This window comes from Pseudomonas sp. Irchel 3H9, assembly GCF_900187495.1.
Classification (GTDB): Bacteria; Pseudomonadota; Gammaproteobacteria; order Pseudomonadales; family Pseudomonadaceae; genus Aquipseudomonas; species Aquipseudomonas sivasensis.
Map to the genome: position 1 here is coordinate 740,913 of NZ_FYDK01000001.1, position 54,289 is coordinate 795,201.

General features: G+C 59.3%; 59 protein-coding genes and 2 tRNA genes (1 of these 61 running past the window's edge). 29 read left to right on the forward strand and 32 right to left on the reverse strand.

From position 1 onward, the window contains the following. From CKW32_RS03520 to CKW32_RS03535, 4 genes are all read left to right on the forward strand, one after another. A protein-coding gene (locus tag CKW32_RS03520) for a LemA family protein (RefSeq protein ID WP_095184049.1) crosses the window boundary here: on the forward strand, window positions 1-372 show its 3' portion. The gene continues 240 nt to the left of window position 1, outside the view; the window shows 372 of its 612 coding nt (coding positions 241-612); the start codon falls outside the window, past its left edge; it ends in the stop codon at window positions 370-372. Window positions 373-376: 4 nt separating this feature from the next. Further along, window positions 377-1,108, forward strand: coding sequence for a YgcG family protein (locus tag CKW32_RS03525; RefSeq protein WP_095184050.1), 732 nt, complete (start codon window positions 377-379; stop codon window positions 1,106-1,108). 31 nt (window positions 1,109-1,139) lie between these two features. Next, a complete protein-coding gene (locus CKW32_RS03530; protein ID WP_032888481.1) occupies window positions 1,140-1,757 on the forward strand; it encodes a TPM domain-containing protein in 618 nt (205 codons plus the stop codon). Window positions 1,758-1,965: 208 nt separating this feature from the next. After that, window positions 1,966-3,183 (forward strand): SAM-dependent methyltransferase, encoded by a 1,218-nt coding sequence (locus tag CKW32_RS03535; protein WP_095184051.1) that lies wholly within the window; start codon window positions 1,966-1,968, stop codon window positions 3,181-3,183. 41 nt (window positions 3,184-3,224) lie between these two features. Here CKW32_RS03535 and CKW32_RS03540 read toward each other — a convergent pair whose 3' ends face one another. Beyond that, window positions 3,225-4,124, reverse strand: coding sequence for a DMT family transporter (locus CKW32_RS03540; RefSeq protein ID WP_032888485.1), 900 nt, complete (start codon window positions 4,122-4,124; stop codon window positions 3,225-3,227). A 458-nt stretch (window positions 4,125-4,582) separates the two neighbouring features. After that, the gene (locus CKW32_RS03545) at window positions 4,583-5,599 is read right to left on the reverse strand and encodes a DUF4917 family protein (RefSeq protein WP_095184052.1); all 1,017 of its coding nucleotides are present in this window, start codon (window positions 5,597-5,599) and stop codon (window positions 4,583-4,585) included. 124 nt (window positions 5,600-5,723) lie between these two features. On the opposite strand from CKW32_RS03545, the gene yiaY reads away from it, so the two are divergent. Together yiaY and CKW32_RS03555 are read left to right on the forward strand one after the other, a co-directional pair. Continuing rightward, window positions 5,724-6,872 (forward strand): L-threonine dehydrogenase, encoded by a 1,149-nt coding sequence (gene yiaY, locus CKW32_RS03550; protein ID WP_095184053.1) that lies wholly within the window; start codon window positions 5,724-5,726, stop codon window positions 6,870-6,872. 91 nt (window positions 6,873-6,963) lie between these two features. After that, window positions 6,964-7,638: an NAD-dependent epimerase/dehydratase family protein gene (locus tag CKW32_RS03555; RefSeq protein WP_095184054.1), complete on the forward strand. Its 675-nt coding sequence runs from the start codon at window positions 6,964-6,966 to the stop codon at window positions 7,636-7,638. A 73-nt stretch (window positions 7,639-7,711) separates the two neighbouring features. Here CKW32_RS03555 and CKW32_RS03560 read toward each other — a convergent pair whose 3' ends face one another. Beyond that, a complete protein-coding gene (locus CKW32_RS03560) occupies window positions 7,712-8,200 on the reverse strand; it encodes a DMT family transporter (protein ID WP_095184055.1) in 489 nt (162 codons plus the stop codon). Window positions 8,201-8,268: 68 nt separating this feature from the next. Here CKW32_RS03560 and CKW32_RS03565 point away from each other — a divergent pair, with 68 nt between their 5' ends. The 4 genes from CKW32_RS03565 to CKW32_RS03580 all read left to right on the forward strand — a co-directional run bounded on the left by CKW32_RS03565 (window position 8,269) and on the right by CKW32_RS03580 (window position 10,960). Next, complete coding sequence (locus CKW32_RS03565) at window positions 8,269-9,195, forward strand: LysR family transcriptional regulator (protein WP_095184056.1); 927 nt, start codon at window positions 8,269-8,271, stop codon at window positions 9,193-9,195. Window positions 9,196-9,207: 12 nt separating this feature from the next. Beyond that, window positions 9,208-9,618 (forward strand): fosfomycin resistance glutathione transferase, encoded by a 411-nt coding sequence (fos, locus tag CKW32_RS03570; protein ID WP_095184057.1) that lies wholly within the window; start codon window positions 9,208-9,210, stop codon window positions 9,616-9,618. A 54-nt stretch (window positions 9,619-9,672) separates the two neighbouring features. Beyond that, window positions 9,673-10,314 (forward strand): LysE family translocator, encoded by a 642-nt coding sequence (locus CKW32_RS03575; RefSeq protein ID WP_095184058.1) that lies wholly within the window; start codon window positions 9,673-9,675, stop codon window positions 10,312-10,314. A 118-nt stretch (window positions 10,315-10,432) separates the two neighbouring features. Then, window positions 10,433-10,960, forward strand: coding sequence for a DUF4142 domain-containing protein (locus tag CKW32_RS03580; protein WP_005785958.1), 528 nt, complete (start codon window positions 10,433-10,435; stop codon window positions 10,958-10,960). Between the two features lie 54 nt (window positions 10,961-11,014). Here the strand turns inward: CKW32_RS03580 and CKW32_RS03585 are convergent, their stop codons facing one another. From CKW32_RS03585 to CKW32_RS03600, 4 genes are all read right to left on the reverse strand, one after another. Continuing rightward, window positions 11,015-11,440: a low affinity iron permease family protein gene (locus CKW32_RS03585; RefSeq protein WP_032888502.1), complete on the reverse strand. Its 426-nt coding sequence runs from the start codon at window positions 11,438-11,440 to the stop codon at window positions 11,015-11,017. A gap of 111 nt (window positions 11,441-11,551) precedes the next feature. Then, window positions 11,552-12,052, reverse strand: coding sequence for a methylated-DNA--[protein]-cysteine S-methyltransferase (locus CKW32_RS03590; RefSeq protein WP_032888503.1), 501 nt, complete (start codon window positions 12,050-12,052; stop codon window positions 11,552-11,554). 99 nt (window positions 12,053-12,151) lie between these two features. Further along, complete coding sequence (locus CKW32_RS03595) at window positions 12,152-12,484, reverse strand: hypothetical protein (protein WP_032888505.1); 333 nt, start codon at window positions 12,482-12,484, stop codon at window positions 12,152-12,154. Window positions 12,485-12,609: 125 nt separating this feature from the next. Continuing rightward, window positions 12,610-13,503 (reverse strand): LysR family transcriptional regulator, encoded by an 894-nt coding sequence (locus CKW32_RS03600; RefSeq protein WP_095184059.1) that lies wholly within the window; start codon window positions 13,501-13,503, stop codon window positions 12,610-12,612. A gap of 95 nt (window positions 13,504-13,598) precedes the next feature. Between CKW32_RS03600 and CKW32_RS03605 the strand changes: the two genes are divergently transcribed. Then, a complete protein-coding gene (locus CKW32_RS03605; protein WP_032888509.1) occupies window positions 13,599-14,762 on the forward strand; it encodes an MFS transporter in 1,164 nt (387 codons plus the stop codon). An 84-nt stretch (window positions 14,763-14,846) separates the two neighbouring features. Here the strand turns inward: CKW32_RS03605 and CKW32_RS03610 are convergent, their stop codons facing one another. The 7 genes from CKW32_RS03610 to CKW32_RS03640 form a co-directional block, all read right to left on the reverse strand. Then, window positions 14,847-15,152, reverse strand: coding sequence for a DUF6482 family protein (locus CKW32_RS03610; protein WP_032888511.1), 306 nt, complete (start codon window positions 15,150-15,152; stop codon window positions 14,847-14,849). Window positions 15,153-15,173: 21 nt separating this feature from the next. After that, on the reverse strand, window positions 15,174-15,698 hold the full coding sequence (locus tag CKW32_RS03615; protein ID WP_032888513.1) for a DUF3833 domain-containing protein: 525 nt from the start codon (window positions 15,696-15,698) through the stop codon (window positions 15,174-15,176). A gap of 183 nt (window positions 15,699-15,881) precedes the next feature. Then, window positions 15,882-15,955, reverse strand: a tRNA-Gly gene (locus tag CKW32_RS03620). A 122-nt stretch (window positions 15,956-16,077) separates the two neighbouring features. Continuing rightward, window positions 16,078-16,962 (reverse strand): alpha/beta fold hydrolase, encoded by an 885-nt coding sequence (locus tag CKW32_RS03625; RefSeq protein ID WP_095184060.1) that lies wholly within the window; start codon window positions 16,960-16,962, stop codon window positions 16,078-16,080. A gap of 306 nt (window positions 16,963-17,268) precedes the next feature. Then, window positions 17,269-17,961: a pseudouridine synthase gene (locus CKW32_RS03630; RefSeq protein ID WP_095184061.1), complete on the reverse strand. Its 693-nt coding sequence runs from the start codon at window positions 17,959-17,961 to the stop codon at window positions 17,269-17,271. Then, window positions 17,951-18,163 carry a cysteine-rich CWC family protein gene (locus tag CKW32_RS03635; RefSeq protein WP_095184062.1) on the reverse strand — a complete coding sequence of 71 codons (213 nt, stop codon included), beginning with the start codon at window positions 18,161-18,163 and terminating at the stop codon, window positions 17,951-17,953. Before CKW32_RS03635 ends, CKW32_RS03630 begins: the two co-directional genes overlap by 11 nt. A 67-nt stretch (window positions 18,164-18,230) precedes the next feature. Further along, window positions 18,231-19,853 (reverse strand): methyl-accepting chemotaxis protein, encoded by a 1,623-nt coding sequence (locus tag CKW32_RS03640; RefSeq protein ID WP_095184063.1) that lies wholly within the window; start codon window positions 19,851-19,853, stop codon window positions 18,231-18,233. Between the two features lie 307 nt (window positions 19,854-20,160). On the opposite strand from CKW32_RS03640, the gene CKW32_RS03645 reads away from it, so the two are divergent. After that, a complete protein-coding gene (locus CKW32_RS03645) occupies window positions 20,161-20,535 on the forward strand; it encodes a hypothetical protein (protein ID WP_095184064.1) in 375 nt (124 codons plus the stop codon). 54 nt (window positions 20,536-20,589) lie between these two features. On the opposite strand, the gene CKW32_RS03650 is transcribed toward CKW32_RS03645, so the two are convergent. Beyond that, window positions 20,590-21,702: an enoyl-CoA hydratase/isomerase family protein gene (locus CKW32_RS03650; RefSeq protein WP_095184065.1), complete on the reverse strand. Its 1,113-nt coding sequence runs from the start codon at window positions 21,700-21,702 to the stop codon at window positions 20,590-20,592. Between the two features lie 136 nt (window positions 21,703-21,838). Between CKW32_RS03650 and ung the strand changes: the two genes are divergently transcribed. After that, window positions 21,839-22,531, forward strand: a complete 693-nt coding sequence (ung, locus tag CKW32_RS03655; protein ID WP_095184066.1) for a uracil-DNA glycosylase — start codon at window positions 21,839-21,841, stop codon at window positions 22,529-22,531. An 11-nt stretch (window positions 22,532-22,542) separates the two neighbouring features. Here ung and CKW32_RS03660 read toward each other — a convergent pair whose 3' ends face one another. The 7 genes from CKW32_RS03660 to CKW32_RS03690 form a co-directional block, all read right to left on the reverse strand. Next, entirely contained in the window at window positions 22,543-23,394 is an 852-nt protein-coding gene (locus CKW32_RS03660; RefSeq protein ID WP_095184067.1) for a hypothetical protein, read from the reverse strand. Beyond that, window positions 23,391-24,701 carry an AAA family ATPase gene (locus CKW32_RS03665; protein WP_095184068.1) on the reverse strand — a complete coding sequence of 437 codons (1,311 nt, stop codon included), beginning with the start codon at window positions 24,699-24,701 and terminating at the stop codon, window positions 23,391-23,393. The genes CKW32_RS03660 and CKW32_RS03665 overlap by 4 nt, the downstream gene beginning before the upstream one ends. 69 nt (window positions 24,702-24,770) lie before the next feature. Next, complete coding sequence (locus CKW32_RS03670; protein ID WP_095184069.1) at window positions 24,771-25,805, reverse strand: AbrB family transcriptional regulator; 1,035 nt, start codon at window positions 25,803-25,805, stop codon at window positions 24,771-24,773. After that, on the reverse strand, window positions 25,798-27,312 hold the full coding sequence (locus CKW32_RS03675) for a tripartite tricarboxylate transporter permease (RefSeq protein WP_095184070.1): 1,515 nt from the start codon (window positions 27,310-27,312) through the stop codon (window positions 25,798-25,800). The genes CKW32_RS03670 and CKW32_RS03675 overlap by 8 nt, the downstream gene beginning before the upstream one ends. Before the next feature lies 1 nt (window position 27,313). Next, window positions 27,314-27,772 (reverse strand): tripartite tricarboxylate transporter TctB family protein, encoded by a 459-nt coding sequence (locus CKW32_RS03680; protein WP_032888529.1) that lies wholly within the window; start codon window positions 27,770-27,772, stop codon window positions 27,314-27,316. A gap of 63 nt (window positions 27,773-27,835) precedes the next feature. Continuing rightward, complete coding sequence (locus CKW32_RS03685) at window positions 27,836-28,825, reverse strand: tripartite tricarboxylate transporter substrate binding protein (protein ID WP_163033161.1); 990 nt, start codon at window positions 28,823-28,825, stop codon at window positions 27,836-27,838. Between the two features lie 41 nt (window positions 28,826-28,866). After that, entirely contained in the window at window positions 28,867-30,159 is a 1,293-nt protein-coding gene (locus CKW32_RS03690; RefSeq protein ID WP_032888532.1) for an OprD family porin, read from the reverse strand. Between the two features lie 235 nt (window positions 30,160-30,394). On the opposite strand from CKW32_RS03690, the gene CKW32_RS03695 reads away from it, so the two are divergent. Both CKW32_RS03695 and CKW32_RS03700 read left to right on the forward strand, forming a co-directional pair. After that, window positions 30,395-31,066, forward strand: coding sequence for a response regulator (locus CKW32_RS03695; protein ID WP_017736361.1), 672 nt, complete (start codon window positions 30,395-30,397; stop codon window positions 31,064-31,066). Further along, complete coding sequence (locus CKW32_RS03700; protein WP_095184071.1) at window positions 31,059-32,444, forward strand: sensor histidine kinase; 1,386 nt, start codon at window positions 31,059-31,061, stop codon at window positions 32,442-32,444. The genes CKW32_RS03695 and CKW32_RS03700 overlap by 8 nt, the downstream gene beginning before the upstream one ends. Here CKW32_RS03700 and CKW32_RS03705 read toward each other — a convergent pair whose 3' ends face one another. Then, on the reverse strand, window positions 32,445-33,266 hold the full coding sequence (locus CKW32_RS03705; protein ID WP_032888536.1) for an HDOD domain-containing protein: 822 nt from the start codon (window positions 33,264-33,266) through the stop codon (window positions 32,445-32,447). It lies immediately after the preceding gene. A gap of 36 nt (window positions 33,267-33,302) precedes the next feature. Then, window positions 33,303-34,244 (reverse strand): folate-binding protein YgfZ, encoded by a 942-nt coding sequence (locus tag CKW32_RS03710; RefSeq protein ID WP_095184072.1) that lies wholly within the window; start codon window positions 34,242-34,244, stop codon window positions 33,303-33,305. A 140-nt stretch (window positions 34,245-34,384) separates the two neighbouring features. Between CKW32_RS03710 and CKW32_RS03715 the strand changes: the two genes are divergently transcribed. Then, window positions 34,385-34,639, forward strand: coding sequence for a succinate dehydrogenase assembly factor 2 (locus CKW32_RS03715; protein WP_032888540.1), 255 nt, complete (start codon window positions 34,385-34,387; stop codon window positions 34,637-34,639). Further along, window positions 34,623-35,069 (forward strand): protein YgfX, encoded by a 447-nt coding sequence (locus CKW32_RS03720; RefSeq protein WP_095184073.1) that lies wholly within the window; start codon window positions 34,623-34,625, stop codon window positions 35,067-35,069. The genes CKW32_RS03715 and CKW32_RS03720 overlap by 17 nt, the downstream gene beginning before the upstream one ends. Here the strand turns inward: CKW32_RS03720 and nadB are convergent. After that, the gene (nadB, locus tag CKW32_RS03725) at window positions 35,038-36,654 is read right to left on the reverse strand and encodes an L-aspartate oxidase (RefSeq protein WP_095184074.1); all 1,617 of its coding nucleotides are present in this window, start codon (window positions 36,652-36,654) and stop codon (window positions 35,038-35,040) included. The two genes, CKW32_RS03720 and nadB, sit on opposite strands and share 32 nt — an antisense overlap. A gap of 462 nt (window positions 36,655-37,116) precedes the next feature. Here nadB and rpoE point away from each other — a divergent pair, with 462 nt between their 5' ends. The 4 genes from rpoE (at window position 37,117) to CKW32_RS03745 (ending at window position 40,965) form a co-directional block, all read left to right on the forward strand. Then, window positions 37,117-37,698, forward strand: coding sequence for an RNA polymerase sigma factor RpoE (rpoE, locus tag CKW32_RS03730; RefSeq protein ID WP_003172477.1), 582 nt, complete (start codon window positions 37,117-37,119; stop codon window positions 37,696-37,698). 32 nt (window positions 37,699-37,730) lie between these two features. After that, window positions 37,731-38,312: a sigma-E factor negative regulatory protein gene (locus CKW32_RS03735; RefSeq protein ID WP_032888545.1), complete on the forward strand. Its 582-nt coding sequence runs from the start codon at window positions 37,731-37,733 to the stop codon at window positions 38,310-38,312. A 16-nt stretch (window positions 38,313-38,328) separates the two neighbouring features. Continuing rightward, window positions 38,329-39,291 carry a MucB/RseB C-terminal domain-containing protein gene (locus tag CKW32_RS03740; RefSeq protein WP_095184075.1) on the forward strand — a complete coding sequence of 321 codons (963 nt, stop codon included), beginning with the start codon at window positions 38,329-38,331 and terminating at the stop codon, window positions 39,289-39,291. Between the two features lie 234 nt (window positions 39,292-39,525). Next, window positions 39,526-40,965: a DegQ family serine endoprotease gene (locus tag CKW32_RS03745; RefSeq protein WP_095184076.1), complete on the forward strand. Its 1,440-nt coding sequence runs from the start codon at window positions 39,526-39,528 to the stop codon at window positions 40,963-40,965. A gap of 67 nt (window positions 40,966-41,032) precedes the next feature. Here CKW32_RS03745 and CKW32_RS03750 read toward each other — a convergent pair whose 3' ends face one another. Next, on the reverse strand, window positions 41,033-42,466 hold the full coding sequence (locus CKW32_RS03750; RefSeq protein WP_095184077.1) for a M48 family metalloprotease: 1,434 nt from the start codon (window positions 42,464-42,466) through the stop codon (window positions 41,033-41,035). Window positions 42,467-42,561: 95 nt separating this feature from the next. Between CKW32_RS03750 and CKW32_RS03755 the strand changes: the two genes are divergently transcribed. Together CKW32_RS03755 and CKW32_RS03760 are read left to right on the forward strand one after the other, a co-directional pair. Beyond that, the gene (locus tag CKW32_RS03755; protein WP_095184078.1) at window positions 42,562-42,801 is read left to right on the forward strand and encodes a sulfurtransferase TusA family protein; all 240 of its coding nucleotides are present in this window, start codon (window positions 42,562-42,564) and stop codon (window positions 42,799-42,801) included. Between the two features lie 30 nt (window positions 42,802-42,831). Next, window positions 42,832-43,902, forward strand: a complete 1,071-nt coding sequence (locus CKW32_RS03760; protein ID WP_032888556.1) for an AI-2E family transporter — start codon at window positions 42,832-42,834, stop codon at window positions 43,900-43,902. Between the two features lie 36 nt (window positions 43,903-43,938). Here CKW32_RS03760 and CKW32_RS03765 read toward each other — a convergent pair whose 3' ends face one another. Both CKW32_RS03765 and CKW32_RS03770 read right to left on the reverse strand, forming a co-directional pair. Further along, window positions 43,939-44,412, reverse strand: a complete 474-nt coding sequence (locus tag CKW32_RS03765; RefSeq protein WP_095184079.1) for a peroxiredoxin — start codon at window positions 44,410-44,412, stop codon at window positions 43,939-43,941. 10 nt (window positions 44,413-44,422) lie between these two features. Beyond that, complete coding sequence (locus tag CKW32_RS03770) at window positions 44,423-44,983, reverse strand: glycine cleavage system protein R (protein WP_003172487.1); 561 nt, start codon at window positions 44,981-44,983, stop codon at window positions 44,423-44,425. Window positions 44,984-45,255: 272 nt separating this feature from the next. Between CKW32_RS03770 and dapA the strand changes: the two genes are divergently transcribed. The 5 genes from dapA to CKW32_RS03795 all read left to right on the forward strand — a co-directional run bounded on the left by dapA (window position 45,256) and on the right by CKW32_RS03795 (window position 48,944). Then, a complete protein-coding gene (dapA, locus tag CKW32_RS03775; RefSeq protein WP_032888561.1) occupies window positions 45,256-46,134 on the forward strand; it encodes a 4-hydroxy-tetrahydrodipicolinate synthase in 879 nt (292 codons plus the stop codon). A gap of 17 nt (window positions 46,135-46,151) precedes the next feature. After that, entirely contained in the window at window positions 46,152-47,267 is a 1,116-nt protein-coding gene (gene bamC, locus CKW32_RS03780; RefSeq protein ID WP_032888563.1) for an outer membrane protein assembly factor BamC, read from the forward strand. Between the two features lie 4 nt (window positions 47,268-47,271). Beyond that, window positions 47,272-48,030, forward strand: a complete 759-nt coding sequence (locus CKW32_RS03785) for an MBL fold metallo-hydrolase (RefSeq protein WP_032888564.1) — start codon at window positions 47,272-47,274, stop codon at window positions 48,028-48,030. Window positions 48,031-48,057: 27 nt separating this feature from the next. Continuing rightward, on the forward strand, window positions 48,058-48,771 hold the full coding sequence (gene purC, locus CKW32_RS03790) for a phosphoribosylaminoimidazolesuccinocarboxamide synthase (protein ID WP_003172493.1): 714 nt from the start codon (window positions 48,058-48,060) through the stop codon (window positions 48,769-48,771). Between the two features lie 83 nt (window positions 48,772-48,854). Continuing rightward, window positions 48,855-48,944, forward strand: a tRNA-Ser gene (locus CKW32_RS03795). Window positions 48,945-49,184: 240 nt separating this feature from the next. Here the strand turns inward: CKW32_RS03795 and CKW32_RS03800 are convergent. Together CKW32_RS03800 and CKW32_RS03805 are read right to left on the reverse strand one after the other, a co-directional pair. Then, complete coding sequence (locus CKW32_RS03800; protein ID WP_241149718.1) at window positions 49,185-50,075, reverse strand: hypothetical protein; 891 nt, start codon at window positions 50,073-50,075, stop codon at window positions 49,185-49,187. A gap of 68 nt (window positions 50,076-50,143) precedes the next feature. Further along, window positions 50,144-50,986 (reverse strand): DUF6216 family protein, encoded by an 843-nt coding sequence (locus CKW32_RS03805; RefSeq protein ID WP_095184080.1) that lies wholly within the window; start codon window positions 50,984-50,986, stop codon window positions 50,144-50,146. A 211-nt stretch (window positions 50,987-51,197) separates the two neighbouring features. Between CKW32_RS03805 and CKW32_RS03810 the strand changes: the two genes are divergently transcribed. Beyond that, complete coding sequence (locus CKW32_RS03810) at window positions 51,198-52,100, forward strand: LysR family transcriptional regulator (protein WP_095184323.1); 903 nt, start codon at window positions 51,198-51,200, stop codon at window positions 52,098-52,100. Here the strand turns inward: CKW32_RS03810 and CKW32_RS03815 are convergent. After that, window positions 52,092-52,850 (reverse strand): substrate-binding domain-containing protein, encoded by a 759-nt coding sequence (locus CKW32_RS03815; protein ID WP_095184322.1) that lies wholly within the window; start codon window positions 52,848-52,850, stop codon window positions 52,092-52,094. The two genes, CKW32_RS03810 and CKW32_RS03815, sit on opposite strands and share 9 nt — an antisense overlap. Further along, complete coding sequence (locus CKW32_RS03820) at window positions 52,850-54,154, reverse strand: MFS transporter (protein ID WP_032888673.1); 1,305 nt, start codon at window positions 54,152-54,154, stop codon at window positions 52,850-52,852. The genes CKW32_RS03815 and CKW32_RS03820 overlap by 1 nt, the downstream gene beginning before the upstream one ends. Between the last annotated feature and the right edge of the window lie 135 nt (window positions 54,155-54,289).

Consider the following 54,289-nt stretch of genomic DNA (forward strand, 5'->3'; position numbering starts at 1 on the left):
CGGGCCAAGGCCACCTCGATCCAGGTCGACGCCAGCACCCTCGACAATCCCGAGAAACTCAAACAGTTCCAGCAAGCCCAGGACGGTTTGAGCGGCGCGCTTAGCCGCTTGATGGTGGTGTCCGAGCGCTACCCGGACCTCAAGGCCAACCAGAACTTCCTGGCCCTGCAATCCCAGCTTGAAGGCACCGAAAACCGTATCGCCGTGGCCCGTCGTGATTTCATCCAGGCCGTGCAGGCTTACAACACCGAGATCCGCACCTTCCCAGGTCGCCTGTGGCACAGCGTGATGTACAGCGACTTGCCGATCCGCCAAACGTTTGAAGCCACCAGTGCCGATGCCGATAAAGCACCGCAAGTGAAGTTCAAGTAAGCCGATGCGCTTATTACGGATAGGGCTGGCACTGTGGCTGCTGGCCTGCGTGGGCGTGGCCCAGGCAGCGCTGACCTTCCCGGAGTTGACCGGACGGGTGGTCGACAACGCCCAGATGATCGACCCGGCGGTGCGCGCGCAGTTGTCCCAGCAGTTGCAGGCGCTGGAGCAAACCGCCGGCGACCAGATCGTGGTGGTCACCGTGCCTGACCTGCAAGGCGTGCCTATTGAAGACTTCGGTTATCAACTGGGGCGCCACTGGGGCATTGGCCAGAAGGGCAAGGACAACGGCGCGCTGTTGATCGTCGCCCGCGATGAGCGCAAATTGCGCATCGAAGTCGGTTACGGCCTGGAAGGCGTGCTGACCGATGCGCAGTCCTGGGTGATCATCAACCAGGTGATCACCCCCAAATTCAAAACCGGCAATTTCAGCCAGGGCATCAGCGACGGTGTGGCCGCGATGATCCAGGTGGTGGGCGGTGAGCCATTGGCGGTACCGGCCCATGTGGCGGATGCCAATTTTGCCAAGGATAATCCCGGGTTTTCCATCGGCCTGGTTATCCTGCTGATTGGCGTGTTGTGGCTGTGTAACCGCATGGGCCTGCCGGTGGGCGCGATCCTGCTGGCGATTCTCAGCAGCAGTGGACGCGGCGGCGGCGGGGGAGGCGGTGGCGGCGGTGGTTTTCGCGGCGGCGGTGGCGGCTTCGGCGGCGGCGGTGCTTCAGGTGGCTGGTGATGACAATAACTAGAAAAGAGCATGTACAACCATGGCATTACTGACTGAACACGAGCAACGCCAAGTCGCTGAGGCGATTGCCCGGGTCGAGCAACAGACCGACGCCGAGTTGGTCACCGTGCTGGCCGCGCGTGCCGACGATTACGCCTACATCCCCTTGTTGTGGGCCAGCTTGATCGCCTTGGTGGTGCCGGGTGTGGTGCATTACCTGTCCGGCTACCTGACCATGTACACCTTGCTGCTGGCGCAATGGGCGACGTTCATCGTGTTGTGCCTGGTGTTCCGCTTGCCCAAGGTCACGACCCGCTTGATCCCGCGCTCCGTGCGGCACTGGCGCGCTTCCAACCTGGCGCGCCGGCAGTTTCTGGAGCAGAACCTGCACCACACGCTGGGCAGTACCGGGGTGCTGATTTTTGTCAGCGAGGCGGAGCGTTATGTGGAAATCCTGGTGGACGATGGCATCTCCAGCCGCCTGGATGACAGTCATTGGGATGGGATCGTCAGGGCGTTTACCCAGCAGGTGAAACAGGGGCAGACGCTGGCTGGGTTTATTGCGTGTATCGATGCATGCGGTGAATTGCTGAAGGTGCATGTGCCGGTAACGCAGACCCGCAATGAACTGCCAAACCGGCTGGTCGTACTGGAATAGCCCCGCCACCACTGGCTGAAAATGTGGGAGGGGGCTTGCCCCCGATTGCAGAGTGTCAGTCAACGATGTTCAAACTGATCCACGGCTATCGGGGGCAAGCCCCCTCCCACATTTGAGTCTGCGGTGACCACTGGTCAAATAACTCCGTGCCCTGGTGGACTATCCCCCCTAAAATGCCCGGCATTCCCAGCCCGAGGCGTTTTTGTTCATGTCCGTCACCGCTCAACCTGTCCGCCCTGCGCCGGATCACCACGCCCAGTTCATCGAACTGTTGAGCACAAGCCTTGCGCAGAACGCCTTTATCAAGCTGGTGCTGGCCAAGTACGTTGGTGACGAAGCCGAGCTTCAGCGGCTGATCATCAAGGCGGTGACCGTCAAGGAGCAGCCACGCCTGTCCTTCGTCTACCGCTACAAGACCCGTGACATCACCAAGAACTTGCCGCTGGCCGACGGCGTGGCGGCGATTGCCGAGCTGCTGCCGGCGTCGTTCAAGAATGCGCACTTGCTGTCGCTGACCGACGAAGCCCAGTTGGAATACAGCAAGAAGAACAAAAGCTCGCTGTTCAAAAGCAAGCCACAGCAACTGCGCGAGGCACCTTCGGCGGAGCATAACCGTGAGAAGAATCGCTTCCTCGACTTGAGCCGGCCGTTCCTCGCCGACCTGGGCGTGACCGACGCCAAGCAGGCGCTGATCCCGTCGATGTCGCGCAAGTGGAAGCAGATCAACAAGTTCATCGAAGTGTTCAGCCATGCACTGACCTCGTCACCGCTGAAGCTGGATCAACCGGTGCGTGTCGCCGACTTTGGTTCGGGCAAGGGCTACCTCACGTTTGCGATCCACGACTACCTGCGCAACACCCTCAAGGCCGAAGGCGAAGTTACCGGCGTTGAATTGCGCGAAGACATGGTGACCCTGTGCAACACCGCCGCTGCGCGCCTGGAACACCCGGGTCTGGTGTTCAAATGCGGCGACGTACGCAGCGTGGCGCCGAGCGAGCTGGACGTGATGATCGCCCTGCATGCCTGCGATATCGCCACCGACTATGCGATCCACACCGGTATCCGCTCCGGCGCGTCGATCATCATGTGTTCGCCGTGCTGCCATAAGCAGATCCGCTTGCAGATCCAGAGCCCGGTGCTGCTCAAACCGATGCTGCAATACGGTTTGCACTTGGGCCAGCAGGCGGAAATGGTTACCGACAGTTTGCGGGCATTGTTTCTCGAAGCCTGTGGATACGAGACGAAAGTGTTCGAGTTCATCTCGTTGGAACACACCAACAAGAACAAGATGATCCTCGCGGTCAAGCGTAACGAGCCGGTGGACAATACGCAGTTGCTGGAGAAGATTCAGGAGCTCAAGGCGTTCTACCACATCACCGAACACTGCCTGGAAACCCTGCTGCGCGCGGATGGCTACCTGGCCTGAACACTGCTCAAATGTGGAAGGGGGCTTGCCCCCTTCCACATTTAGACTGCACTTGGCTTGGGGACTGGCGCAGGTTGCACCGCCGTCTTGCGCCCCAGCATTACCGTCACAATCACCCCGCACGCAAACACCCATGTAATTGGCTCGATATGTTCCCCAAAGAACAACGCCGAAAACGCGATGGTGAAGAAGATCTGCAACAGCTGGATCTGGCTGACCCGCGCAATGCCCCCCATGGCCAACCCGGCGTACCAGGCAAAGAACCCCAGGAACTGCGAGAACAGCGACACATACCCAAACGCCCACCAGGTACGCATGGAAATCGCACCTTGATGCTGCGCCGCCAAGTACCACACCGGCCCGATCAGCACCGGCGTTGACAGCACCAGCGCCCAACAGATCACCTGCCAGCCGCCCATCTCCTTGGCCAATCGACCGCCCTCGGCATAACCCAAACCGCCCACGGCAATCGCGCCGAGCATCAAGAGATCCCCCGCCTGGATGCTTCCGGCGCCGGTGATCAACGCATAACTCAATACCAACGCACTGCCCAATGCGGCGCAGGCCCAGAAGGCTTTCGACGGCCGTTCATGGGACAGCCATGCTGCATACAGCGCCACGCAAAGCGGTTGCAGACCGTTGACCAGCGCACCATGGGACGCCGGCAAGGTTTGCATGGCCCACGCCGACAGCACCGGGAAACCGAGAATGACCCCGGCGATCACCAGGCACAAACCCCGCACCTGGCGCCAGGTCGGCCAGCGCTCACGGCGCCACAGCAACAGCGCCGCCGCCGGTACCGCCGCGAACAACGCTCGGCCCAGGCCATTGAGCAACGGGTGGATTTCCTGCACCACGATACGGGTGAAGGGCAGGGTCAGGCTGAAGATGATGACGCCCAGCAGGCCGAGGGCCATGCCGGTGTTTTCGCGCGAGCTCATGGGGGCAACCGAAATCTAGAGGGCTTCAAGGGAAGCCCATATAGCCACAACCCCCGTCGAACGCGGGCCTACAGCTGGATACGGATTTATCCGTACAGTTGATCTTGTGTGGGCGCGGGCTTGCCTGCGATTGCATCATGTCGTGGTCACTGACACACCGAGGTGCCTGCATCGCGGGCGCGATAGCCCCGCCATAGAACCCGCGAAAGGCATCGGACGACAACGGGTCGGGCTTATCCCGCTTTGGGGCGAAGTGCTTCCTGATGAAGACGAATGCGGTGTATCAGGCGCTCCTCTGCGCCTGGTTTTTAGGCTGCTGCGCAGCCCTACGCGGGACAAGCCCGCTCGCTACAAGAAGGCGCTCGACTGAAATGACTCATGCAGGACTCTAGACTTAAGGGTTGGTATTTAAGCCTTTAAAGTCAGTAACTTATTTAAGTTTGATAAGGCGGGCTTGATCAGCGTTCCACAGGTACTGAGAGTGCTGGATCACCCAGTGGATGCGTGCGCGCCGCAAAAAACTTCAGCTCCACGCCGCTGCCGTCAAATAACTCCGAATACCGCCGCTTCTGCTGGCGAATAAACCCGTCACTGCGCCCCGACACCGAGATCGCCAGGGTGCTCAAATTGGCTTGGCGAATGGCATCCACCAAGTGCTGATCCTGAGGCCCCAGGCCGTGCCCAAAGATGCACAGCGCGCCTTCATAGGTCAGCAACTGCTCATAGCAGAACGACAGGTAGTCCGAACTGCGGATGGTCTTGAGCTTCTCCTGCACGGTGCCTTCGCTGACAAACAGCGGCACATCGTCCAGGGTCTTGATCGTGTTGTTGATGGCAAAGCTGCTGAGCAAGGTGCTGTCAGTCGTGGGTAATTTGCGTGCGGTGCCGTCGAGGTTTCGCACCAGGTGCAAGCCGCCGTGCAGGTACAGGATGCGTGTGGCGTCGGTGCGGGTGTTGCGCAGGTCGAAGCTGGCGTCGGCGCTGCGGAACAGATCGTCGATGCCCGGCGTGTGAAGGATCGCCCAATAGTTGAGCAGGTCATAGTTGCTGGTGAATACGGTGGAGTAACCGGCCAGTTCCGCGTTGACCGTCGCCAGTGTCGATGGCTTCACCAAGCGCCACGGGATATGCACGGCGTGGATGGTGTTGATCAATGCTTCCTTGATCGCGTAGTAGCGATTACGCGGCGCCGCCGAGCTGACCGCCAGGGCCTTGTTGACCCGGCTGGTGGTTTTCAGCGCGCCCAGTGCTTGTTCGAAACTGCGGGTTTGCAGGGCGTCGAACACACTGAGTTCGGATGGGCTGAGGGGTTTTTCTTCGACGGTGCGGGCGTTTTCGAACAGCGAGTCGTAGGCAAAGTCTTCCCAAACCGTACGGCTCGCGCCGTTGCCGATCAGAATCCCAGTGAAGTCGATGGTGCTGCGCAGGGCACTCCAGTCTTCAAGGTGGGCGTCAATATCCTGGAAATCCTTCATTGCGGCGGGCTACTCGAAATCGGCTGGGCGGTGACTTTATCACGAGCTGACGTTGATCCTGATCAAGATGCCGCAGACAACTGAGGCCGATGCTAGAGGCAGAAACGTTATCCGAGGATTCGCCATGAGCAGCACCTTCTTCATCCCAGCCGTCAACATCATGGGCACCGACTGCCTCGACGAAGCCATGAACGCCATCCGCAACTACGGTTTTCGCAAGGCGCTGATTGTCACCGACGCCGGTCTGGCCAAGGCGGGCGTCGCCAGCATGATCGCCGAGAAACTGGCGATGCAAGACATCGACTCGGTGATCTATGACGGTGCCAAACCCAACCCCAATGTGGAAAACGTCGAGAAAGGCCTGGCGCTGTTGCAGCAAAGTGCGTGTGATTTTGTGGTGTCGCTGGGCGGCGGCTCGCCCCATGACTGCGCCAAGGGTATCGCCCTGTGCGCCACCAACGGCGGGCATATCGGCGACTACGAAGGCGTGGACCAATCGGCCAAGCCGCAACTGCCGCTGGTAGCCATCAACACCACTGCCGGCACGGCCAGCGAGATGACCCGCTTCTGCATCATCACCGACGAAACCCGTCACGTGAAAATGGCCATCGTTGACCGCAACGTCACGCCACTGCTGTCGGTCAACGACCCATCGCTGATGGTTGGCATGCCTAAGGGGCTCACCGCCGCCACCGGCATGGACGCCCTGACTCACGCCATCGAAGCCTATGTCTCCACCGCCGCCACGCCGATCACTGACGCCTGCGCGATCAAGGCCATCGAACTGATCAGCGCCAACCTGCGCCTGGCTGTCCGTGATGGCAGTGACAAGGTCGCGCGGGAAAACATGGCTTACGCGCAGTTCCTCGCCGGCATGGCGTTCAACAACGCGTCCCTGGGTTTTGTGCACGCCATGGCTCACCAGCTGGGCGGGTTCTACGACCTGCCCCACGGCGTGTGCAACGCGGTGCTGCTGCCCCATGTGCAAAGCTTCAACGCCAGCGTAAGCGCCAAACGCTTGAGCGATGTAGGCCGAGCGCTGGGGGCAGACATCAAGGGCATCACCGATGAAGAGGGCGCCCAAGCTGCCATCGCCGCCATTCGTAGCCTGGCCCAGGACGTTGAAATTCCGGCGGGCCTGCGTGAGCTGGGTGCCAAGTTGCAGGATATTCCGCTGCTGGCGACCAATGCGTTGAAGGATGCGTGCGGCCTGACCAACCCACGGCGCGCGGATCAGCGTCAGATCGAGGAGATCTTTCGCAGCGCGTTTTGAGTGGGGCAGCCTCAAGCTGCAAGCGTTAAGCTACAGGTTGGATGCATTCAACTTGAGCATGAAGCTTGCGGCTTGCCGCTGAGGTCACCTTATGAGAGTTCTGTTATTCGGAGCCACCGGCATGGTTGGCCAAGGCGTTCTGCGTGAATGCCTGTTGGCTGCCGATGTCCAGGAAATCGTCGCCGTTGGCCGCACGCCCCTGACCCAGGAACACGGCAAGCTGCATCAGGTATTGCACAGCGACATGCTGGATTTCCAACCCCTGGAAAACCTGCTGCAAGGCTTTGATGCCTGCTTCTTCTCCCTCGGTGTGTCGTCGGCCGGCATGAATGAAACCACGTACACCCACCTCACCTATGACCTGACGCTCGTAGCTGCCAGCACCTTGGCGCGGCTCAATCCACAGATGACGTTTATCTACGTGTCCGGCGCTGGCACCGACAGCTCCGAGGCGGGCCATTCGATGTGGGCGCGGGTCAAAGGCAAGACCGAGAACGCGTTGCTGCGATTGCCGTTCAACGCGGTGTACCTGTTTCGGCCGGGGATCATTCAGCCGCTGCACGGTGTGCGCTCTAAGACGCCGCTGTATCAAGCGTTTTACTCCGTGCTCGGGCCAGTGCTTTCGTTGGTGCGTCGGGTTAAGCCGGGCTGGGTGGTGAGTACGGAAACTGTCGGCCGAGCCATGTTGCAAGCGGTGCGCCATGGCGCGCCGCAACCGGTGGTGGAGCAGGGCGAGATCAATCGCCTGGCGGCTGAGCGCTGCTGATGCTGTGGCCGCGCGCAACGGTGAGTTGCCTTGCGCGCCGGATGACATCACTGAAATCGATGCCAAAGGCTGATCAGCTCGCTGTTGCCAGTGCACGTGCGGACGTGTTGCCAAACTGAATCAGCGCCACACCGCCCATCAACAACAATGCCCCAAGCACCCGTGGCGTTGTCAGTTGACGCTCCACCAGACCGAACAACCCAAAGTGATCGAGCAGCAGTGATGCAAGCATCTGTCCCGCCAACGCCAGGGCGATAAACCCCGACGCACCCAGCTTGGGCAGCAGCATCAACGCCAGCGCGATAAAGCACACACCAAACGCGCCACCGGCCCACATCCACAGCGGCGCCTTGACGATAAACGTGAGGCTGGGCAGCGGCAGACGCAGCGCCACGATCACCGGCAGCAACACCATCATGCTCACTAGTAGTGACGCCAGGGTGGCCCACAGCGGGTGGCCGAGCCCGCGCCCAAGGTTGGCATTGATTGCACTCTGAAACGGCACCACCGCCCCGGCGATTACCGCTAGCGCCAATAAACCTGCCCACTGCAACGTTGTCATGTTGGATCTCCCAGAGGTTTTGCTGGACTCTAGGTCATTCGTCGATCAAATTTAAATTCCAAATTCTCATGCTGGATATGCAGCTGATGAATGATCTGCGCCGTATTGACCTCAACCTGTTGGTGATCCTCGACGCCTTGCTCAGTGAGCAACACGTCACCCGCGCCGCCGAGCGCGTGCACCTGAGCCAGCCGGCGGTCAGCCATGCGCTGGCGCGGTTGCGGGATGTGCTGGGTGATCCGTTGCTGGTGCGTCAGGGCGGCACGCTGGTGCCCACCGCCCGTGCGTTGGAATTGGCGGCACCGCTGGCCGAAGCGTTGGCGCAGGTGCAGGCGCTACTGGCGCCGAATCGCTTTGATCCGGCATCGGCAAAGCGTCGTTTTCGTGTGGCGATGTCGGACTACAGCGCGGCGATTTTCCTACCGAGGTTGGTTCGTGTACTGCGCCGTGAAGCACCGGGCATCGACCTGCAAATCATCCAGACCAGCCGCGAAGGCATGGTTGAAGGCGTGCTCAATGGCGACCTTGACCTGGCCGCTGGCGTGTTCCCCGATATGCCTGCTGAACTGCGTACTACGCCCTTGTTCGACGAGCATTACACCTGTCTGGTGGACCGTAGCAGCCTGCCGCAGGACGGCTCTCTCGACCTGCCCACCTACCTCTCGCGCCCCCATGTGCTGCTGGAAATGCGCGGCAGCGGCACGCCGGAAATCGAACGAGCGCTGACGGCGATTCGTCAGCGGCGGCATGTGGCGATCAGCCTGCCGCACTGGGGTGTGGCGCCGCAGTTGATTGAGGGCACGGACTTGATCCTGACCGTATCGTCGCGAGGCTTGCTGAATATTGATCACCAGCATCTGGTCGCCGTGGCGCCGCCATTTCATATTCCCTCGTTTGCCTTCGAGCTGGCGTGGCATGCGCGACGGGGAGGGGATTCTGGGTTGCAGTGGTTGATTGGGCAGGTGCAGGGTATGTTGTCCGAAGGCCGCAGATAACAGGAAAAAGACATGCTCTCAGGCTTCAATCACTTGACCCTGGCCATCACCGACTTGAGTCGTAGCGTCACTTTTTACCATGAGCTGTTGCAGCTCAAGCTCGACGCCACTTGGGACAGCGGCGCCTATTTGTCATTGCCGGGTCTATGGCTATGCCTGTCGCTTGATCCGCTACGCGAGTCGAAGCCAGGTGCCGATTACACCCACTATGCGTTCACCGTCGGAACGAGTGAGTTCGCTGCGCTGGTCTCGCGTCTGCGCGCCGCCGAGGTGCAGGAGTGGCGCGATAACCGAAGCGAAGGCGCCTCGTTCTATTTCCTTGATCCCGACGGTCATAAGCTCGAAGCCCATGTCGGCGACCTGGCTTCGCGTCTGTTGGCTTGCCGCGAAAAACCCTATTCGGGAATGAGGTTTTACCCTTAGCGTAGGAACGTGCAGAATCGCTCCACCTTCCCACGCTTTGTTTGAGTCACGCCCATGACCCTATCCCTGCTGCTCGCCGTCCTCGCGTCGGGTTTTATCTACGGTATTACGCCTGGCCCCGGAGTCTTGGCAGTGTTTGGCATCGGCGCCGCCCGCGGCCGTCGTGCCGGGGCGGGGTTTCTGTGTGGGTACTTGCTCGGCGATGTGCTGTGGTGCAGTACGGCGTTGGTCGCGATTGTGGGCGCGCGGGAAGTCGGCAGCAGCGCGTTCGATGTGCTCGGCGTGCTCAGTGGCCTGTATCTGTTCTGGCTTGGCTGGCGGGCCATCCGCACCCAGCGTCGCAGCAGTGATGCCCCTCAGGGCGCCGCGCGGCATCCGTTCTGGCACGGCATTGTGTTCGGCTTGACCAACCCCAAGGCGTATCCAGTCGCGGTGGCGACGTTTACGGCGTTGCTGTCCAGCCGTGCCGAATTGCTGACCTGGTCGATGCTGCCGGCGTTGATCTTCCTGAGCTTCGTCGGTGGTGTGTTGGCCTACGCAATCCTGATCGGCGTGGTCGGCGCCCAGCGCGTACGCACGGTGTATCAGCGCCATGAAATCCTCATCACCAGGCTCTGTGGCGTGATGTTTATCGGCTTCGCCATCAACGCCCTGGCCCATGCATTGCCGGGCCTGTTTGCCAGCAAATCCGCTTGATGCGCCGACGACCGTTCGTCGCACCGGCGAGTTTTTTCTAAACCTTTACCGCCCTGAAAATTCGAATTCAGGGCGGGGTGTGTTCCCCGTACTTATTTTTGCCCTGGAGGAACCCATCATGAGCCGCATGGCTATCCGGTTACGCACCGCCAGTTTCGCGATGCTGCTGGGCCTCGGCGCCAGCAATGCTTTCGCCCAGTCGCCTGCTGAATTCATCGAGCAGGCTTCTGCCAAAGGCATGGCCGATATCGAGACCAGCCGCATGGCACACGCGAAAACCTCGTCCCAGGAAATCAAGGACTACACCATCGAGGTGATCAACGAGCGCACCTTGGCCAACCAGCACTTGGCGGCTATCGCCAAGAAGCTCGACCTGCCCGTGGCGCCCCGCGAAAAAATCGTCGACAAAGCTGAAACCCTGATGCCCGAACTCAAGGACGGTGACTCGTTCGATGCCGCTTACACCGCGCAGCAGGTGAAGGAAAACGAAGACGCCATCGCGCTGTTCAAGAAGGAAGGCGCTGCGTCGGATGTGCCGGAAATAAAAGCGTTGGTGGATGAGACACTGCCCAAATTGGAGGAGCGCCTGCAGAAGGCCCGAGCCTTGGCGTCCACCTACGGTAAAGGTCATCAAGGCGACGGTTGAAGCCGTTACCTGAATTGAAAAACGGCGGTTGGATCTTCTCCAACCGCCGTTTTTTTATGCCTGATTCAGATCGGTTTTGGCGGGCGCCGCGTCGTCGGCGGCGTGGCCGCAACTGCTGTTCAGGTTGACGGTGCCGGTATTGCCAATGCTGCGGTATTCCTGGCGCAGTTTTTCCAGCTCTTTGCGGTCCAGGCCGTCCAGGCTGAGTACGGCGTTCTGCGCATCCTTGGACACGCGCAGCAACTCGTCGATCTTGATATGCAGGATGTCGTTGTCGCGGTTTTGTGTGTTTTGGATCAGAAACACCATCAGGAAGGTGATGATCGTGGTCGAAGTGTTGATGATCAGTTGCCAGGTGTCGTTGTAGTGAAAGTACGGCCCGCTCAGGCTCCATGCCAAGATCAACGCCACCGCTGCGTAGAACGTGCGCGGGCTGCCAGCCCAGCGAGACAGGGATTGCGAGACTGCGGAGAATTTCATGACCGGGTTCCTTATTGAGATGGCGATGAAATGATGGACCGCAGTGGCTCGCTGAAATTTCTTTTTACAATTGCGCGCCTGAACACATGTGTACGATTTTGTCGCGTAATCCTAGAACGCCAATTGAGCCTGGCCGGTGCCTTCCAGCGTGAGCAAGTAGTGTTTGGCTTCCAGTCCACCGGCAAATCCGGTCAGGCTGCCCGCCGCACCAATGACCCGATGGCACGGGGCAACGATCGAAATCGGGTTTCGCCCATTTGCAGCGCCGACGGCGCGCACGGCTTTGGGGTTGCCGATCTGCCGGGCGATCTGGCTGTAACTGCGGGTTTCGCCGAAAGGAATGGTGAGCAACGCCTGCCAGACCTGCTTTTGGAACGCGGTGCCGTTGAAATCCAGTTCCAGCTCGAAGGTGCTGCGCGTGCCGGCGAAGTACTCCTGCAACTGGCGCTCGGTCTCCAGCAGCACCGGATTCTGGTTGGCCTCGTGCAACTCCCCCAGGCGCACGCGGTTGGCGCGTTCTGTCTCCCAAAGGATGGCGCTTAGCTTGCCATTGCGCGCCACCAGGGTGAGTTGGCCGACGGGGGAGGGCATGAGCTTGTATTCGTAGGGCATGGTTGAGGTCCTCGTCAGGCCGTGTCGATAAGTGATCGAGACTGTAGCTCCCTGCGCTGCACTGAAAACTACGTTTCTTGCGATCGAATTCTTCAGGGCTTAGAAATTCCAGTACACCCAGTTGGTGTAATGCGGATACGCGTAGAGCCACACAAGATAAAACACGGCTTTAAGCAGTGAAGCTGTCCCCATTGCGATCAATGAGATGCCATTCAGCAGGGTGACGATCAAGGCGAACAGGGTGACTCGCCGGGTTGCATGACGATGGGCTAGCCGTAAGCCGTAGACCGATCCGGCCATGACGCCCAGTGCCAGCACCAGTCCTAGAGGGAATGGCAACCGTACAAACGAGATCAGCAGGGGTAATACCAGCACCCAGCCGAGTATTTGGCGCAATAGGGGCTTTGGTGTGGCTTGTCCAGGTTCAAGCATGGCTGTGGTTCCGCATTTCTGGCAGACCAACCGGGATTGTCGGGACACTCGTTAATTGCCGCTGTCAGTCATTGCTGACATCAGGCTAGCGATCCTGTGAGGTGTGGCGAGGTTTTTCGCAGGTTTTACCGGTTATGGGAGATCCCAGCGATCACGCTGAGGAAGGCCTCCACCAGCACGCTTTTTGTTTCAGCCGGGGTCAACACTAACAACTGCGCGTAAGCATCCCCCTCGACCAACGGCCTGTACGTCACGCCTTTGTTCATCAAGCTTTGTGTGCATTCCGGTACCAACGCCACACCTTGGCCGGCCGCCACCAGCGCAATGATCGAGGTGATCTGCCGCCCAGTCGGCCCAAGGTGCAGGCGCACGCCGTGGTATCGGTAAAGCTGTTCGATGGACTGGTTGAGCCCCGAGCCATAATCCGCCGGAAATAATATCAACGGGTAGGCACTGAGCTGCGCCAGGCTGACCTCGGCCAGAGTCGCCAGTGGGCTGTCTTTGGACACCGCCGCCAGTAAGCGCTCTTCTGCGAGGGATAGCGCCTGCACTTCTGGACGTTGCGGCACCATGCGGCTCAACCCGATATCCAGCCGCCCATCCGCTACCTGAGCACATAGGCTGCCGGAGGCACTTTCGACCAGCGTCAGCTGCACATCCGGAAATTGCCGGGCAAAAGACTGGATCGCTTGGCTGAACAGATCTGACAGGGCGATTGAGCTGGCATAACCGACGGACAGTTGTCCGGCGGAACCCGCAGCCAATTTGTCTGCGATCGCTTGGGCCAAGTCCACCTGTTCCAACACCCCGCGTGCGTAGGGCAGGAACGACCGGCCTTGGGCGGTGAGCGTCACGGTGCGGCTGGTGCGGTCAAACAGTTTGAAACCCAACTGCGCTTCCAACGCTGAAATCTGCCGGGTCAGCGGTGGTTGCGCAAGGTGCAGGCGAATGGCTGCACGGCCGAAGTGCAATTCTTCAGCGACCGTCAGAAAGTAACGCAGCTTGCGTAGGTCGAGCATCCTGATCCTTGGGTATCAATCGGTCTGAATTCGGTATTGGTTCCAGACCTGCCGGCCATTCTATAAAGACCTTTCAAAATAAAACGAGAGGTTTCATGAAGCCGCGTCTGCATTGTGCCCGCCTTGCCCTGTTCCTGTGTGGCTGTGCGGCATTTCTCAACCTGTATGCGACCCAGAGCATCCTCCAGACCTTTGCCGCGCAGTTTCATCTCAGCGCCAACGCAGCGGGTTGGAGCATCACCGTGACTACCTTGGCCGTGGCAATCACCGCACCGTTTGTCAGCCGTGTGACCGGGCGTTTCGAGCAACGCACGGTGATCTGCGTGGCCGCGTTGCTGCTGGCGGGGCCGACACTCATGACCGCCTATGCCGACAGCTTTGCTGAAGTGCTGGTGTGGCGCTTCGTAGAGGGCATGGTGATACCCGTGGTGTTTGCCACCAGCGTGGCCTACATCGGCGACCGTTGGCGCGGTGGCAACGTCACCGAAGTCACCAGCCTTTATGTCGCGGGCACGGTGTTGGGCGGGTTTGCCGGGCGTTTTGTCACGGGGGTGATGACTGAATATGTAGGCTGGCGTGAAGCCTTTGAGTTACTGGCGGTGTTGAGCCTGATGGTCGGCGGGTTTATCCAGTTTCTGTTGCCCGCCAATCGTGCGCGAGTGGAGCAGGGCAGGGCTTCCTTTACGAGTGTTTTTCGCAAACCGTTATTGGCTGCGTACGCCGTAGGCTTTTGCGTGTTGTTTTCCCAGGTGGCGGCGTTTACCTACGCAGGTTTGTACCTCGGCTTACCGCCGTTCAACCTTGGGTCTGCGGCCTTGGGGACGCTGTACATGGTGTTTTTGCTGGCGCTGATTGTGATTCCTATCGCCGGCCGCCTGAGCAAGGCGCGTCCACATGCCCAATTGCTGACGGTTGCTGCCGTACTTGGCGTCAGTGGATCGGCCCTGACGCTGGTGCCCTCTCTGTGGTGCATCGTGACGGGCCTGGCCCTCAGTTCCACTGGCGTGTTCCTCGCCCAGGCCGCGGCCAATGCCTTCACCACCGCGACGGCGCGCGACAACAAGGCGGGTGCCGTCGGCGTATACCTCACGTGTTACTACTTGGGGGGCAGTTGCGGTGCGATTGTCCCAGCGCTGATTTGGGAGCGATGGGGCTGGGCGGGTTGTGTGGTGCTGATCATCGTGTTCCAACTGCTGACCTTATTGATCGCGCTGACAGGTTGGCGACCCTGCGAACCTGTGCGAGGTCTGCCGTCGTAAAGTTGCCTGCCAGCCGTCGAGGGGCGTTGATTACTGAGTGCAGCGCTCACGCCAAGCGGGACGAGAGCCAAACACGCAACGATCTTAAAGGGTTGCACCCAGCGAAAATGGAATGCGCAACGCCCCGATAGCGCCCTCACGGATCCCACACATTTCGTCATGGGCGCACTGTTGCACCAGCACACAGGGAAATGGCGGAACACCCTGCAACAGGTCGCGCAAATGCGTGCTGGACCGCAGCCGCAGTGTCTTGCCGTTATCGTCCAGTAATGTGATGTCGACCTGATCCAGTTTCACACGAGCGATATAGAAACCGCCCTCCAGGGACAGCAACTCCAAACTACGTATTTCACCTTTCTCGGCCAGTTGGGTCAGCTTTTGTACATTCATGGTTCACCCTACCTTTGGGGGTTATTGGCGACGAAAGAACAACGTGACCTGGCCCCATTCCACGCCGAACTTGGTCATGCTCGACCGGTTGATCATCGTGTCCTCGTCCATCAGGTACATCCAATCGTCAAAGCTCACCTCGTATACCGAGCCCTCCACCGGGAGGTTGAGCCGGTAGCGCCAACGCAACGCGTTCCCGGCGACCTCGCCGATGGCCTCGCCGACCACATCACCGGCCCGTCCGCGCCAGCGTCCCGGGCCATCGGGCGTAAGGGTCCACACACGGCGCTGGCGAGTGCCGTCGCTGTACAGGAATTTCTCGTCGAGAATTAATTTGTCGCCCTCGCGATGGCTGGCGATATCCACTTCAAAACGCTTGGCGACTTCGCCCGAGCGTTTCTCAAAGATGCCCCAGGCCTTGACGGGTTTGCTGAAGAAGCGCTCAAGGTCCAGCTGTGGTTTCTGGTCGGCGTAGTGATCGACCTCCACATGGCTGCAACTCGCCAAGCTCAACGCCAGCAACAGTGAAACCAGCAGACGCGTCATTGCGCGGCTCCTTGATCGTGCGAGGCGTGGTGCCAGCGCTCCAGCGTTGATAGTTGTACAGAATTTTGTATTTGTACAGGTTTGCGGCCGAGAAAATCCTGGGCATAAAAAAACCGGCCTCAAAGGGCCGGTTTCTTGGGCATCCCCCGCCAAAACGATAGTGGCGTGGGTGCTATGTCTGAGTGGAGCGGGTAGAGGGAATCGAACCCTCGTCGGAAGCTTGGGAAGCTACTGTTCTACCATTAAACTATACCCGCTCAGAGCGGCTGACTTTGTACCAGATGTTCACATGGATTTGAAGTTTTTCTTTGAAAATGTGCAGGTTGCGGCGAAGGCGGATGATCCTTCGCCACAACGAGCCAGGCCATGAATCATCATTTCAAATCGCAAATGCATGCTGTGCCTGACTTTGGTGATAACGCAATCGGCTGACCTGCCGCTCCGGTTTTAAAAAGCCCACCACCGCCTCCCGGCTATCTTTACACGCTGCCTTATGCTCCATGTCCAGAAAATGCCCCGTCGCCTGGATAGTGCTGAAGCTACTGTTGGCCACGTAGTTGCCAAACTGCCTGGCGTCCTGAGCGCTGGTGTATTCATCCCATTCGCCGTTCAGGAACAGCACCGGAATATCGATCGCCTTGGCGGCCTTGAGGTAGCACAGTCGGTCGCTGGTGAGCACTTGGCTGATGTGAAAGTGCATCTGCCCGTATTCGTGTTCGGCCAGGCTGCTGACGTGTTTGTAGTTGAAACGCTTGAACAACGATGGCAGGTGTTTGCCGATGGTGCTGTTAACAAGGTGGCCGACGCGGTCGCGGTCAAGGTTGCCGAGGTAGTCGACACCCCGCTCCAGATAGTCGCGCATGGGCGCGTTGATCACCGGGGAGAACGAGCTGATCACGGCCTTTTCCACGCGGCGAGGGCGCTGGGCGAGGGCGACGAGGGTGGCGGCGCCGCCCCAGGAAAACGACAGCACATGCTCGGCGGCAAAGTGGTCGATGAGTTCCAGGAGGATCTGGCCTTCGACTTCTTTCGTCAGCATCTGCTCATGACGGTTATGGATTTTTGAACGGCCGGCGTAGGGCTGGTCGTACAAAACCACGTTGAACTGCGGGTGCAGGCTTTTCACGGTTTGGGCGAAGGATGCCGTGGTGGCCATAGAGCCGTTGACCAGAATGATGGTCTTTTCAGCCTCGTCCGCGCGATAGAACTCCGTGTAAACCCGATACTGACCCTGTATATCCAACACAGCGATTTCTGGCCTCATGTCGTAAGACTCCTGGCAAGCGGGTAGGGCGCGCAGATAACTCTGCACGAGCTTTGTGACAGGTAGGCATACGCCTGAAAAATGAAGGCCCATGTCGGTCCGGTGACGGCTGGCCGACGGGTGTTGTTATGGCGGGCTGTTTGCCTGGAAGGCCCGTGGAATAAAGCGCGGGCGTGGGCAAGGTGTTTCTTGGAGGTTATAGGCGACTCGCCAGTCATATTTAAACTGGTGAGCTTGATTCAAGCACAGACTCGGGATGTCGCAAGGCCTATAAATGGGTTTTTGCCATCACCGGCTGAACGGTCATCAGACCTGGAGGATTTCCTCAAGCGTCAACGGCCGATATTCGCCCGGCGCCAGTGCAGCATCCAACTCAAGCGGTCCCATACGTTCGCGATGCAAGCTGATCACCTTGTTATTGAAGTGCCCGAACATGCGCTTCACCTGGTGATAGCGGCCCTCGATGATGCTCAGCCGCGCGGTCGTCGGCCCCAACAGCTCCAATTCGGCTGGCTGGGTGGTGAGGTCCTCAAACGCAAAATACAGGCCCGCCGCGAACGTGGTCGCGTACTCGGCGCCGATGGCCTGTTCAGTGGCAACGAGATAGACCTTGGGCAACTTGGTCGTCGGTTGCGTCAAGCGGCGCGACCACTGGCCGTCATTGGTGATCAACATCAGGCCGGTGGTGTTGAAATCCAAACGGCCGGCGATATGTAAATCCGCTTTGTCCGGCTCATGCAGCAGGTCCAGCACCGTGGGGTGTTGCGGGTCTGAGGTCGCACTCACACACCCCTGGGGCTTGTGCAGCATGAAATAACGCGCCGGTTTGCCCGCCTGTAGCACGTTGTCGTCAACGCACACGCGGCTGAATTCCCGTACGTCATGGTGAGGGTCGCTGACGATCACCCCATCGACGCTCACGCGCCGCTCTACCAATAGCAGACGCACCTGCTTGCGATTGAACTGCTCTAGGTTGCTGAGGAAACGGTCAACTCGCATCGCGGCGACGCAACTGTTCATCGACTTGGGCGCAGTGCGGGCACAGGCAGGCTTTGTTGCGCAGTTCATCCGGCAGCGCCTCAAGCACGGCGGGGTCGATGGTGACGCTGTAGCACCAGCAGGCCTGGTCGGCCGTGCGTGGGTCGGCCAGGGTGCAATCGTTGCGGGCGCCGCATGCGGGGCATAGGGTTGGCGTGGTCATGGAGTGGGCTGATCGGGCAAGGTTCGCTTGGCCTTGCACGATACAGCGCCAACCCACGGCAGGCTACTTACAGCTGGAACTTGCTGACCAGCACATTGAACGAGGTGGCCAGGCGTGACAGGTCCTGGCTGGAGGCGTTGGTCTGGTGGGCGCCGGCGGCGGTCTGGGTCGACAGGTCCTGGATGTTGAGCAGGTTGCGGTCCACTTCACGGGCCACTTGCGCCTGTTCCTCGGAGGCGGAGGCGATCACCAGGTTGCGCTCATTGATCTTCGCCACGCTGGCGGTGATGCGCTCCAATGCCTCACCGGCGTTCTGAGCCAGGGTCTGTGTGTTGTTGGCCCAGGTCAGGCTCTTGTTCATCGCGGCCACGGCGTCATCGGCGCCGACCTGCACTTCGCCGATCATTTTTTCGATGTCGACCGTGGAGATTTGGGTTCGATGAGCCAAGGCGCGGACTTCATCGGCAACCACCGCGAAACCGCGACCTTGTTCGCCCGCACGCGCTGCTTCGATGGCCGCGTTGAGGGCCAGTAGGTTGGTCTGGTCGGCGATGCCGCGGATCACATCGATCACCTTGCCGATTTCACGGACCTGGCCGGCAAGATCGGCGACCGATTGGGTGGAGTCGTTGATCTCGACCACCATCGAACCCATGCCGGACACGGCCTGGGCCACTTGCTCACGGCCCTCTTCGGCTTCGGTGGTGGCTTGGCGCGAGGCTTCTGAAGTGGACACGGCGTTGCTTGCCACTTCGTCCACCGCGGCGGTCATCTGGTTGACGGCGGTGGCGGCTTGTTGGATTTCGTCATTCTGGCGGGTGAGGCCACGGCTGCTTTCATCGGTGACCGCACTCAGTTCTTCGGCGGCCGACGCTAACTGGTCAGAAGCGTTGGCGATTTCCATCAGTGTGCTTTTCAAACCACCCTGCATATCGGACAGCGCCATCAGCAGTTGCCCGGCTTCATCGGTACGCTCGGTGACGATGGCTTGGGTCAGGTCACCTTTGGCAATGCGTTGTGCGCTCTCCACGGCCTGGGCGATGGGACGGGTGATCAGGCGGGTGATCAACACACCAATGGTGATGGCGATGATGAAGGCAAGCACGATGCCGCTGATCATCCAGGTCAACGCGCTGTCGCGCAGCTCATCAGCGGCGATGGAGCCTTCTTTGATCTGGCGGTTGTTGGACTCGATCATCACGCGGATCAAGTCGCGTGCCTGGCGGAACATTTCATTGTTGGTGCTGTTGAGCTGTGCGCGGGCCTGGTCGAGCTGATTGCTTTCGAGCATCGACATGATGCGTTCGGAGCTGCTGATGTAAGCGGGCAACAGCTGGTCGAGCTTGTCGCCTGCAGCCCGTTCGTCGTCTTCCAGCGGGGTGGCGCGGTAGATCTTGTAGGCAGCCTGGCTGTTCGTGAGTTCTTTGGCGATGTCCTGGCGCACGCGGTCGCGGTCTTGCTGGGACACGTTGCCCTGGCTGGCATCCATCAACCGGTATAAGCCCCGGTTGTGGGCGACCAGGCCGTTGAGGGTGGCCGCGGTGTTGCTCACGGAAACCAGATTGTTCGAAAACGTCAGTTCGAGTGCGTTGGCGAGGCGAACCACACCCTTGATACCCAGTAAACCCACGCCCAGGGTGACGACTGCGCACAGTAGAAAGGAGAGCAACAGTTTGGTTGAAATCTTCATGGCTTAAATCCGAGGTCATATGGGTAGAGTGCTCGCGCTAGAGCCTCCTTGGCATTGTGCGATGTCATAGTGACACTATCCAATTATTTAAAGTTTCAATACATCCAAAAATGTTCCATCCAGTTAAAAACTCCGACCAATGGGCAATCTTGGGCGGATGACAAATCTGGCAGATGCAGATGTATCAATCTGTTACCAAAACGCACCAGATTCGGTTTTTGATGTCAGATATTTCGTCATTCAGTGAAAGCTGAATGCCGCCCTCCCGCGTCGCTGGAGGTGCTCTTTCGCGGTCCAGGAGGCCGCCATGTATCGACGACTGCTGCTCAGCGCTTTACTCGGTCTGACCCTTTCCGCTTGTGTGCCCTACTACGATGGAGGCCAGAGCTACTATCGATCCGAGGTCTATACCTCACCGGCGCCGGCGTATTACTACGGGGGTGGCTCGGCGTATCAATATCGCCGTGATTACTACCCGTCGCCGCGCTATTACGCACCAGCACCGCGTTACTACTCGGCGCCGCGTTATTACCAGCCGGCACCACGCTATTACCCGGCTGGGCCGAGGGCCGGTTACCGGCCTTATCCGAACCAGGGCTGGGGCGAACATGGGGGTAATGGCAGGCACGGACGCGATGGACGCGATGGAGGTCATGGCGGTGGCCGCGGCGGTCACCGTTGATCTGAGTTGAATGCAAACGGCGCAGGAAGCGCCGTTTTTTGTGGGAGAAAACAATCAGTAATCGGACAAGTCCGCCAGCGGATGGCGACCTTCCCACGCCTTATGAAAGTGCGCCTGTACCACGGCGTCCGGGACTGTATTGATATCCGGCCAATGCCAATGGGGTTTCTGGTCTTTATCGATCAACCGCGCGCGTACCCCTTCGCTGAATTCAGGGTGACGGCAGCAGTTGAGGCTCAGGGTGTATTCCATCTGGAACACTTGGGCCAGGGATAAATGCCGTGCGCGCTGGATCTGTTCCCACACAAGGTGTGCGGTCAGCGGGCAGCCTTCGCTCAGAGTCTTGCCGGCGCGGCTGAACAGCGGGTCGGCGTGGTCCCGCAGTGGGCTCAACGCTCGCCAGGCACAGCGCACATCGCCCACGTCCAGCCATTCGTCGATTTGCGCTCGGCGCGGCAGCCATTGGGCTTCGGGCTGCTGGCTGACAGCCTCTTGGGCCAGGGCCTTGAGCAGGCTGTTGAGTTGCATCGCGGTCTGTTCCTGCCAATTGAGTTGCAGCAGGCCATCAAGCAGTTCGTCCTGTTGATCGTCGCGCAGGAAACGGTCGGCCAGACCCAGGTCCAAGGCGTCACGGCCGTTGATGTACGCGCCGGTGAGGCCCAGGAATAGACCGAGCTTGCCCGGCAGGCGCGACAGAAACCAACTGGCGCCCACATCCGGGTACAGGCCGATGCTGATTTCGGGCATCGCCAGGCGACTGCTCGGCGTGACGATGCGTATGGCCGCGCTTTGCAGCAGGCCCATGCCACCCCCCAGCACATACCCGTGGCCCCAGCAGATCAGCGGTTTAGGGTACGTATGCAGGCGGTAGTCGAGGCGGTATTCCGCGGCAAAAAACTGTGCACCCAGGGCCGGCACTTCGCCGGGTTGTTCGAGGCAGGCCATTGCCAGGCTGCGTACCTCGCCACCGGCGCAAAAGGCCTTGGGCCCGTTACCGCGCAGCAGCACGCAGACGATGTTCGGGTCTTTGGCCCACGCATCCAGGCGATCGCTCAAGGCCAGGATCATCGGCAGGGACAGGGCGTTGAGGGATGCTTCAGCATCAAGGCTGGCGATGCCGACGCGGGCGCCGTCGCTGCCGGTGAGCTCTTCGAAGTGCAGGTTCATTGTGACCTCATTCGGGAGGGTGAAGGATCAGTATGATCGCTTCGTGGGAAAGTGCCGATGGTGTGTCAGATCAATTGACAAGCAAGGCCGGCTTTCCTAGGGTTCGCCTCATTATTTTTTACAAGACAATTCAACTATGACCGAAGGCGACCGTATCAAACTCGAACCCAGCTGGAAACACGCCCTGCGTGATGAGTTCGATAAGCCCTACATGGCTCAGTTGCGCGAGTTCCTGCGCCTGGAGCACGTTGCCGGCAAAGAGATCTACCCGCCCGGCCCGCTGATTTTCAATGCGCTCAACTCCACGCCTCTGGACAAGGTCAAGGTCGTGATCCTCGGCCAGGACCCGTACCACGGTCCCGGCCAGGCCCACGGTTTGTGTTTTTCGGTGCAACCGGGCGTGCCGACGCCGCCGTCATTGGCCAACATCTATAAAGAGCTCAAGCGCGACCTGAACATCGACATCCCCAACCATGGCTGCCTGCAAAGCTGGGCCGACCAGGGCGTGTTGTTGCTCAACACCACCATGACCGTGGAGCGCGCCAACGCCAACGCTCACGCGGGCAAGGGTTGGCAGTTCTTTACCGATCGGATTATCGAAGTGGTCAGCGAGCACCAGCCTCATTTGGTGTTCCTGTTGTGGGGCGCCCATGCACAAGGCAAGCAGAAACTGGTCGACGCCACCAAGCATTTGGTACTGACGTCAGTGCATCCGTCGCCGCTGTCTGCGTATCGAGGGTTTCTGGGGTGCGGGCATTTCAGCCGTACCAACAAGTTTCTTGAGCAGAATGGCGAGACGCCGATTGAGTGGCGGCTGCCGCTGCTGTGAGGGGGCTTGGGTTATTCCGGGAGGGCTTGCGCCAGTAAGAGAGCCATCTGTTTGGCGGCGTTGTGATCGGATTGGTAGAGCTGTCGGAAAGCGAGGTTACAGGCGGTGAACTCACTCTGGGCGCTGCATTTGAAGGTCACCAGTTGCTGTGCGACCTTTCGCGTCGCGACGTCGGTTTTGTCCGCCGCCAAGGCTTCCAGCGCAACCCAGAGCTCTATCAGTGCAAGCGCTCGACGTGAGGTGAGGTCTTCATGGTTCAGCTGGAAAAATTCGATATTGGTGACCGCCCGTTCATAGGCGTGTCCGTTTTGCTGCGCCGGAACCGCTAATACGCCATCAAAAGTAATGATCGTTTGCGGGTCGTCCACGTCAACCGTTGAGATCGGATAGAGCAACAGCGCTAACTCGTTGCCCATTTGTGCGGGGTCGGAACCTTGCACATCGCGATGGCCGCGGATGGGGAAAAAGTTTGATTTCAGGGTTGAGTTGCAACGGGTGCAGGCAATCGCATAGTTAAAGTGATGATAAGCGAGCTTGTAGTACCCCGTTGCGCTCGCTGCGCCGCTGGCCCAGTTAAGGTGTATGGGCCAGGCCTGGATACTGGACTTGGGGCGATAGTGCTCCACTTCGTGGACTTTGCTCGCCAGCACCGAACCCTGAAGTTTGGTTTCGCAATATGCGCATTTTTCGTATTGCAGCGCTATATAGACGGTTTTTATCTGGCCCCAGAACTCAGTACCGCCGGTGTATTTACCGGCAGCCACGTAAGTTCCAGTACGTGCCTTGGCACGGCTAAGCCAGGTTTTATTCCGCTCTTTGATTTGTGCAATGAGATCTTTCTCCAGGATTGGATAACGGATCATTTCTTGACGCCTTCCCCGTTCTTTCTTCGCTTAGGCGCAGAAGTGGTCGGTGGTGACGGGGGCTGGTCGAACCCTAGGCCGCTTGCCATAAGTTTCAGGTAGTTGGCGCTGGCGTCGCGATTCCCGGAAACGGCACTGCGTGCCAGTTCGTTGAGTTTGGTTGACGTAGACTCGGCGCGAGTACTGTCCAGGCCGAAATAGGGCGAAAGCAGAATTTGTTCGGAACTCTTGCCCCTCACATGTTCGGGCAGCCGCTTTATGAGGGTTGAACCTTCCTCCTGACTCAGCAAAAAGAGGTTTTGTGACATCAATGAACCCACCACCAATGGGCTGTGGGTGGTGAAGATGAACTGAACGTTGGGTAAGGCTTTTGCCAGAGTGGGGACTACCACTTTTTGCCATTCAGGGTGTAAGTGCAGATCGATTTCGTCGACCATTACAACACCTCGCATTTCCCTTAGTTTCAGCCCTGTCGCGACACCCTGGCAGACATGAAACAGCATGTCGCCTATCCAGCCAATATAAGCCCTGAACCCATCGGACAAGGCTCGGAATGGCAGCACAATGCCGTTCATTTCAAATAAGTTTTCGTTTTCCTGCACCGTTTTCTGAATTTGACAGTTCAGAGGCAGCAGATCGTTTATCAGGTTGATGACTTGGGTGTATCGGCCTTTGTTGCTTTTGGCGTATTCAGGCAGCCAATAGGACAATGGCATGAGTGTGACGTGTTCTTCGAAGAGACTGGCAACCCGTTCATAACGGCGCAGGCGCGATTTTTTACGTGCACTTTCATCTACCCTGGCGGAGGCTTCAACACTTCTGCTCGCCCCATAACCCACAATGAAAAACGCAGGATTGTCTTCGTTGAACTGGAGAAACTCGACCGTATTCTCGATATCGCGCGGGGACACTTTGCTGCGCATGCGCTCAGTAGAGCCGAAGGAACTGATTTGGGTCTTCAGCGAAAATTGATCGGGCAGCGGGTGGTCTGTCTGCTTCGGATTTTTTTCTTCGTCAGTCGAAAGGAGCGTTGCAGTAATAGTGGCGGGAGGCGTTTTTTTTTCAGCGGCGTCAGTACGACGAACCAGGCCTTCGGAAACAAAGCCGGATCCTCCGCTGAGCAAAGGCCCCAACACCGATAATGCGACTGCACGCAATACGCTGGTCTTGCCGAGGCCGTTATCTCCCAGCAAGACATTCACGTTAGGGTATTGGATCTGTAAGTTACCTGTGGCGGGCACATTGAAGTCGAGCCCTACGGCCTTAAAAGACCGTAAGTTCTCTATCTGTAACTTTTGAATATGCATGGAATCCACCTCTTCCGAAGCCGCAGATGGTAGCAAAGTTTCATCTGGGTGCCAGGCAAAGGCGCCTATTTAGTGCATCGGCTGGCGGTTCCAATGCCGGAACAACGGCTCCGCCAGAAACAATACAAACAACAACCGCATTACCTGCATCGCCGTCACCAGCGGCACCGACAGTTGCAGGGTTTCGGCCGTGAGGCTCATCTCGGCGATGCCGCCGGGCATCATGCCCAGGGTCAATGAGCGCAGGTCCAGGTGGGTGAGGGCACTCAAGCCCACCGCCGCCAGCGTCGCCAGCGCCATGGTCAACGCCGTGCCGATCAAGGTGCGAACCATGAACGACGGAGCGCGCCGGAAGAACTGACGATTGAAGTGGCAGCCCAAGCCGCTGCCGATCAGCCATTGGCCAATCTGGCTGCCGCCGTCAGGTAACCCGATGTGCAGGTCCCACACCACGCTGGCGGTGGCACTCACCAACAAGGGCCCGAACAACCACGGGTTTGGCTGACGCAAACGCTGCCAGCCCCAGGCTACCAGCGTACCCAGAGGAAACAGCAACGCCAGCCACGCCCAACTCACCGGTGCCGGATGAAACTGCGGCGCGCCGCCCTCCAGCAAATACTTGAAAATCGCCGGCACACACAACACCACTACCAGCACCCGCAGGCTCTGGCCCGCTGCCACGCGGCTGAGCACCGCGCCATTGCGTGCGCCGAGGTTGACCATCTCACCGGAACCGCCCGGCATGCTGGAGAAAAACGCGGTGGCGCGGTCTTCACCGCTGCGGCGCATCAGCCACACGCCGACCACGCTCGACAGGCTGGTGACCAGCGCGCCGAAGAAGATCAGGCCGAAGTGGCTCATCACCTGTTCAATCACCAACGGGGTGAAGTGCAGGCCGATGCCGATGCCCACTACCCATTGACCGCATTTGCGCCCGCCGGGAATCTCCGCCAACTGCCATGGCGTGAGGCAACGCACGAGGATGATCGCCAGCAACGAACCGACCATATACGGCAAAGGCCAGCCGACCAGGCTGGCCAGGTAACCGCCGGCCAGACCGACCAGCGGCGTTCCCCACCATTGTTTAAAGGTGACCTCAGACATCGGCCACGGCACGACGCTGCAGGGCACGTTTGCGGTAGATGCGGATCAGCGGGAAGGCCAGCATCAACGCGGTCAGTACCCACACACCGAAGGTGATCGGGCTCGACCAAAGAATTTGCAGGTCACCGTTGGAAATCGACAGCGCACGGCGCAGGTTCTGCTCCATCAGGCCACCGAGGATAAAGCCCAGCAGTACCGGCGACAGCGGGAAATCCAGCTTGCGCAGGATGTAGCCGAAGATGCCGATACCCACCATCAGGAACAGATCGAAGGTGGTGGCGTGCACCGCATACACACCGATCGCTGTGATGATGGCGATCACCGGCACCAGCGCCCAGTTCGGCACGGCGAGAATGCGCGTGAAGATGCGGATCATCGGGATGTTGAGGATCACCAGCATGATGTTGGCGATAAACAACGAGGCGATCAGGCCCCAGACGATGTCCGGTTGCTGTTGGAACAGCAGCGGGCCAGGGGTGATGTTGTACAGCGACAGAGCACCGATCATCACCGCCGTGGTGCCCGAACCCGGTACACCCAGTGTCAGCATCGGTACCAGGGCGCCACAGGCGGAAGCACCGATGGCCGTTTCCGGCGCGGCGAGGCCACGCATGTCGCCCTGGCCGAATTTGCCGCTGGCACCGGCCAGGCGTTTCTCGGTCATGTAGGCGACGGCCGAGGCCAATGTCGCACCTGCGCCGGGGAGTACACCCATGATGAAACCGAGCAGGCCGCAGCGGATGTTCACCACGAACACCGAACCCGCTTCCTTCAGGTTGAACATCATCCGCCCGGTGGCCTTCACCGCTTCCTGGCCGCGGTGAGTTTTTTCCAGCAGCAGCAGGATCTCACTGATGGAAAACAGGCCCAGCACCAACACCACAAACTGGATGCCGTCGGTGAGGTGGATGTTGTCGCCGGTAAACCGGTACACGCCGCTGTTGGCGTCAATACCCACTGCCGAGAGGAAGAGGCCGATCAGCGCCGCAACAAACGTCTTCAGCGGTTTGTCACCGGCCATGCCACCCAGGCAGACAATCGCAAACACCATCAGTACGAAATATTCCGCCGGACCGAAGGCAATTGCCCATTTGGCCAGCAGCGGCGCAAACAGCACCATGCCGCAGGTAGCGATAAACGCGCCGATGAACGAGCTCCATGCCGACAAGGACAACGCCACGCCAGCCAGGCCTTTACGGGCCATCGGGTAGCCGTCGAGGGTGGTCATCACGGTCGACGCTTCGCCCGGAATGTTCAGCAGGATTGAGCTGATACGGCCGCCGTATTCGCAACCCAGATACACGGCCGCCAGCAGGATCAACGCCGATTCCGGCGGCAGGCCCAGGGCGAATGCGATGGGGATCAACAGTGCTACGCCGTTGATCGGGCCCAGGCCCGGCAGCAGGCCGACCACAGTGCCGATCAAGGTGCCGCAGAGGGCGGTCACCAGGTTGTAAGGGGACAGTGCAACGCCGAAGCCCTGGCCCAAATAGCCGAAAGTATCCATATCAGTTCTCCAGAACGTCGAGCAGGCCGAGGGGCAGCGGAACATCCATGGCTTTATCGAACAGCAGATAAAGACCAATGGCCATCAGGCTGACGATCACCACGCTGGGCACCCAGCGGCCGCCGTACAGACGCGCCATGGGAATGCCGATCAGCATGCTGCTGAGAATGAAGCCGAGGGGTTCGAAGGTGGCGGCAAACACGATCAACAGGGCTACGCAGATGCAGATCTTGATCAGGGTCTGGCGGTCCAGCGCCGGTTCTTCCTCGGTGTGCTTGGTAGGTTGCGGGCGAAACAGCATGTAGATCAGTGCCAGGCTCATCAGCCCTAGCATCAGCAGCGGGTAGGCACGAGGCCCCACCGGCTCGTAGGAAAATGCCGCCTGATACGGCCAAGCCATCAATGCAAGGCCGGCACAGGCCAGCAACAGCACAGCGGCAAAAATGCGTTGTAAGAGCATGTAGAACTCCTGGGCCGCGCCCCTTGTGAAAGAGGGCGTGGCCGCACTTAGAAGGCGGGGCGATTACTGGATCAGGCCGAACTCTTTGGCCAGTACTTTGTAGTCAGCCACCTGTTTCTTCACGTAGGTGTCCAGCTCCGGGCCGGTCATGGCGAACGGGAACAGCTCACGCTGGTCACGCAGCTTGGCGAACTCGTCCGAGGCCAGCAGTTTGTCGAACGCCTCTTTCCACCAGGCATAGTCGGCATCGCTGACTTTTGGGCCCAGGTAGAAACCGCGCACCACTGGCCAGACGATGTCGTAGCCTTGCTCCTTGGCGGTCGGAATGTCCTTCATTTCTGGCTCGTCCAGCCGCTTCTCGGAGAACACCGCCAGCAGGCGCATATCGCCACTCAGGATGTGCGGCATGGAGTCGGAGATGTCGGTACTGCCCACCTGGATGTGACCGCCGAGCAGGGCAGTAGCGATTTCGCCGCCACCTTCAAGGGCGACATAACGCAGCTCGCGCGGGTTGATCCCGGCTGCCTTGGCGATCAGTGCCGTTTGCATCCAGTCCTGGCTGCCGACGGTGCCGCCGGAACCGATCACCACGCTGCCCGGATCTTTCTTCAAGGCTTTGACGAGATCGTCGAGGGTCTTGTAGGGCGAATCACTTTTCACTGCGATGGCGCCGTAGCTGGTGCCAACTGCCGCCAACCAACGCACGGCGCTTTCATCAAAACGACCGAACTTGCCTTGCGCCAGGTTCAACAGCGAACCGCTGGACCAGGCCACCAATGTGCCGGCATCAGCAGGGCGCTGGGCGACCACCGCGTTGTAAGCCACTGCGCCCACCCCGCCCGGCATGTAGGTCACGCGCATCGGCTTGCTGAGCAACTTCTCGTTGACCAACGCGCTTTGCGCCAGTTTGCAGGTCAGGTCAAAACCACCGCCGGGGGAGGCCGGGGCGATGCATTCCGGGCGCTTGGGTTCATCGGCAGCCAGCAGTTGGCCGGCGAACAGCATGCAGCCGGCGGCGAGGGCAAATTTACGCAGTGAAAGGGTCATGGTTATCTCCGTCTTTATTGTTGTGAGGTTCTACTGCCAGAGCACATTTACCAAAGGGCAACGCTGTAGCTGACCAGCACGCGCATTTCATCCGCGTCACGGGCTGAATAGTTGGAACGGTACGTGGCGTTACGCAGGCGTACAGCGACGTCTTTGAACGTGCCGGTTTGCACCACGTACTTGATTTCGGTGTTGCGTTCCCACTCTTTACCGGTCTCGCCGTTCTTGAGTTTGATGTTGTCACCCGACAGGTAACGGCTCATGAAACTCAGGCCGGGAATGCCCAGCTTGGCGAAGTCGTAGTCGTAGCGCGCCTGCCAGGAGTGCTCGTCGGCGCCGGCAAAGTCGTTGATCTGAACGAAGTTGACCAGGTACGGGTCACTGCCATCCACATACGGGAAGGCGCTGTCGCCGGACATGTGCTGGTAGCCGGCGCTGAGCTTATGGCCATTGAGGGCATAGCTGAACAGGCCGTTGAGGGAGGTATTGTCGATCTTGCCGCCACGGGCAGCACCGGTGTCATCACTGATAGCCAGGCGCAGGTCGGTGGCGAAGGTGCCGGGGCCCATCGGGCGTGCGGCCACCAGGCCGAGGAAGTGCTGGCGGTAAACGTCGTCGAGCTGGGCGAAGTGGTAGCTACCGGTGATCTTGTCGGCGAACTTATAGTCCACGCCACCGAAGTTGAAATGCTTGCCGGTGGCGCCGCTGAGGAAGCGGCTGTTCTTGTTGTTGAGGGCGATGTCCTCGTAGTTGCTGTCGTCGCGGTCCTTGGCCTTGTCCAGGCGACCGCCGGTGAACGTCAGGTTCTTGAACTCCTTGGAAGTCAGCAGGCCGCCGTTGAACGTCTGCGGCAGGATGCGGCCGTCGTTGGGCTTGAGGATCGGCAGTTCAGGCATCAGCGAGCCGATCTTCAGCTCGGTGGCGGAGATCTTCACCTTGCCGGTCAAACCCAGCTTGGAGTACTCATCGGCGGCGCGACCATCGTCATGGGTCGGCAGCAGGCCGGTACCGGTGCGGTCGGGGCTGGAGTCGAGTTTGACTCCGAGCATGCCCAGCGCGTCGACGCCAAAACCGACGGTGCCGTCGGTGTAGCCCGATTGCAGGTTGAGCATGAAGCCCTGGGCCCATTCGTCGCGCTTGGATTGCTGTGCGCTGGTGCCGTCGCGAAAGTCGCGGTTGAAGTACATGTTGCGGGTTTCCAGGGTCGCGCTGCTGTCTTCAAAGAAGGCAGCCTGGGCAAGCGGCGAAAAGCCGGCAAGGGCAGCGGCACTGGCAAGGGCTGTGTGGGTCAGGCGGGAAAAACGAACAGGCGGGCAAGCCTGGGGCTGGGTCGACAGCATCGTGTTGCACTCCGTTATTGTTCTTATTTTGGCGAAAACGCATCGAGGCGTTTTTCGGTCGCGACTCATCTGGTCGCTCGGCGGGCATGACCCACCTTGGCTGGATGCTAAAGGGCGAAGCTTTCACTAACCTTTCAGCTGCCTTTCAATGTTTTCGGGCTTCACAGGGCAGGCGGCGCCTGTAAACTGCCCGCCAAGGCGTGGCATCGACCACCCATGAACGAGGTAGAAATCCATGCGTGTCCTCTTGGTTGAAGACCATCTGCAACTCGCCGAAAGTGTCGCCCAGGCGCTCAAGAGCACGGGTTTGACCGTCGACGTACTGCACGATGGCGTGGCCGCGGACTTGGCCTTGAGCAGCGAGGAATACGCGGCGGCGATCCTTGATGTGGGGTTGCCGCGCATGGATGGTTTCGAGGTGCTGGCGCGTCTACGCGCTCGCGGAAAAAATCTGCCAGTGCTGATGCTCACCGCACGCAGTGATGTGAAAGACCGCGTGCATGGCCTGAACCTGGGCGCCGATGACTACCTCGCCAAACCGTTCGAACTGACGGAGCTGGAAGCCCGGGTCAAGGCGCTGCTGCGCCGCAGCGTGCTGGGCGGCGAGCGCCAGCAGACCTGCGGCGTGTTGGTGTACGACCTCGATACTCGGCGCTTCACCGTGGGCGGCGAGCTGATGACCTTGACCTCTCGCGAGCAAGCCGTGCTCGAAGCCTTGATCGCGCGCCCGGGCCGGGTGATGAGCAAGGAGCAACTCGCGTCCCAGGTGTTCGGCCTGGACGAAGAGGCCAGCCCGGATGCCATCGAAATCTACGTGCACCGGTTGCGCAAGAAACTCGATGGCCAGCCCATCGCCATCGTGACCTTCCGCGGCCTTGGCTACCTGCTGGAAGCCCGCGATGCATAAGCCCAGCAGCCTGCGCTGGCGCCTGCTGTGGAACTTGGCGCTGTTGCTGGTGCTGTTGATGCTCGCCAGTGGCATGAGTGCCTACTGGAACGGTCGCGAAGCGGCCGACACCGCCTATGACCGCACGTTGCTGGCCTCGGCACGGACCATCGCGGCCGGCCTGACCCAAGTGGACGGCACCCTCAGCGCCAACGTGCCCTATGTCGCCCTGGACACCTTTGCCTACGACAGCGCCGGGCGTATCTACTACCAAGTCAATGACATCGACCAGAAGCTGATCTCCGGTTACGAGAACCTGCCCGGCCCGCCGCCGGGCACGCCTCGCACCGATGACTATCCGGCGCTGGCGCGGTTTTACAACGCCACGTACCAAGGCCAGCAGGTGCGTGTGGTCAGCCTGCTCAAGGCCGTCTCCGAGCCGAATATGAACGGCATGGCGGAAATCCGCGTCGCCGAAACCGATGAAGCGCGCGTGAGCATGGCCCGCAGCCTGATGGCCGATACCTTGCTGCGCTTGGGCATGCTTGCGATCGGCGCGTTGTTATTGGTGTGGTTCGCCGTAAGCGCAGCGCTGCGCCCGCTGGAGCGCTTGCGCACGGCAGTGGAAGAACGCCAGTCCGACGACTTGCGGCCCTTGCCATTGGTGGAGGTGCAGCATGAGTTCGGCCCGCTGGTGCGTTCCCTCAATCACTTCACTGAGCGCCTGCGCGGGCAGTTCGAACGCCAGGCGCAGTTTATTGCCGACGCGTCCCACGAACTGCGTACACCGTTGGCGGCACTCAAGGCGCGGCTGGAACTGGGTCTGCGCGCGGAAGATCCGGCGACCTGGCGCAGCACCCTGGAAACCGCCGCCCAGGGCACCGACCGCCTGACCCATCTGGCCAATCAATTGCTGTCCCTGGCACGCATTGAAAATGGCGCGCGGGCGATTGCCGAAGGGGGGGCGCAGTTGCTGGATCTGAGCCAGCTGGCCCGTGAACTGGGCATGGCCATGGCGCCCCTGGCCCATGCGCGTGGCGTGGCATTGGCGCTTGAGGCCGACGAGCCGGTGTGGTTGCGCGGTGAGCCGACGCTGCTGAACGAGTTGCTGAGCAACCTGGTGGACAACGCCCTGGCCCACACGCCACCGGGTGGCAACGTGATTTTGCGGGTGTCGGCGCCTGCGGTACTGGAGGTGGAAGATGACGGCCCAGGTATTCCGCTGGATGAACGCGACCGGGTGTTCGAGCGCTTCTACCGCCGCAGCCAGCAAGGCATGGGCTCAGGCCTGGGGTTGGCGATTGTCGGCGAAATCTGCCGCGCCCATCTGGCGCAGATCAGCCTGCACGATGGTGCGCAGGCGGGGTTGAAGGTGCGGGTAAGTTTTATCGCCGGTTGATCAGTCGAACATCAAGCGGGCTTCATCCAGCTCTGCGCGCAGTTTTTCACTGTAGGGGTCGACCCGCAGTTTCTTCATCGCCGGCACGTTGGAAACTTCCACCTTTGCCAAGGGGTGATCGGTGCCGTGATGGCAATACAGCACGGCGATCTGCACCAGGTCGATGTAGTCGAGGCTGGCGGAGTCGCGTTCCAGGTTCAGGTACTGGCCTGGCAGTTTCGCCAGCATTTCCGGGAAGTCCCAGCCACCTAGCAACTTGTCGCCCAATACCGGGTGGATGCTGTCGATGACATGGTTGAGGCTGACCGGGTCCGACAGCAGTTCGTAGTGGTCTTCGGCGTAGGTCAGGATCGGCAGCACGCCGATCTGGTGCACCAGTCCGCCCAACGCTGCCTGGTCTGGCTTGAGCTGACTGTGGCTGCGGCACAAGGCATAGCTCACGCCCGCTACTTCCAGGCTGCGGCGCCACACATCGCGCATTTTCTGTTCTACCGTTTCGGAACGGGCGTGGAAGATCTGTTCCATCACCAGGCCGATGGCCAGGTTGCTGCTGTAGTTGGTACCCAGCCGGGTGATGGCGGTGTGCAGGTCGGTGACTTCCTGAGTGGCGCGTAACAACGGGCTGTTGACCACTTTGATCAGGCGCGCCGACAGCGCGGTGTCGCGACCGATGACTTTGCTCAAGTGGCTGATGCTGATTTCCGGGTCTTCAGCGGCCTGACGGATGTTCAGGGCCACTTCCGGCAATGTCGGCAGAACCAGGTCATCGTTGTTGATGGCCTTAACCAACGCCTGTTGGACTTTTTCCGCCAGTTTGTTCATTCATGCTCTCTAGGGTGCTGCAAAAAGGTACGGCGACTAACGCTGGATTTCTCGATCGCGGTCGAGGGTATAAGGCAGCTCAAGCAGGTGTAAACCTGGGCCTTCCAGTGTGCCTAAGTGCACATCGCCACTATCGGCTGCTTCGGCTTGCAATACGGCCAGAAGTTCAATCGCTTGGTCAGCTTTTGCGGCAATCACCACTTCGCCGATCGAACTGTTGTGGCTGGCGGAAAACAGTGGGGTGCCTGGCTCGGGCATGTCAGCCGCGTTGAGGCTCAGGCGGTACAAGCGGCGCTTGAGTTTGCCCAGGTACTGCATGCGCGCGACGATTTCCTGGCCGGTGTAGCAACCTTTCTTGAAACTCACGCCGCCCACCGCTTGCAGGTTGAGCATTTGCGGGATGAAGACTTCGCGGGTTTGCGGCATGACCTGGCCGATGCCAGCGCGGATCTGGCCCAGCAGCCATTCATTCAAGTCTGCTTCTTTTACGTGAGCGGCCAGTTGGCTGCTCACGGTGTCGGCTTGCTCGGCAGGCACCCAGAGTTCGGCGCGGGCTGGGGATACGCGGATGGCGATCAGTGCGTCGGCACGCGCTACGCTGTCAGTCTCGGGTGGAAGTTCAAGACTCAGGCTGGCAAGTGCATGGTCAGCGTTCGATAGGCCGAAACGCACCCAGGCGGCGCTTTCGTCGGTGAGCTTGGACTTGGAGAACACCGCGTATTTCTTCAGGTCGGCCAGTTGCGGTTCCAGCAAATCGGTGGCCATCGCCATCAATACTCCGTCACCTTGCAAGAGGATGCGGAAGCTCGATTGCATGCGGCCTTTTTGCGTGCAGCGCGCGCCGAGGCTAGCCTGAGTATCACTCAGGTAATTGAGGTTGCAGGTGAGCTGGCCCTGCAGGAACTTGGCAGCGTCGGAGCCGCGGACGGCCAGAACGCCTTCGTGGGACAGCGGGCAGAAAAAAGCGGAGTCAGCCATGGGTCATCGCAGGTCAAAAAGTCATGGGTGCATCATAGAGGGGCGCCCGGCAAATGGATAGTTTCCATATGGTGCGACCAAAGCCGGCTGTTCCGGGGCCGTGGTGCCTGTATACTTGCGCGCTATTTGAGGAGCGCTCCATGGTCGAAGAAGTAGAAATCAATCGCCTCTACTGGCACAGCCGTCGTGGCATGCTGGAGCTGGATGTGTTGTTGGTGCCTTTCACCAAAGAGGTGTACGCCACGCTCAATAAAGTAGATCGCGACCTCTATGTCCGTCTGCTCGAATGCGAAGACCAGGACATGTTCGGCTGGTTCATGGAACGCGCCGAATCGGAAGATCCTGAGCTGCAGCGTATGGTTCGGATCATTCTGGACCGTGTTCAGCCCAAGTAATCGTTTTGAATGCCGCTGGCGGGCCTCACGGCTAATGCTGGCGGCGTATGTGCTCGCCCAGCTATTCGCGCTGGGTGCGTTGTTAGTCCTCGATTCCCCCTTTGCTTTCCTTGGCGTGCTGTTATGCCTGGCCCATGCGGCCTGGGTGCTGCCGCGTCGTGTCCTGTTGACCCACCGTTCGTCGATTGTTGGCCTGCGTCGCGATGAGGATGGCTGGCAGTTGTTCAGTCATGAGCGCGGTTGGCACAGCGTGCAGTTGCGCCCCGACAGCCTGGCGTTGCCGCTGATTGTCGTATTGCGCTATCGGGTTCAGGGCGAGTGGCGGGTGCGTTCCGTCTGTGTCCCACGGGATTCGCAGGTCGCCGATGTGCATCGGCGCCTGCGGGTACGCCTGAAGTTCAGCCGCCGAAGGTGGTTGGCACCAGAATAGTGTCGCGGGCTTCTGGCAGCATCTGCGGATAGTCGAGGGTGTAATGCAGGCCTCGGCTTTCCTTGCGTTCCATGGCCGAGCGGATCATCAGTTCCGCGACCTGGGCCAGGTTGCGCAATTCGATCAGGTCACGACTGACTTTATAGTTGCTGTAGAACTCGTCGATCTCATCCAGCAGCAAACGCACGCGGTGCTGAGCCCGTTGGAGGCGCTTGTTGGTGCGCACGATCCCCACGTAGTCCCACATGAACCGCCGCAGCTCGTCCCAGTTGTGCGCGATGATCACGTCTTCGTCCGAATCTGTGACCTGGCTGGCATCCCAGCGGGGAAGGGCGGTCGGCACCGGGATGTGCGGCAGTTGGTCGAGAATGTCTGTCGCCGCCGAGCGCGCGTAGACAAAGCATTCGAGCAAAGAATTGCTGGCCATGCGGTTGGCGCCGTGCAGGCCGGTGAAGCTGGTTTCGCCAATCGCGTACAGTCCGGGCACGTCGGTGCGGCCGTGCTGGTCGACCATCACGCCACCGCAGGTGTAGTGCGCGGCGGGTACGACGGGGATCGGGCCTTTGGTGATGTCGATATTGAACGCCAGACAGCGCTCATAGACCGTGGGGAAGTGGGTCTTAATGAAGTCTTCGGGTTTGTGGCTGATGTCCAGGTACACGCAGTCGACACCCAGGCGCTTCATTTCATGGTCGATGGCGCGGGCGACGATATCGCGCGGGGCCAGTTCGGCGCGCGGGTCGAAGCGCTGCATGAAGCGTTCGCCATTCGGTAGTTTCAGGTGTGCACCTTCACCACGCAGCGCCTCGGTGATCAGGAAGCTCTTGGCCTGCGGGTGATAAAGGCAGGTGGGGTGGAATTGGTTGAATTCCAGGTTCGCCACCCGGCAACCCGAACGCCAGGCCATGGCAATACCGTCGCCGCAAGCGCCGTCGGGGTTGCTGGTGTAGAGGTAGACCTTGGCCGCACCGCCTGACGCGAGAATGGTGAAGCGTGCGCCGTACGTGTCGACTTCGCCGCTGGAACGGTTGAGCACGTAGGCGCCTAGGCAGCGGTCGCCGTCCAGGCCCAGGCGTTTTTCGGTGATCAGGTCAACGGCGACGCGCTGCTCCAGCAATTCGATGTTGGGACGCTGGCGGGCTTGGTCGAGTAGGGTCTTGAAGATCGCGGCGCCGGTGGCGTCGGCGGCGTGGATGATGCGGCGGTGGCTGTGGCCGCCTTCGCGCGTGAGGTGGAATTCGAAGCCGCCGTCGTCACTGCTCGCGTGTTCGTCGCGGGTGAACGGCACGCCTTGATCGATCAACCATTGAATCGCCTCGCGGCTATGCTCGACGGTGAAGCGCACCGCATCTTCGTTGCACAGGCCACCGCCAGCGTTGAGGGTGTCTTCGACGTGGGATTGCACCGTGTCGGTATCATCCAGCACGGCGGCCACACCACCCTGGGCCCAGAATGTGGAGCCGTTGGCCAGGTCGCCTTTGCTCAGGACCGCAATGCGCAGATGGCTGGGAAGGGTCAGCGCTAGGCTCAATCCTGCCGCGCCGCTGCCGATCACCAGGACATCGTGTTGAAACTGTTGGCTCATTTGAAGGATTCCGCAAAAAGCGATCCAAAGGTCAGGCGCAGACAGGAGGCCTGGATCGGCGAATCAAAGGGTCACACGGGCCACTAGTATATAGAGGGGGGGAGCGGCACAATAGCCGGGCATTCGTGGCAATGTGAGATTACGGTGCGCAGCTCGGGTAAAATCAGCCGGTTGTTGAAGCGGGAACTTTTTGCATAAGCCCCGACTCAATAGCAGGTTGCCCGAAAGCTGGGAAACGTTGAGTTTATTGGCCCGTCGGGAGCATTGGACGCGTCAGAAAACCGGCGACAAGATTATTCGCGCAGCCGGCGTTGCCCGCGCTGCGTTTTTCGTGTGTGCCAAATCAGTGCATGCCGGAAACTTGCTTGAAGGGGGAGAACTTTTGCGAAAAGTCCGAGTCTATGTTTGCAAGCCTGATCGTTTAGTTATGCAAGCCTCCTTCAAGTACAACGAGGAGTGTTCATGCTAACCCAGGAAGAGGATCAGCAGCTCGTCGAGCGCGTTCAGCGCGGCGACAAGCGAGCATTTGATCTGCTAGTGCTGAAATACCAGCACAAAATTCTCGGGTTGATCGTGCGGTTTGTGCACGACACCCATGAAGCGCAGGACGTTGCACAAGAGGCCTTTATCAAGGCTTATCGTGCACTGGGCAATTTCCGCGGTGATAGTGCGTTTTACACGTGGCTGTACCGCATCGCCATCAACACGGCGAAGAACTATCTGGTGTCTCGCGGACGCCGCCCACCAGATAGCGATGTAAGTTCAGAAGATGCAGAATTTTACGATGGTGATCACGGCCTCAAAGATCTCGAGTCGCCGGAGCGTGCATTGCTGCGCGACGAGATCGAAGGCACCGTTCATCGCACAATTCAGCAACTGCCAGAAGATTTGCGTACGGCGTTAACTTTACGTGAATTCGATGGTCTGAGTTACGAAGACATTGCGAGCGTCATGCAGTGTCCGGTGGGGACTGTGAGGTCACGGATTTTCCGGGCCCGGGAAGCCATCGATAAAGCCTTGCAACCTTTGTTGCAGGAAAACTAAAGACAGCGGCGACAGCCAAGAGAGGAACCGCCATGAGTCGTGATGCCCTGCAGGAATCGCTGTCCGCAGTGATGGATAACGAAGCGGATGAACTGGAACTTCGTCGAGTGCTCAACGCATTTGATGATGCCGAAACCCGTGACACCTGGTCTCGTTACCAAGTCGCTCGGGCGGTGATGCATAAGGATCTTCTAATCCCTCGTCTGGATATTGCTGCGGCTGTTTCTGCTGCGCTGGCCGATGAAGCCGTTCCGGCAAAAGCTGCTCGTGGTCCTTGGCGTAGCCTGGGTCGCCTGGCAGTCGCTGCCTCGGTGACAGTTGCAGTGCTTGCTGGTGTTCGCCTGTACAACCAGGACGAAATTGCTGGTGCCGAACTGGCCCAACAGACTCAGCAGCCGGTCATGGCCGGTCCGCAAGTCAAAGGCCCAGCTGTACTGGCCGGCTACAAGGAAAGCTCTGACACCACTGGCCCTATGGCCAACGGTGTACTTCAAGGGCAATCGCAGGACCAGCGTCTTCCAGGCTACTTGCGCCAACACGCACAGGAATCAGCCTTGAAAGGCACTGAAAGCGCTCTGCCATACGCTCGCGCTGCAAGCCTGGAAAATCGCTAAACCGCTAAGGGGCATTATGCGCGCCATACCGCTCCTTACGCTGTTTCTCAGTGGTTGGTTTGCACTACCCGCCCATGCCGATGAAGCCCAAGACTGGCTGACTCGACTTGGGCGTGCAGAGCAGCAGCAAAGCTTTGAAGGTACGTTCGTCTATGAACGTAACGGCAGTTTTTCCACCCACGACATCTGGCATCGTGTCCAGAATGGTCAGGTACGCGAGCGGCTCTTGCAGCTCGATGGTTCTGCCCAGGAAGTTGTGCGAGTGGATGGCCGGACCCAATGTGTCAGCGGCACGCTGGTTGCTGGCATTGGCAATTCGCGTGATGCACCCTCACGAGCGCTTGACCCGCAAAAACTCAATCAATTTTACGAATTGGCCATCATCGGCAAGTCCCGCGTGGCCGGCCGTAATGCAGTCATCGTTTCGATCACGCCACGTGATCAATACCGTTATGGCTTTGAGCTGCATCTGGATCGTGAAACCGCATTGCCGCTCAAGTCCCTGTTGTTGAACGATCAAGGGCAGTTACTGGAGCGCTTTCAATTCACACGCTTGAATACTTCTACCTCGCCCACCGATCGTGATTTACAGCCCAGCAGTGACTGCACGTCTATCGCGATCTCAGATACTAAGGCGTCGGAAGTAGAGCCCACTCAGGCTTGGCATTTGGAATGGTTGCCGCCGGGTTTTCAACTGACCAATAGCAGTGCCCGTAAAGATGCTCAGACCAAAGCCACTGTCGACAGCTTGATGTATGAAGACGGGCTGGCACGTTTTTCGGTATTTCTTGAGCCGATCAGCGCTGTGGGCGTGACTGAAACCCGCACTCAATTGGGCCCCACGGTTGCTGTGTCCCGCCGGCTGAATACGGTGGACGGCGAAATGATGGTGACGGTAGTTGGTGAAATTCCTATCGGCACCGCCGAGCGTATCGCGCTGTCGGTGCGCGGTGAAAAAAAGGCCACCATCCAGCCGTGAGTTGTTAATCCTATGTTCATCCTGCTCTTCCACTGTACGTCCATGTCAGGCTGGCTGCCGAGAGCATGAAATGTCTGGATCAGCATTTTCACTTGCAAAAATCTCCCATGTTTTTTATAGGTCAGGGCTTGTCGGCTCTGGCCTTGTTTTGTTCGCGGAACAAAAATGTCGGTCGCAGTTTTCGGCGTTTCTTGAACCCTGTCGCTCAACCCTGCTCGTCGTAACGGGAGCTGTATGTCGATACCACGTTTGAAATCCTACCTATCCATAGTCGCCACGGTACTGGTGCTTGGCCAGGCCTTGCCTGCACAAGCGGCCGAGTTGCCTGATTTCACCCAATTGGTTGAGCAAGCCTCGCCGGCCGTGGTGAACATCAGCACCACGCAGAAACTGCCAGATCGCAAAGTGTCGAACCAGCAGATGCCTGACCTGGAAGGCCTGCCGCCGATGCTGCGAGAGTTCTTCGAGCGCGGCATGCCACAACCGCGCACGCCTCGTGGCGGTGGTGGTGGCCAGCGTGAAGCGCAGTCCCTGGGCTCGGGCTTTATCATTTCCCCTGATGGCTACATCCTTACCAACAACCATGTGATCGCTGACGCTGACGAGATTCTCGTGCGCCTGGCCGACCGCAGCGAGCTGAAAGCCAAGCTGGTGGGCACCGACCCACGTTCCGACGTTGCGCTGCTGAAGATCGACGGTAAGGATCTACCCGTTCTGAAGCTGGGCAAATCCCAGGACCTCAAGGCCGGGCAGTGGGTAGTCGCCATCGGCTCGCCGTTCGGTTTTGACCACACTGTGACTCAGGGTATCGTCAGCGCCATTGGTCGCAGCCTGCCGAATGAGAACTACGTGCCATTCATCCAGACCGACGTGCCGATCAACCCAGGTAACTCCGGTGGCCCGCTGTTCAACCTGGCCGGTGAAGTAGTGGGTATCAATTCGCAGATCTACACCCGCTCCGGTGGTTTCATGGGCGTGTCGTTTGCTATTCCGATCGACGTGGCCATGGATGTTTCCAACCAATTGAAAAGCGGTGGCAAGGTTAGCCGTGGCTGGTTGGGCGTAGTGATCCAGGAAGTGAACAAAGACCTCGCTGAGTCCTTCGGTCTCGACAAGCCTGCTGGTGCTCTGGTTGCACAGATCCAGGACGACGGCCCTGCTGCTAAAGGCGGTCTGCAAGTCGGCGACGTGATCCTGACCATGAATAGCCAACCGATTGTCATGTCGGCCGACCTGCCACACCTGGTCGGTGCACTCAAGGCGGGCAGCAAGGCCAAGCTGGAAGTGATTCGTGACGGCAAGCGCCAGAACGTTGAACTGACGGTAGGCGCTATTCCTGAAGAAGGTGCGACTCTGGACGCCCTCGGCAATAACAAATCGGGTGCTGAGCGAAGCAGCAACCGTCTGGGCATTGCAGTCGTTGAGCTGACCGAAGAGCAGAAGAAAAGCTTCGACCTCAAGGGCGGCGTAGTGATCAAGGAAGTGCAGGATGGCCCAGCAGCGTTGATCGGCCTGCAGCCGGGGGACGTGATCACCCATCTGAACAATCAGGCGATTGACTCCACCAAGCAGTTCACTGATATCGCCAAGGCGTTGCCGAAGAATCGCTCGGTGTCGATGCGCGTGCTGCGTCAGGGGCGCGCCAGCTTCATTACCTTCAAGCTGGCCGAGTAATCCGCTAAGCCAATAAAAAGCCCCGCCGTCGGTCAACGATGGCGGGGCTTTTTTGTGGGTGATGGGTTTAGCTCATCATCCCTTTTACCAGGCGTTCCTGTTCGATCAGCTCACGCTGGCGTGCGTCGATACGTGACGACAATGGAAAGTTACTGCCGGCGCGGCGTTTGGCGAAGTCCAGTTGCTGTATCGCCTGCTGGAAGTCGCCCACCAGAGCAAAGTATTCAGCGCGCGCCTGGTGCAGGCCGATGATGTTGCCGGATAACCCGCGTGTCTCGGCGACTTGATACCACACGTCCGGATCGTCCGGACGAGACTTGAGCAGGCCATCCAGGGCCTTTTCCGCATCCGCGGTACGATTTTGTTTAAGCAGCAGGTCGACTCGGATCTGATTCAGCGGATAGTTGCCGGGGTATTGGGTCAGCATCCGATCCGTGCGTTGCTGGGCGTCGGCTAGACGGCTGTTGTCTATGTCCAGCTGGATTTGCGCCAGGTTATAAGTGATGTCATTGGGCGCTTTGGCCAGCAACGGTTGCAGGCTATCTCTCGCTTGCTTGAATTGTGAGGCCTTGATTTGGGCGATGGCCAGGCCATAACGCGCCACATCGTTTTTCGGATTCTCGTCCAGTTGCGCCTGGAAGCGTTTGGCGGCGAGTCCTGAGGTGTCCTCGTATTGCAGCTGCACCCGTGCGCGAATCAGTTGATAGCGCAGGCTGTCTTCCTTTCCGCCGGGCTTGGATTGCTCGGCTCGGTTTCGGGTGTCGGCGATCCGCGATTCAGTGACCGGGTGCGTCAACAGGAATTCTGGTGGCTTGGCGTCGAAGCGGTATTGACGCCCCAATCGCTCGAACATGGTCGGCATGGAGCGCGGGTCGTAGCCGGCTTTCTCCAGATTGACGATACCGATACGGTCAGCCTCTTGTTCATTCTGCCGAGAGAACCGCCGTTGTTCCTGGATCGCCGCCGCCTGGGTGCCGGCGATCGCAGCAATGCCCGCATCACCTGCGCCGGCGGCTGCCGCGATGATGCCACCGAGGAGAGCAGCCATCATCGGGATCTGCATGCGCTGCTGCGCTTCAACGCCACGGGCGAAGTGACGCTGTGACAAGTGAGCCAATTCGTGCGCCAGCACCGAGGCGTATTCTCCTTCGGTCTGGGCGTTGAGGAACAGGCCGCCGTTCACGCCGACAATACCGCCTGGCGCGGCAAACGCGTTGAGTTGCGGGCTGTTGATCAGGATGAACTCCAGGCGTCGGTCGTTCACCTGGCTGGTTTCTACTAGCTTATACACGCTGGTTTCGACGTAGTCTTTGAGTTGCGGGTCGTTCAGTTGGGAAACCTGCCCACGCAGGTAGGCCAGCCAGGCACGGCCCAGTTGGAATTCCTGTTGTGGCGAGACAATGGCAGAACTGGCGTCGCCAAGCGACGGCAGGTCGTCAGCGAAGCCTGGAGAGGCCAGCAGGCAAGCCAGCGTCAGCAGGGTGGGGCGCAAAAAAGTCATGCACATAGCCTTTCGACAAAGAGCTTACTGTAGCCGGACACTGAGCTTCGGACCAGATATTCTAAGCACCCCGAACGCTTGCCCGGAGTAAAACCATGACCGACGCTGTAGCCTTTGATGCCGAGCTCGACGCCAGCGGCCTCAATTGCCCGTTGCCCTTGCTCAAGGCCAAGCTGGAACTCAACCGATTGACCAGCGGTGCCGTGCTCAAGGTGATCGCAACGGACGCAGGTTCCCAGAGGGATTTCCGCACATTTGCCAAACTGGCCGGACACACGTTGTTGCATGAAGAAGATGCCTCCGGTGTTTACCGTTACTGGTTGCGCAAGGCCTGAGCCGTTGCCCCTACCACCCGAGGTTGATTGATGTTCAAAGTGTTACGAGACTGGATCCAGCGCTACTTCTCTGATGAAGAAGCCGTGGTACTAGCCGTCCTGTTGTTTTTGGCCTTTACCGCAGTCCTCACCTTGGGTGGCATGCTGGCGCCCGTACTTGCGGGGATGGTGCTCGCTTACCTGATGCAGGGCCTGGTCACCACCCTTGAGCGTTTGCGCTTGCCAGGCGGTGCGGCAGTGGGGCTGGTCTTCGCCTTGTTCATGGGCCTGCTGGTGGTGTTTATCGTGGTGGTGTTGCCGCTGCTGTGGCACCAACTGATAACGCTGTTCAACGAGTTGCCGGGCATGCTCGCCAAGTGGCAGTCGCTGTTGCTGCTGTTGCCGGAGCGCTACCCGCATCTGGTATCGGATGAGCAGGTGCTGCAGGCCATTGAAGTGGCGCGCGGCGAAATCGGGAAATTCGGGCAATGGGCGCTGACGTTTTCCCTGTCCAGCTTGCCGCTGCTGGTCAATATCATGATCTACCTGGTGCTTGTCCCGATCCTGGTGTTCTTCTTTCTCAAGGATCGCGCAATGATCGGTCGCTGGGTGAGTGGCTACCTGCCGCGTGAGCGAGCGCTAATTACTCGGGTTGCCGAGGAAATGAACCGGCAGATCGCCAACTACATTCGTGGCAAAGTCATCGAGATCATTATCTGCGGCGGCGTTACCTACATCGCTTTTATTGCCCTGGACCTGAATTACGCGGCCCTCTTGGCATTGCTGGTCGGTATTTCAGTGGTGGTGCCCTATGTCGGCGCGGTAGTGGTGACCGTACCAGTTACGCTGATCGCTTTGTTCCAGTGGGGCTGGAGCGACCAGTTCATCTACCTGATGGCGGTGTACGGGATCATCCAGACCCTGGATGGCAACGTGCTGGTGCCGTTGCTCTTCTCGGAGGCGGTCAACCTGCATCCGGTGGCGATCATTTGCGCGGTATTGTTGTTTGGTGGGCTATGGGGATTCTGGGGGGTGTTCTTTGCGATTCCCCTGGCAACGCTGTTCAAGGCAGTGCTGGATGCGTGGCCGCGGCAGGAGCCAGTGGTGGCGCCTTTGCTCTGAAACGGAAAGGGGGAGCCTGCTCCCCCTCTCACATTTTCAGGCCTTATTCAAAGCCTGCGCTGCTGTCAGTACAGCATCCACATGCCCTGGCACTTTCACGCCACGCCATTCCTGGCGCAGCACGCCTTCCTTGTCGATCAGGAAGGTGCTGCGATCCACACCCAAGTATTCCTTGCCGTAAAGCTTCTTCAGTTTGATCACATCAAACAGCTGGCAAACCGCCTCGTCTTTGTCGCTGATCAGCTCGAAAGGGAATTCCTGCTTGCCTTTGAAGTTCTCGTGGGACTTCACGCTGTCGCGCGACACGCCAAACACTTCAGTGTTGGCCGCTTGGAACGCCGCGTACTGGTCACGGAAGCCTTGGCCTTCAGTGGTGCAGCCGGGGGTGCTGTCCTTCGGATAGAAGTAGATCACCACCTGCTTACCCTTGAGGGCCGCAAGGCTAAAAGTCTGGCCGCTGGTGGCCTGGGCTTCGAAGTCGGCTATGGGTTGGTCGATGACTACTGCCATGAATACTTCCTTACATTGGGTTCTGTGGGCGCCATGGTTCGATCAACGCGTCGAGGTTCAGTGCGTCGGCGAAATCCAGGAACTGGTCGCGCAGCCAACTGATCTGCACACCGGCTGGCAGGGTCACGGTGAAGGTGGCGTTGAGCATGGTGCCGCCGGTTTGCGGGGCCTGGTAGGTGTCGCAGGTCAGGTTTTCCAGTTCTACGTTATGGTCGATAAAGAACTGGCACAACTCGTTGACGATGTCCGAGCGGTACGCCGAGCTGACGTAAGCCACATAAGGCAGGGCCTGGGGACGGTTTTCCAGCGCGGCGCTACGCACTACATTGACGGTGAAGTCATGTTTCTTGGCCAGGCCCGGCAGGCCGGTTTCCAGGCGTGCCAGGGCGTCCCAGGTGCCGGAGATCTGGAGGACCAGCGCACTGCACTCGCCATGGCGTGTCAGGCGGGAGGTCACGACGGCGCAGCGGTTTTCATGGCTGGCGCGGCACAGGACGTTCGTCAGCTCCATGGGGTTGGCGCCGAGGGCACTGATAACAAGGAATTGTTCGCGAACTGTGGGGGTGGACATGCAGCCTTCCTAAACGATGAGCGGTCGATACCATGAGGGCCGTATCGATCAAAGCATGAAGGGTAGCGAAAAGCGCCGCCAAGGGATAGGAGGTGGCGTTTTCATTACGTGAACGGCGTGATTCCAGCCTGCTGTAACCCATGCTTTCGTCCAATGATGGCATTGCCCATCGTTTAGTTGCCCCAGAACGCATCCTCACGCGGTACTTCGCTTGTACAAGCATCTTGGCGCCAGTACCATTACGGCTCTCTTTTTCCGGCAGGAGCGGTTGCATGATTGCGGGCAGTATGGTGGCACTGGTCACACCCATGGATGCACAAGGTCATCTCGACTGGGACAGCCTGGGCAAACTGGTGGACTTCCACCTGCAAGAAGGCACCAACGCCATTGTGGCGGTCGGCACCACAGGTGAGTCGGCCACCCTCGATGTGGAAGAACACATCCAGGTGATTGAGTTCGTGGTCAAGCGTGTTGCGGGCCGCATCGCCGTGATCGCCGGTACGGGTGCCAACTCGACGCGCGAAGCGATCGAGCTGACCAAAAACGCCAAGAAGGCTGGCGCCGACGCCTGCCTGCTGGTGACTCCGTACTACAACAAGCCGACCCAGGAAGGCCTGTACCAGCACTTCCGCACCATTGCCGAAGCCGTCGACATCCCGCAGATCCTCTATAACGTGCCGGGTCGTACCGCGTGCGATATGAAGGCCGAGACCGTGATCCGCCTGTCCACCGTGCCGAACATCATCGGCATCAAGGAAGCCACTGGCGACCTGCAGCGCGCCAAGGACATCCTGGCCGGTGTGAGCAGCGACTTCCTGCTGTATTCCGGTGATGACGCCACGGCTGTCGAGCTGATTCTGCTGGGTGGCAAGGGCAACATCTCCGTGACCGCCAACGTGGCCCCACGTGCCATGAGTGACATGTGCGCTGCTGCCATCGCTGGCGACGCCGTGACCGCCCGTGCGATCCACGAGAAGCTGATGCCGCTCAACAAGACACTCTTTATCGAATCCAACCCTATTCCCGTGAAATGGGCGCTGTTCGAGATGGGCTTGATGCCGGACGGTATCCGTCTGCCGCTCACCCGTCTCAGCGAAGCCTGTCACGAACCGCTGCGACAGGCCCTGCGCCAGTCCGGCGTCCTGGTTTAATTGAGGAAGCACTACGCATGAAGCGATTGGCCGGACTTTCCGCACTTGCCTTGATTATCTCCAGCACCAGTGGCTGCGGTTGGATCTGGGGCCCGGAAGGCTACTTCCGTGACCGCGGCAGCGATTACCTGGAAGCACAAGCAACCAAACCGATGCAGTTGCCGCCAGACGTCAACGTTGCAAAGCGTCTTGACCCGTTGCTGCCGATTCCACGCAACGTTGCCGACGACACCACCAAGGGTGAATACGTAGTGCCACGTCCACAGCCGATCTCGGCCGTGGCGGATGCCAGCGACTACAGCCTCCAGAAGAGCGGTGATTCCCGCTGGATCGTTGCTCAGCGCCCACCTGCCGAAGTCTGGCCAGTGGCGGTGCAGTTCTTCCAGGACAACGGTTTCCGCATCGACGAGCAGCGCCCGCAGACCGGCGAATTCACCACGGCATGGCAGCAAGGCAGCGAACTGTCCGCCACCATGGCCAAGCGCTTGCAGGCCGGTGGTGTAGCGGCTGACAGCGAAGCCCGCGTGCGTGTTCGCATCGAGCCAGGCGTGCAGCGCAATACCAGTGAAGTCTACGTGGTGAGTGCCGAGCGTCCTGCCGGCAGCACCGCCAACGTCGCCTTCACCAACCGTTCGGTCAACACCGGCGTTGACTCGGCACTGGTCGACGAGATGCTGGCCAGCATGAGCCGTATTTCCGAGAAGGGCGGTTCCGTTTCCCTGCTCGCCGCACGTGATTACGACACCCCGAGCCGCGTCAGCCTCACCGAGGACGGCAGTGGCAACGTGGTGCTGAATCTGGGTGAAGACCTGGACCGTGCCTGGGCCAGCGTCGGTCGCGCGTTGGAGCAAGGCCCTTGGCGTGTTGAAGACATCAACCGTAGCCTCGGCCTCTACTACATCAACGTGGCTGAAAAGGCCGAGCGCAAAGACGACGAGCCTGGTTTCTTCGGCAAGCTGTTTGGCAGCCAGCCGACCAAGGAAGAAATCGAGACCCGCGCCGAGCGTTATCAGGTTCGTTTGAGCAAGGTTGGCGAGACTGTGCAAGTCACTGTCGAGAAGAACATCAACACCGTTGCGCCGGCTGAAACAGCCCGCAAAGTGTTGGGCGTAATTCAGGACAATCTGGGCTGATCCGATGCGTTTTGCTGTTCTCGGTAGCGGTAGCCAAGGGAACGGCACGCTGGTCGCCCACGACGACACGTACGTACTGGTGGATTGTGGTTTCTCGTTAAAAGAAACCGAGCGGCGCCTGCTGCGCCTGGGGGTTCACCCCACGCAGCTGAGCGCTATTCTAGTGACCCACGAACATGCCGATCACGTGCATGGCGTGGGTTTGCTGTCTCGGCGCTACAATCTTCCTGTGTACCTGAGTCGCGGCACCTTGCGCGGGATGCGCAAGCCCATTGAGCCCGCAGGTTTCCTGGCTGGCGGTGAGCAACTGCAAATCGGTGCCTTGAGCATTGATGTGATTGCCGTGGCGCACGACGCTCAGGAGCCGACGCAGTATGTATTCAGTGATGGCCAGCGACGCTTCGGCGTTCTGACCGACCTGGGCTCCTACTGCGCTAAGGTGCTGGACGGTTACCGCGACCTCGATGCCTTGATGATCGAGTCCAACCACTGCCGAGACCTGCTGGCTCGCGGTCACTATCCCTACTTTCTCAAGCAGCGGGTGGGCGGCGAACTGGGACATTTGAACAACCACCAGGCGGCGTACCTGGTGTATGAGTTGGGCTGGCAAGACCTGCAACACCTGGTCCTGGCCCACCTGAGCAGCAAGAACAACCTGCCGACGCTTGCCCGGCAATGTTTTGTCGACACCCTCGGGTGCGACCCGGACTGGCTGCAATTGGCCGATCAAGATTCAGGGCTCGACTGGCGACATATCGCCTAGCCCACCTCACTCAAAGCGGAGCCCATCATGGAAAAACGTGAAGAACTCTACCGCGGCAAGGCCAAGTCGGTTTACAAGACCGACGACGCCAACCGCCTGATCCTGCTGTTTCGCAACGACACCTCGGCGTTCGACGGCAAGCGCATCGAACAACTGGACCGCAAGGGGATGGTGAACAACAAGTTCAACGCCTTCATCATGCAGAAACTCGAAGAGGCCGGCATTCCGACCCAGTTCGACAAACTGCTGGGCGACAACGAGTGCCTGGTGAAGAAGCTGGACATGATCCCGGTCGAATGCGTCGTGCGTAACTACGCCGCCGGCAGCTTGGTCAAGCGCCTGGGTGTGGAGGAGGGCCTCAAGCTCAACCCTTACACGTTCGAACTGTTCCTGAAGGACGACGCCAAGGGCGACCCGTTCATCAACGAATCCCACGTCGTGGCATTTGGCTGGGGCACCGCTGAGCAACTGGCTCGCATGAAAGAGCTGTCCCTCAAGGTCAACGACGTACTGAGCAAGCTGTTCGACGACGCAGGCCTGCTGCTGGTGGACTTCAAGCTGGAATTCGGTGTGTTCCACGACGGTTCCATCGTCCTGGGCGACGAATTCAGCCCGGACGGCTGCCGCCTGTGGGACAAGGACACCAAGAAGAAGATGGACAAAGACCGCTTCCGCCAGGGCCTCGGTGACGTTATCGAAGCTTACGAAGAAGTCGCCAATCGTCTCGGCGTACCGCTGTAATCGACGCAAGCATCTGATAGCACGGAAAAAAATCGCTTAGGCGCTTTGCATCCACGAATCATGCTGTTATGATGCGCGCCGTTGGAGAGATGCCAGAGTGGCCGAATGGGACGGATTCGAAATCCGTTGTACCTTCACCGGTACCTAGGGTTCGAATCCCTATCTCTCCGCCATTACATAGAAAAAGCCCCGTAGCTGAATAAGCTACGGGGCTTTTTCGTTTTTGGTGCCATAAAAGTCCTACATACCCTTCCGCACAGCTTTGTTCATACCTCCTTCCAAGATTGAAGCCTGAGTGTTTGCCGGTCCTCGTCGACACGCCATCGTTTTTTGGGAGACGGGTATATTGATTTACCGAGAGACGCTCACCGAGGCGCTCGCACTGAATGGCATCACCTGCGTAAGCAGCGCGCTCACTCCTGCGCGACGGCGGGTTGGGGCGGGGTCAGCTCCAATACGCGATCACGTCCGCCCTCGGCCAGCAGATAAGTCCCGCGCGCAGTCGGCACGATCGATTGTGGCGCTTTCAAGAATGACAAAATCGTCTGCTGGCGGCCTTGCTTGTCGATCAACAACAGCCGCGCGCGGTGGGTGGCGTCTTCATTGATCCATAACCCGCGCTCATCGCACATCAAAAACGTCGGCTGATTCAGCTTGGCCAGTACCACCGGATCACTGCCGTCTGCGGCTAGCTCACGCACCGTGCCTTCTTTCTTCTTCGTGTAGAGCATGCGGCCATCGGTGCAGCGGATGATGGATTCACCCTCATCGAGGTCTTTGCGCACGACGCTCAAGGTCCGGTCGCTCCAGCGATAACGCAGGAGACGGCCCTCGTCGCGACGGTCCTCCATCGCATAGAGGTAGTCCCCGTCGTCCCACAGACCTTGCACGTTTTCGCCCCTGAATAACTCTGTGACGGTACCGTCCTTGAGGAAGCTGACGGGAGAGTCGAGTGCTTCCTGGCTGAATACCCAGCCGCCACGGGTGGAGAGCATACCGTCGGGTTTGGACAGCTTGCCCACCACCACTTCGCGTGTCCCGTCTAGATGAATGCGCACGATACTGCCCTTGGCGTCGTCGAGCTCCTGGCTGACCATCAACGCGCCGTCCGGTAACGGCATCAGCGAGGCAGCTTTGGGCACATCGCGGTGCAGCACCTGAACAGTCCAGCCGCTCGCCGTACTCACGGGGTAGAAGTTTTGCCAAGTGAAGAAGCCCAGCGCGGCGAGGCAGGGCAGGCCTACCAGGCATACAGCTCCTTTCAGCGCTCGGTGTAGCGTTTTTCTGCCGGATGCCTTGCTCATTGAACTCTCAGTCGAAAACGGTCGGATTGCAGACTACGCACCTAAGTGCTTTTTTCAAGGCAGCTTTTTCAAGACTGGTTGGCCTGCCATTGTCTGTAGAGTCGTCGGGCGACTTCCATTCGCGCGATCAGGATCACCAGGTAAATCATCCAGGCCATCGACACGAGTACCAGCGAGAACAGTAGCCCGCGCTGTTCGCTCAAACCCTCTCGTACGTATTTGTTGTAGTTCTTGTCGAGGAAGAATGAGCAAATGATGTCGAGTTTCTCTTCCGGTAATCCCGGGAGAAGAAAAGCCTGTAGCGACTCGGACGACCGGCAGTGTTCTACCATCAGGACGTTGTCGGACCAGATGCCGAACTTCACGTTATCTTCAGATAAATAGAACGATGGAGCATCTGGGGCGTTTTTCAGGGACACCATCAGGTACTTCGATTCAATCAGAGGAACCGCAATGGCTACACCTGCCAAAAGCACGAAAGCGAGTACAAAAAAACAGTTGATGCGCCATTGTGCGAACCGCCGGGTGATGAAATTCAGCGCTGTGAAGTCGCCCCACTCTATGTAGCGCTTCACGCGGCCGAAGTCGCGCGGGGCGAATTCATTGCTGTACATCCAATCCTCGGCCAAGTCTGCCTCCCGCAGCGTTTTGGCAGGGATGTTGAATTCGTAGCGGTAATATTCAAGCTCGCGCAAATCCTTGCGCATGCGTTCAAAACGTTCTGTTTCGAAGCGCGTTTTGCCCCCAAAAAACCGCCATATCCAATCCCGCAAAAACAGCAGCGATCCGGAACGTCGGTAGATAAATATCAACAGCCCCGCGATAGCGAGAAAGGTAAAGGCACCGCTGAAGAAGGCGAAATGCTCGACGTACCAAGTCAGTGGTGTGCTTTTTACGATCGGTTCGGCCATGGCTGGGTCCATTAGTCATAAAGTCGAACGCGGGATTCTAGGGAACCAGAGCGAGCGTGTCTTTACGTCAGAAAAAACAGGAAGCAACTGACGGGGCTCTCAGAATCCGGCTAAGCCACAACTGCAGTTTTTCTGGCGGTCCTCATGCATGGCTTCCCACCGACAGTCGTACGATAATGCCGTCCATCCCGCTATTGACTGGCCGTTCTCCGTGATCATCAACTTCGACCTCAACGACCTCCAAGCCTTCCGCGCTGTGGTAGACAAGGGCAGTTTTCGCAGCGCCGCGGAGGCCATCCGTATCTCGCAACCGGCGCTCAGTCGGCGCATCGAAAAACTTGAATCCGCGCTTGATGTAAAGCTGTTCGAGCGCACCACCCGACGGGTCAGCCTGACCATGGTGGGCCGTGCATTCCTGCCGCAAGTCGAGCGCATGCTCGACGACCTCGACATCGCGCTGATGGGCATCAGTAACGTCGCGTCCACGCGCATGGGCGATGTCATCATCGCCTGCGTGCCTTCGACTGCGTACTACTTCATGCCTCACGTGATCTCCGAATTCCACAAGCTGTATCCAAAGATTCGCCTGCGGGTGCTGGATGCCAGTGCCGGTGAGGTGTGCAATGCGGTGGAAAATGGCGAGGCGGATTTTGGCGTGAGTTTCAGCGGCAGCCTGCCCGATGAAGTGGAGTTCGAATTGCTGCTGCAGGAGCGATACGTACTCGCCTGTCGCCGTGATCACCCGTTGGCCGAACGTGACAGCGTGACCTGGGCCGAAGCCTTTGAGCATGACTACATCACGGTGGACAAAACTTCGGGCAACCGCTTCCTGCTTGACCAGGCCTTGCGCGGCGTACGTGTGAAAAAACCGAGTGTCTGCGAGACGCACCACGTGACCACCATGATTGCGTTGGTGGAGGCGGGGTTGGGGGTAGCGATGGTGCCTTCGATTGCGATGCCGGCGTGCGCGCACCCGGTTCTGGTAAGCGTGCCGTTGGTGGAGCCGCAGGTGATGCGCAATGTGGGCTTGATCAAGCGCCGCGGGCGGACATTGCCGCCCGCGGCGCTGGAGTTGGAACGGTTGGTGCGGGAGATGCCGTTTCGGTCAGCGTGACACCGAATCCAGGCCGGTGGATCGCACCAGCGGTTGCGCCTCGGGCGAGGCCAGGTACTTCAGCAACGCCTTGGCTTGGGTCGGGTGTTCGGCGTTCACCGGAATACCTGCTGCAAAACGCGTAACGGACTGCACATCTTCGGGGATTTTGCCCACATAGGTCACGCCCGGTACGGGCAACAATTCGGCGACCTGCTGCAGACCCACTTCGTAGTCACCTTTGGCAACCTGTTCAGCCACCGGAATACGTTCGATCATCGTGCCCTTGGCCGGCATGCCGAGCTTCTTGAACAGCTCTTTCTCGACATACACACCGCTGGCACTGTCCGAGTACGCCACTGACTTGGCCTTGCTCAGCACTGCCTTCAGTTCTGCATCGGTGCCGATGGCGGGTTTCGCCGCGCCTTCCTTCACCACCAAACCAATCCGCGAGTCCGCCAGTTCCACGCGAGACGCTGGGTCGACCTTGCCTTGTTTGATCAGGTCATCCAGGGCGTAGCCGACCATGATCACCACATCGGCGTGTTCGCCCCTGGCCAGGCGGTTGGGAATCGCTTCCGGCGCCTTGCCCATGGACGGGCCGAGAATGGTATCGAGGGTGTCACCGCTTTGCTGGGCATACTGCGGGCCAAGCAACTTATAAGCGGCGGTGAAGCCACCGGAGGTCATTACCTTGAGCTCCTCGGCCTGGGCCGACAGCGCCAGCGCGCCGAGGGCCAAGGCCGCCAGTGTGTTGAGCAGAGGTCGCATCATACCGCCCCCTGCAGCATCTGCCCGCGAGTGTTGGCGCGGCGGTACAACGCCAGGGTCGAACACAGTGCGCACAGTGCGGCGAACATCATCCAGTAGGCCGGTGAGGCCTTGTCCCCGGTGATGTGGATGAACCAGGTGGAGATCGCCGGGGTGAAGCCACCGAAGATCGCGGTTGCCAGGCTATAGGCCAGGGAAAAGCCCGCCACGCGCACTTCCACCGGCATGATTTCGGTCAGCGCCGGGATCATCGCGCCGTTGTACATGCCATAGAGGAAGGAGAACCACAGCAGGGTTTCCAGCATATGGCCGAAGCTCGGTGCATTCACCACGTAAGACAGTGCTGGATACGCTGTAAGAACCGCCAGCGCTGTCATGGCGATCAGTACCGGCTTGCGGCCGAAGCGATCGCTGAGGGTGCCGCCGATGGGGAGCCATACAAAGTTCGACACGGCCACCAGCAACGTCACCAGCAGGGCGTCCGAGGTGCTCAGTTGCAGCACGGTCTTGCCGAAGGTCGGCGCGTACACGGTGATCAGGTAGAACGCGGTAGTGGTCATGGCCACCATCAGCATGCCGCCGATCACAACGGTCCAGTTTTTCACCAGGGTTGCCAGCACTTCGCGCATGGTCGGGCGATGCTTGCGGTTGGCGAACTCTTCGGTTTCCTCCAGGTTGCGACGCAGCACAAAGATAAACGGAATGATCACGCAACCGACGGCGAACGGAATGCGCCAGCCCCAGTCGGCAACCACCGACGGTTCCATCCACACGTTCAGGCCATAACCCAGCGCAGCGGCGACCACGATGGAGATCTGTTGGCTGCCCGACTGCCAGCTGGTGTAGAAGCCTTTACGGCCTGGGGTGGCCATCTCAGACAAGTACACCGACACCCCGCCCAGTTCCGCACCGGCCGAGAAGCCTTGCAGCAAGCGACCAAGCAACACCAGCAGCGGTGCCCACAGCCCAATGGTCTGATAACCCGGCACCAGCACGATCAGCAACGTACCGCTGGCCATGATCGAGAGGGTCACGATCAGCCCTTTGCGGCGACCGACGTCGTCGATGTAGGCACCGAGAATGATTGCGCCAAGTGGGCGCATCAGGAAGCCTGCGCCAAACACGGCGAAGGTCATCATTAATGACGCAAACTCATTAGCGGCCGGGAAGAACGCAGCCGCGATGTAGGTGGCGTAGAAACCAAACAGAAAGAAGTCGAACTGTTCGAGGAAATTGCCCGAAGTAACGCGGAATACCGCGCCAACTTTCGAGCGGGCAGAGTCGGGGCGGGAAGGGCTAGTCATGGTTTTGTGTCTCCAGCGTTCTTTTCAAAGTGCTTATTTCGCTTAAGACTATGGATAGTGGCTGACACATTTAGAAATGATAAGTGAAAATTTTGGGTTTATTGATGTTCAGGGATTATCAATCCCTGTGGCCGT

Coding starts and splice junctions, on each gene's coding strand:
- CKW32_RS03800 (WP_241149718.1), bottom strand. CDS start 50,075: ATGAGCAAGGCATCCGGCAGAAAAACGCTACACCGAGCGCTGAAAGGA.
- CKW32_RS03615 (WP_032888513.1), bottom strand. CDS start 15,698: ATGACGCGTCTGCTGGTTTCACTGTTGCTGGCGTTGAGCTTGGCGAGT.
- CKW32_RS03745 (WP_095184076.1), top strand. CDS start 39,526: ATGTCGATACCACGTTTGAAATCCTACCTATCCATAGTCGCCACGGTA.
- ung (WP_095184066.1), top strand. CDS start 21,839: ATGACCGAAGGCGACCGTATCAAACTCGAACCCAGCTGGAAACACGCC.
- CKW32_RS03760 (WP_032888556.1), top strand. CDS start 42,832: ATGTTCAAAGTGTTACGAGACTGGATCCAGCGCTACTTCTCTGATGAA.
- CKW32_RS03740 (WP_095184075.1), top strand. CDS start 38,329: ATGCGCGCCATACCGCTCCTTACGCTGTTTCTCAGTGGTTGGTTTGCA.
- CKW32_RS03625 (WP_095184060.1), bottom strand. CDS start 16,962: ATGAGGCCAGAAATCGCTGTGTTGGATATACAGGGTCAGTATCGGGTT.
- CKW32_RS03610 (WP_032888511.1), bottom strand. CDS start 15,152: ATGAATGTACAAAAGCTGACCCAACTGGCCGAGAAAGGTGAAATACGT.
- CKW32_RS03525 (WP_095184050.1), top strand. CDS start 377: ATGCGCTTATTACGGATAGGGCTGGCACTGTGGCTGCTGGCCTGCGTG.
- CKW32_RS03630 (WP_095184061.1), bottom strand. CDS start 17,961: ATGCGAGTTGACCGTTTCCTCAGCAACCTAGAGCAGTTCAATCGCAAG.
- fos (WP_095184057.1), top strand. CDS start 9,208: ATGCTCTCAGGCTTCAATCACTTGACCCTGGCCATCACCGACTTGAGT.
- CKW32_RS03805 (WP_095184080.1), bottom strand. CDS start 50,986: ATGGCCGAACCGATCGTAAAAAGCACACCACTGACTTGGTACGTCGAG.
- CKW32_RS03530 (WP_032888481.1), top strand. CDS start 1,140: ATGGCATTACTGACTGAACACGAGCAACGCCAAGTCGCTGAGGCGATT.
- CKW32_RS03660 (WP_095184067.1), bottom strand. CDS start 23,394: ATGATCCGTTATCCAATCCTGGAGAAAGATCTCATTGCACAAATCAAA.
- CKW32_RS03590 (WP_032888503.1), bottom strand. CDS start 12,052: ATGCCCTACGAATACAAGCTCATGCCCTCCCCCGTCGGCCAACTCACC.
- CKW32_RS03580 (WP_005785958.1), top strand. CDS start 10,433: ATGAGCCGCATGGCTATCCGGTTACGCACCGCCAGTTTCGCGATGCTG.
- CKW32_RS03715 (WP_032888540.1), top strand. CDS start 34,385: ATGGTCGAAGAAGTAGAAATCAATCGCCTCTACTGGCACAGCCGTCGT.
- CKW32_RS03735 (WP_032888545.1), top strand. CDS start 37,731: ATGAGTCGTGATGCCCTGCAGGAATCGCTGTCCGCAGTGATGGATAAC.
- CKW32_RS03815 (WP_095184322.1), bottom strand. CDS start 52,850: ATGCGACCTCTGCTCAACACACTGGCGGCCTTGGCCCTCGGCGCGCTG.
- CKW32_RS03535 (WP_095184051.1), top strand. CDS start 1,966: ATGTCCGTCACCGCTCAACCTGTCCGCCCTGCGCCGGATCACCACGCC.
- CKW32_RS03680 (WP_032888529.1), bottom strand. CDS start 27,772: ATGCTCTTACAACGCATTTTTGCCGCTGTGCTGTTGCTGGCCTGTGCC.
- CKW32_RS03635 (WP_095184062.1), bottom strand. CDS start 18,163: ATGACCACGCCAACCCTATGCCCCGCATGCGGCGCCCGCAACGATTGC.
- CKW32_RS03785 (WP_032888564.1), top strand. CDS start 47,272: ATGCGTTTTGCTGTTCTCGGTAGCGGTAGCCAAGGGAACGGCACGCTG.
- nadB (WP_095184074.1), bottom strand. CDS start 36,654: ATGAGCCAACAGTTTCAACACGATGTCCTGGTGATCGGCAGCGGCGCG.
- purC (WP_003172493.1), top strand. CDS start 48,058: ATGGAAAAACGTGAAGAACTCTACCGCGGCAAGGCCAAGTCGGTTTAC.
- CKW32_RS03705 (WP_032888536.1), bottom strand. CDS start 33,266: ATGAACAAACTGGCGGAAAAAGTCCAACAGGCGTTGGTTAAGGCCATC.
- bamC (WP_032888563.1), top strand. CDS start 46,152: ATGAAGCGATTGGCCGGACTTTCCGCACTTGCCTTGATTATCTCCAGC.
- CKW32_RS03750 (WP_095184077.1), bottom strand. CDS start 42,466: ATGACTTTTTTGCGCCCCACCCTGCTGACGCTGGCTTGCCTGCTGGCC.
- CKW32_RS03665 (WP_095184068.1), bottom strand. CDS start 24,701: ATGCATATTCAAAAGTTACAGATAGAGAACTTACGGTCTTTTAAGGCC.
- CKW32_RS03820 (WP_032888673.1), bottom strand. CDS start 54,154: ATGACTAGCCCTTCCCGCCCCGACTCTGCCCGCTCGAAAGTTGGCGCG.
- CKW32_RS03565 (WP_095184056.1), top strand. CDS start 8,269: ATGCTGGATATGCAGCTGATGAATGATCTGCGCCGTATTGACCTCAAC.
- CKW32_RS03675 (WP_095184070.1), bottom strand. CDS start 27,312: ATGGATACTTTCGGCTATTTGGGCCAGGGCTTCGGCGTTGCACTGTCC.
- CKW32_RS03650 (WP_095184065.1), bottom strand. CDS start 21,702: ATGAACCTGCACTTCGAAGAGCTCACCGGCAGCGACGGCGCCCGCGTC.
- CKW32_RS03765 (WP_095184079.1), bottom strand. CDS start 44,412: ATGGCAGTAGTCATCGACCAACCCATAGCCGACTTCGAAGCCCAGGCC.
- CKW32_RS03595 (WP_032888505.1), bottom strand. CDS start 12,484: ATGCTTGAACCTGGACAAGCCACACCAAAGCCCCTATTGCGCCAAATA.
- CKW32_RS03640 (WP_095184063.1), bottom strand. CDS start 19,853: ATGAAGATTTCAACCAAACTGTTGCTCTCCTTTCTACTGTGCGCAGTC.
- CKW32_RS03605 (WP_032888509.1), top strand. CDS start 13,599: ATGAAGCCGCGTCTGCATTGTGCCCGCCTTGCCCTGTTCCTGTGTGGC.
- CKW32_RS03585 (WP_032888502.1), bottom strand. CDS start 11,440: ATGAAATTCTCCGCAGTCTCGCAATCCCTGTCTCGCTGGGCTGGCAGC.
- CKW32_RS03670 (WP_095184069.1), bottom strand. CDS start 25,805: ATGTCTGAGGTCACCTTTAAACAATGGTGGGGAACGCCGCTGGTCGGT.
- CKW32_RS03560 (WP_095184055.1), bottom strand. CDS start 8,200: ATGACAACGTTGCAGTGGGCAGGTTTATTGGCGCTAGCGGTAATCGCC.
- CKW32_RS03695 (WP_017736361.1), top strand. CDS start 30,395: ATGCGTGTCCTCTTGGTTGAAGACCATCTGCAACTCGCCGAAAGTGTC.
- CKW32_RS03710 (WP_095184072.1), bottom strand. CDS start 34,244: ATGGCTGACTCCGCTTTTTTCTGCCCGCTGTCCCACGAAGGCGTTCTG.
- CKW32_RS03690 (WP_032888532.1), bottom strand. CDS start 30,159: ATGCTGTCGACCCAGCCCCAGGCTTGCCCGCCTGTTCGTTTTTCCCGC.
- CKW32_RS03600 (WP_095184059.1), bottom strand. CDS start 13,503: ATGCTCGACCTACGCAAGCTGCGTTACTTTCTGACGGTCGCTGAAGAA.
- CKW32_RS03545 (WP_095184052.1), bottom strand. CDS start 5,599: ATGAAGGATTTCCAGGATATTGACGCCCACCTTGAAGACTGGAGTGCC.
- yiaY (WP_095184053.1), top strand. CDS start 5,724: ATGAGCAGCACCTTCTTCATCCCAGCCGTCAACATCATGGGCACCGAC.
- rpoE (WP_003172477.1), top strand. CDS start 37,117: ATGCTAACCCAGGAAGAGGATCAGCAGCTCGTCGAGCGCGTTCAGCGC.
- dapA (WP_032888561.1), top strand. CDS start 45,256: ATGATTGCGGGCAGTATGGTGGCACTGGTCACACCCATGGATGCACAA.
- CKW32_RS03645 (WP_095184064.1), top strand. CDS start 20,161: ATGTATCGACGACTGCTGCTCAGCGCTTTACTCGGTCTGACCCTTTCC.
- CKW32_RS03770 (WP_003172487.1), bottom strand. CDS start 44,983: ATGTCCACCCCCACAGTTCGCGAACAATTCCTTGTTATCAGTGCCCTC.
- CKW32_RS03540 (WP_032888485.1), bottom strand. CDS start 4,124: ATGAGCTCGCGCGAAAACACCGGCATGGCCCTCGGCCTGCTGGGCGTC.
- CKW32_RS03575 (WP_095184058.1), top strand. CDS start 9,673: ATGACCCTATCCCTGCTGCTCGCCGTCCTCGCGTCGGGTTTTATCTAC.
- CKW32_RS03755 (WP_095184078.1), top strand. CDS start 42,562: ATGACCGACGCTGTAGCCTTTGATGCCGAGCTCGACGCCAGCGGCCTC.
- CKW32_RS03555 (WP_095184054.1), top strand. CDS start 6,964: ATGAGAGTTCTGTTATTCGGAGCCACCGGCATGGTTGGCCAAGGCGTT.
- CKW32_RS03700 (WP_095184071.1), top strand. CDS start 31,059: ATGCATAAGCCCAGCAGCCTGCGCTGGCGCCTGCTGTGGAACTTGGCG.